We start from the raw sequence: 57,671 nt of genomic DNA on the forward strand, positions 1-57,671 counted from the left end.
ATCTCCAGATAGTTACTATTTAAAACAAAAGCATGTTATATAAAATTGAACCGCCGTATACCGAACGGTACGTACGGTGGTGTGAGAGGACGGTAAATAAATTAATTATTTACCTCCTACTCGATTTTACGCGAAAATTGGCGGTCTCAATTTGCTGCAGCCGTAAGAACGCAGTGATGTACGGATGTAGTATAAGGCGAATGGAAAGAGCGTTGCTCAAAATGTTAATATATCTTTATATATCAACATTTCAAGGCGCTTTCCAATTTTTGGAGAGTGTCTTTTTTTAGTGCGCCCGGCATGGGTGATAAATTAGCAACTGCTTTTTTTAAAACAAAATATAACTGTAATGATTGAAAATGAAAGAATCAACTCTCAGTATTAATACTGAGAGCTGATTCTTTTTTTAGACTAGAGAAATTTTTTGTTTGCTAATCATTAAAGCATTTTTTCTTTATTGAATATATAAGAAGCCAACAAATCGTATATATCACAATACCAATGATAATTTTCACAAAATTGTTATCAGTTGAAAAGGCATGACTGCTGAAAAATATTGAGACTAAAATAATAAATTTCAGTAAGCTCTCTTCCCAGGAAGTCTTTAAGTATTTTTTATTATTCATCAGTTTATCCCACACATATCAAAGTTTTATAATCTATATTGTATCTCTGCACTATATTTTTTTAATTAGAACAAATATTTATCATTAATTAGGACTATAATAAACTGTTTTTTGACCTAAAAGTTTTGTTCTGCTGCTATTTGAAAATTGTTTTATAATGACTCTTTCACCCTTTATAGTTGGAACAGGAGTAGAGTAGTCAAAAATTCTATACACCTCTTCAGAATTATAAACATATGTAAGGGTCATAGAATAAGCTAATGCTGCAACATCGATTAAATAAGCTGATATCTTAGCATATACGTTAGGAATATAGTCAATGACGCGCGAAATTGCTAATGCGATTGCACCAATAGATAATCCTTTGACGTAAGTACTTGTTTTAAAGGTTTTTAAGTATTCCCAGTTACTATTCATAAAAGGAGTAATATGATTATCGATTGATAATTCTTCGGTATTTTGTACAACTTCTTCCAATTCAATATTCTGAGTAAATTCTTCCCCATAAAAAGATCCTTCTTAGTAAAGAGAACACCACTTTACAAAAAAATTAGTCACTAGGTTTCTGTCTAACCCACCGGTTAAAAGCAGCTAAAAGTGGGAATGAATTTATCCTATCTTCGAGCGGAAGGACGAAGTTGTAGAAAAATAGTTCCTTAAGCTATGGATTGTGAATCCCTTTTGGTATAATGGGTTCATAACAAACAACTCCCTTTTTTGTTGGTTTTTTTGTCAAATCAATCATACAAAAAAGTCAGGGTTGTTTGTATTTTTATGTCCTCCATTACTTAAAAAGTTGTAAAGTGGTGTAATTAGCTACTTAAACGATAAAAATATGTTATAGGTTAAGAAAAAAGCTATTTATAACTTTCAACACACTATTTTATATAAAATCATGTATTGAGAATTTTATTAGTTTAAGGTTCTTTTTTTGTTTCAAAAGGGGAAACCCTAATAGAATCAGGAATACTCTCGTACATTACCCTACTCATATGATAGGATTCCAAATAAGTAATAATGAGAAGAACATACACCAGTATCAGATAGGTATGTTCTTCTCATAGTGAGACCATGCTGTCCATATTGTCACAGTCTTTTCCTTCTTATCAATTGTAAACACAACTCTATGCTGTCCATTGATTCTCATTGAATGGATTTTCTTGTGTTTTGGCTGAAGAACTTCATTTCTCCTGACCTGCTCAAAAGGATTCTTTCTTAGTATTTCAACTATTTCATCATAGTCACCTTTTAGACCAGCTTTTTCTAATAATGGAATGTGCTTCTTTTTGACTTCTTTATATTGTCTTATTTTCCAATCTGTCATTAAATTTCCTCGAAATCGTCTTCAGTTGAATTTTCCATTGCATCTAACACATAACTCAATGTGCCAGTTCTTTCCAAGTACAATTCTTCTTGCATTTTATCATATTCTCTTTTAGAGAGTAAGACTACACCATCATTTGAACCATTCTTCGCATTTAAAGTGATTTCTAAAGTTGCGTTTTCAGTTGATATCTTGTTTAAAGTGTTGAACATGTCTTTTCTGAAGTTTGTTGGTGTGATTATATCCATCTTTTCTCAACTCCTTTTTCTCTATATGTACATTATAGTGTACATATAGAGAAACATCAACTAATACTCTTAAATAAGTATCGACTTTGATACTATTAGTATAGTCGGTTAATAGGTATCAAATAGTGTTCTAATACTTACTCTCCCAATGGTTGCAGCTACTTTATAGAGTGAGAAATGAATACTTATTATTACTCTTGTTAGATACTTGGGGTAAGACTCGGTGCACTGTATGCTTTCTAGAGAGTATCATCAATCAGCCGCTGCTTTTTTTGAAATATTGTATTCTAAACTAGAACAGCCAAAAAATCAAACTAATTGCTAGAATAACTTGGAAGCAGCCAATCAGTAAGCCGTATAACATGGTACGAGGCCCTTCTTTCAAGATATCAGAGAACTTGACCTGAAGACCAATTGCAGCTAAAGCGGTAATCTCAAATTGATTACTGATGACTTCGGAACTATGGATCATAAAGGAAGGTAAGGGTAGAAAACTTCTAAGCAAGAACAAAATGAAAAATCCTGCAATAAACCAGGGAATAGTCATTAGGCTTGCATTTTTTTCCAAATCAGCAGATATTGGATCAACTGCTGATTTAGAAAATAGCGGTTCTTCCTCTTTAGTGTTTAATTTACTGAAAGATAAGGCTACTCCGATGATAAGGAGGACTCTCATAAGTTTGAATACTATAGACAGATTAGTAACGTCCATACTTACCAATTTAGCTGAAGCAACGACTTGCCCTATGGATTGGACCGTTCCTCCAATCAAGGCTGATGTTTGAACGACTTCGTTGTGGTACAGAACAGAAGCGAGAATAGGCAGTAAGACCATCAATATGGTTCCTGTTACATTAACTATAGTGATGGACATGGCTTTATCTTTCTTGTCGGCATCAATCACCGGAGAGACAGTCCCAACAGCAGAAGAACCGCAGACTGCATTGCCGGCACCCATCAGTAAAGACATTTTTTTATTGAACTTCATAGTTCGACCGACCCAATAAGCGAATAAAATCGTCAAAACCATTTGAAAAATAACAAAAATAAATCCAGTAAAACCAACTTGCTTGATGATTTGAAAATCTAAAATCATTCCATTTAACACGATCGACCATTCTAAGAGAGATTTTTCAGAAAACTTAGTTCCTCTTTTAAAATAAGGCTTGTTTAAAAAAGTATTTCCTAACAAAATTCCTAAAAAAATTGCGATCAGTGCTGCTCCTAGATTTGGCAGAAGGGCAGATAAATACTGGCTGATTAATGATATCAAAACACTGATTAGTAGCCCGGGCAAGATAGGATAGCTTTTTTTGAATTTTGCGAGCATGTTAAACCTCCTCCAAATATTTATGGTATTATGATATACCGAAGATTGTATAAAACAAAATAATCATTTATTATATAATTATAAGAAATTGTTATTGAGGAGTGGCATTAGATGTTAGATTACCGGTACCAAACGTTCCTTACTTTAACAGAAGAAATGAATTACACGACCACAGCCAAAAGATTGCACATTACCCAGCCGGCTGTCACCCAGCATATTCAGTCTTTGCAACAGGAGTTAGGGGTTGAACTGATTCATTATGAAAAGAGAAAATTATCGTTAACCGCTAAAGGAAAACAGCTGCAAAAGGATCTTTATTTGCTCCAAAGAGAGATCGCTAAGGTCCAAGAACAATTAACTTCTACTGTAGAGCACAATACCCTTGTATTTGGAGCCTCCTTGACGATTGGGGAATACATGATGCCTGGACTCATTGAGTCGTATTTGAACCAGTATCCAGCGCATGATATCTCGATGGTAACAGATAATACCCAACATTTGATCGAATTGATGGAACATGGAAAAATTGATTTTGCGTTCGTAGAAGGAGAATTCAATCAGTCTGTATTTGAATTCCAGAAAATCGTTGAAGAACCGTTTATCGCTGTCTGTTCAGAAAAAAGTTCTTTATGGAAACAAGAACAAAGCATTAACGACTTATTTTCTACACCTCTTCTAGTCCGTGAAGAAGGATCAGGATCACGGCTGATTTTCGAAACAGCGATAAAAAGTAAGGGGATCCACTTAGACAGCTTTTCGAAAGTTATGATGATCGGGAGCATTGGCGCAACTAAAAAATTAGTCGAAAAAAATTTAGGGATCAGTTTTATTTATCAGAGGGCTGTTGAAGAGGAACTCAACAAAGGAATATTGAAAAAGATACCTTTAAGTGATTTTAATGTAATTCATCCGTTTTATTTGATTTATCTAAAAAGAATCCAAGTGAGAGGGATGGAGACGATGAAGAACTTTTTAAAAGTCGCGGAATCAAACTAGACAGGCCTAATGTACAAGGCATGTTAAGTTTAACCGCTTTTTTGATTCTAAGCAGCAGAGTTGAAAAAATTCAGGTCTCAACAACTCTATGATCAAAGAGCATGAAATTAATCCAATAGGAATTGGGAGTGATGTAGATGTCAAAGGCTATATACATTATTCCTTTAATTCTGATTTAGGAAGCAAACACTTGTGAAAGAACTAGATTTGTATAAAAATGGCTTTCCAGAATCGCGGTAATTAAATTAATTGCTATAATTAAGCTTAGATATCTAAAGAATCCACCGTTTTTCTTCATTTCTTTGGTATAATGATTAAGATGATTTTTTATGAGAAGAGTAAGGTAAATAGAGTCAACTCGTAAAAGAAAAAGTATGCCGAAAAGAATACATAGGCTTACAGCAGAAAAGCCTGTGTATTTCTTTTTGTGTATTGCAGTAAATAGTTACACGGGGTGGTTTGTTGTAAGAGAGTAAGGAAAAGTATTTGTTATTAAGAAAATTATTTAGTTAAAAAAAGAAAAGAGGACATAGAATTGAACGAAAAAATATACGATAAGAACAGCATCAAAAAAATCAAAGGGTTAATGATTGGTCTTTTAGTCATTATCTTATTGGTAGGTGGATTTTTAGTGTTTTTTGAAAAAATCGAAAATGGTTATGTAGGGGTTCGTTATTCAATGAACGGCGGAGTGAGAGATCAAACGCTAAGCCAAGGGGTTAAATTTGTCGGATTGGATAAAGTAACTCAGTATCCTATTCGCTTACAGACGGTTAAAGCAGAGAAGTTGAATTTGGCTACGGAAGATGGAAAAGCTACCCATGTATCGATTACATATGCTTATAAAGTAGATTCAAAAAAAGTTTCTGATGTGTTTAAAGAATTTGGGAGCATCAGCGTAGAAGATATTGAAGCAAACTGGTTGAAGGCACAATTGCTGAAATCATCGCGTAGTGTCGTTGCTAGATATAGCTTGTTGGATGTAACGGGATCAAAATCAACAGAAGTTCAGCAATCGATTTTAGAAGATTTCACTAAAGCAGTTGAACCTAAAGGATTCTTGGTAGAAGACGTTGCTTTTGGAGTTCCAGATGTTGATGCGGAAACGCAAAAATCCATTGATGAGATCATCAAAGCGGGTCAAGAAAAAGAAAAAGCTCTCTTGGAAGCCGATACAGCCAAAACAAAAGCAGACAGTTTAGCTTACCAAAAAGTAAAAGCAGCAGAAGCAGAGGCGGAAGCCAATAAAAAATTATCTGAATCCATTTCTGAAGAATTGATCAAGTTAAAAGAAGTAGAAGCACGTTTAGAACATGGTTGGGTTGAAGTACAAACGGGTCAGGCAATTGTTGATACTAACGAGTAGGTGATAAAAATGATTTTCTTCTTAGGTAAACTTATTTTTGCAGCGATAGTGGTCATTTTAATAGGAAACTTATTGTCTTTGCTGTTTAAAAAAGATCCTAAACAGGAAGATGATGATTTGAATTTTTAAGGACTTGTTGCAAAAAGGGAAAAGGGATTCTTGTGGTTCACAACACAAGCTCTCTTTTTTTCCTTTCTTTTTTCTGCCACAGCTTTTATTACTTTATATTTCTTATCTTTATTCATCGTTAGTATTATCCTTTTCATGATTTTATTTTATCATTTTGGGACATTTTATGCTTCGACCTACTTAGGACATTATCACGTTCGAACGATAAATTCTAAAATAATAAAAATGTTTAGCTTGCCATCGATTTTCTTTTCAAGTATACTGAATTAACAAAATTAAATAGTTATTTAATCCGGAGAGCCTTTTAAAGGAGGCTGAGAGTGCTAGAAGCAGATTCGTGAACCTGATCAACTTTATTGTTGCGTAGGAAGATTATAATTTTTACTATACTCTTTTTCTGGATTATTAACTGGAAAAGGAGTTTTTATTTTGTCAAAAAAAGAATATGTCTCATACGGCAGTTGCGCAGTAGGTGTTCCTGGTTCAAAAGAAGGAATTGCCGGAATTAGATTCAACTTAGCCCCGATGTCTGATAACTTTGTCGACATTATCCTCTCTTCACTTGAAAATGTAGACACTTCTATGGTGTGGAGTGAAACTGATCCCACTTCAACGGTTTACCGTGGTAGAGAATCGGCTGTATTTGACGGCGTTCGAGCGGTATTTTCTCAAGCATATCATGATGATGTACATATGAGTCTTCATATGACTATCTCGAAAGGTTGCCCGGGAGATCACGATGCAGACTACACACTTGATTATGATGATAGACGTATCAATGACCGCAACAGCCGCAAAAGATCCTTCCCAGTTGTTGGTAAATTTTCGCTGTATCCAATGGGCACTGATAACTATATGTCACTTATTGAAGAAGTGGTTAACAATGGGATTGACCGAGGTGTTTATGCTGGAAGTGGCCATTACACGACTTACTTAAAAGGTGAAGTACATGATGTCTTTGATTATTTAGAATATGTCGCAGAAAGAACAGGCAAAGATGTTAGCCATTATATTATAGAAGCCTCTTTACTCTGTAACTTACCTGAGGGGGAATCATTATGAATAAAGAGCCATTGAAATTAAGAGACTTTATTTTTATGGGATTAATCTCTGTCGCATTTGGAATTGTTTATTTAATTGCATTGTATTTAGGAGCTGCTCTAACAACTGCTCTCACTCCAGCAGGTATTGGTATTTTAGGATATGAACCTTTTTACGGGATATGGTTTATGGCACCTGTTGTTGCTCTTTACGTTCTTAGACGGCCAAGCGTGGGTATTATTACTGAAATATTTGCTGCTGTTATAGAAGTTGTTTTGGGAAATGTTTTTGGTCCCATTGTTATAGTCAGTGCCTTTATTCAAGGTTTAGGTGTTGAATTGCCTTATATGTTTACGAAATACCGTCGCTATAATATGAGAAATTCAATGGTAGGTGCCGTTTTGGCTACCATTTTCAGTTTTATCTGGACTGCATTCAGAAACGATTATGCTTCACTTGAAATTTCTATCGTTATCGCTATCTTTGTTATTCGTTTAGTAAGTTCACTTATTTTTACTGGGTTTATTGCGCATAAAATTTGTATTGCTTTGGACAATACGGGGCTATTGAAATCTTATGGTGTCAGTCATGAAAAAGGGAAATAATCATGGACTTGTTGTTGAGCAATTAGAATTCAATCTAGAAGATAGCGTACACTTTTTGGATATAAGTTTTTCAATCAATCCTGGAGAAATTGTGCTTCTAGCGGGTGCAAGCGGATCAGGAAAAAGTACACTAGCAGGTGTTCTAACAGGATATTATCCTGAAAGTGGCGGCACATTAAAATCCGGCACAATTTCTGTTTCTGGACAAGACCTATTATCTATGGACAATCAGGAATCTATGAGGTATATATCTGCATCATTTCAGAATGCCCGACTAGCATTTGCTATGGAAAATCTCTATCAAGAATTAATTTTTTGCTTAGAGAACAAAGGTTTTGATCCTTCATTAATGGATGAAATGGTTAAAGAACACGCAAAGAAAACAGGTGTTACCGAATTGCTTGAACGTTCTTTTGATGTCATGTCTGGCGGAGAATTACAGCGAGCAAACTTTTCATGTTTGGAAATCATTGATCCACTCGTCTATATATTAGATGAACCATTTTCTAACTTGGATGATCAAAAAGCAAATGAACTTCAAGAAACAATTTTAGAACTAAAAAAACAAAATAAAATCATTCTAGTCATCGATCACCGTCTTGATAGGTGGAAATTTGTTGACCGAATGATGGTATTAAGTCGAGTGGGGCAACTTCTAGAGACAAACATCTCACTTGATCCACTTTCTACTAACAATCATCTCCTTCTTGAACAAGAAGGGTTATTGTCAGAACTAGAAAAACCTCTGCAACAAGCAGAAGTATCAAATAACTTGGAGCCGATTTTTCAAATCGAAAATATGACGATTGAACTAGGAGAATATAAAACAAAATGGCTGAAAAAAACGTGGCATCCTGACCGTATTTTATTAAAAAACGGCAACATGCACATTTATCCTGGAGAATTGATTGCGTTAGAAGGAAAAAGTGGGTCCGGTAAATCAACTATTTTTCAGACGATTCTGGGGGAATATCCTTTTGACGGGACTATGCATATGAAAGATTTAAAGTTTAATTCTAAGAATAGGAAAGAGTGGCTTTCTCACATTGGACTTGTTTTTCAAGATCCTTCTCTTCAATTTTTAACAACTTCATGTTTTGATGAATTGAATATTGGCGTGCAAGCTGTTTATCCTGAAAAGACTGAAGAAGAAACTAAAAAATTAATCACTAACCTCTTGAAACGCCATAACTTAGAAAATCATGCTTCTACTTCACCATGGCTTTTAAGTCAGGGTCAACAACGCCGATTGGCAGTGCTTTGTATGTTAATTAAAGGGCAGAGACTGCTACTCGTTGATGAACCAACCTATGGTCAAGATAAACAAAATGCACTTGAAATAATGAATAATTTAAATGAACTTAGGCAAGATGGAACGTCCATCATCTTCACCAGTCACGATCATGACTTAGTAAAGCACTATGCTGACCGTGGTTATCTATTAGAAAATCAAGAGTTAATTGAGGTGACCTATGATCGATCGCATTAACCCATTTATAAAACTAGTCACTGTTTTAGTCACCAGTTTACTCTTAATGTTCTCACCAGACTGGCGCCTCAATACGTTTATAAGTGTGATTGTTCTCTTACTTCTATTTACGAGTAAAAGAGTTCAATTAAGACAAGCATTAAAAATCATTCTTCCAGCTCTTTTCTTATCATTTGCTTTCTTCATTACAGGATGGCAGTTTAGTCATACTGGCGGTACTGACATTAGTCTATCCGCGCAGTCAACACGTTTTGTTGTGGAAGATGCTACATTTTTAAATGGGCTACGATTAGGGACACGTATCTTTTCTTTCGCAGTACTTGGTTTATTAACAGCATTGACTATCTATCCAAATGAGTTAATTGCTAGTATGGTTCAGCAAGGAAAGTTATCGAACAGTCTATCTTATGGTGTTTTGGCATCTGTTTATCTAATCCCTTCAATGAGGGAAAATTATTCACAAGCAAAACTAGCTTATCAAGTTAGACAAATTAAATTGAGGAAATTTGATTATAGACCCATGATTGGACTCCTCATTCGGTCTATACGTTGGTCTGATGCATTAGCAATGGCAATGCATGCAAAAGGTTTTTCTGAAGAACGGACCCATTACATTCAAACTAAAGTGAAGTGGTATGATGTTGTTTTTCTCATTACGCTTCCACTCATGACGTTAATCGGGTTGGTATACCTCAGACTCCTATAATTTAATTAAACCTGAATAATTCATAGTTTCTCAAAAATGAGTCAAAAACCTTGTTATAACAGTTTATTTTTTTTGGTTCTATAATAAATACGGTTGATGGATAATTTTTCCACCAACCGTATTTTTTCGTATGTAATGAAAAAAGAACGTATCTCCGATATAATTTAATCGCCAAACCAAATTAAAGGAGATACGTCCATATGCAACAGTTTATCGCAAATACACTGCAATTAAAAGACAAAAATATTTATTTTGATGGAGAAACCGTTGAAGAAAAGATGTATAAAGATCGACGCTCGTTGTTTTATCATGCTCAGTTATCCTATATCCCAGAAAGATATCCTGGATGTGGGACTAAAAACGAGCACTATTCTATTGTAAAAAATGGCACTAGAACATCGCGTCTAACGTTAATGCATGTGTCTGGCCTACCGGCCTACTTAATGTTAAAGAAACAACGTTTCTTCTGTAAAAAATGCCTCTCTGCTTATACTGCTCAAACAGCTATTGTCGATCAAGACTGCTTTGTCTCTACTCGTGTCAAGCAACACATCGCCGATCAAGCAACGAAAATAAAATCTGTGAAAATGATTGCTGAAGAACATTCGGTATCTTGGAATACGGTGCATCGCGTCATCACTCAAACGGCTGAAAAACTAAAAATTCGACCGGTTTCTTCTTTGCCGGATCACCTCAATTTTGATGAATTTAAAAGTGTCAACTCGGTTAAATTTTCGATGAGTTTTATTTATTGTGATGCGCTGACCCATAGGGTTGTAGATGTTGTAGCGAATAGACAAAAAGGTGAGTTATTGCGTTATTTCCAACGGTTCTCATTACCTGTCCGAAAAAAGGTAAAGACGGTAACAATTGATATGTACGAACCTTACATCCAATTAATTCCTGCTCTCTTTCCCAATGCAGCGACTATTTTTGATCGCTTTCTTATCGTTCAGGCTTTAAACAGAAAGCTAAATAAATGCAGAGTAACCCCCATGAATGAATACCGCTATAAAGACGGCCGTCTTTATAATAAATATAAAAGATACTGGAAACTGCCTTTAAAATCTGAAACCCTGTTAACTTCTTCCAAGTATGCTAAGTTTAAACTTTTCGATTACTTAACCAATACGCAATCTATTGTGGATTACTTAATGTCGTTAAATGAAACTTTAAAAGAAACATATACTGTCGTTCAAAATTTGCGTTACGCTTTAACAAATAATCAGAGGGAACTCTTTACATATGTTCTCAACCAAGCAAAAATCAAACCCATTTCAAGAGGATTGCAACGGGTACTCAGAACGTTGAGAAAATACCTCAGACTTGTCCAGAATACGTTTCAATACCCCCATTTAACAAATGGTCCTATTGAAGGAATCAATAATAAAATTAAAGACCTAAAACGAACGGCGTTCGGTTACCGAAATTACACAACTTCCGTAATCGGATTTTATTAATGACGCGCTTATATTTACCGGAGAAAGAAAAACAGACTAAGCAAGTTGCCTAGTCTGTGTAAAATTTTCTCATCAACCCTATTTGACGAAGAACCACTAAAGCAGTTGAGCCTAAAGGATTCTTAGTAGAAGACGTGGTTTTTGGAGTTTCGGATGTTGATGCGGAAATACAAAAATCAATTGATGAGATCATCAAAGCGGGTCAAGAAAAAGAAAAAGCTCTCTTAGAAGCTGATACAGCCAAAACAAAAGCTGCAGAAGCCGAGGCGGAAGCCAATAAAAAATTATCAGAATCCATTTCTGAAGAATTGATCAAATTAAAAGAAGTAGAAGCTCGCTTGGAACATGGCTGGGTTAAAGTACAAACTGGTCAAGCCATTGTAGATACTAACGAGTAGGTGATAACATGGTTTTCTTCTTAGCGAAGTTTATTTTTGCAGCGATAGTGGTCCTTTTGATAGGCAGTTTAGTATCGTTGCTGTTTAAAAAAGAACCTAAACAGGAAGATGATGATTTAGATTTCTAACGGGACTGGTTATCAAATAATTTCATTAACTTAAGAAACCAGCACCCATGCGTCTGATTAATCGCATGGGCGCTGGTTTAACGTTATTTAATTTTAGACTTAAGGATAAGAAAATGAAGGACGACTCCGATATTAGCAGACAAATAAATCATCTGATCGCTAAAAGAGATGTCGCTGAAGAAAAAGAAAAGCAGCACCGCTACAATGTACAACAGTTGGCTGGCAAACACTTTAGATCGAGCGACACGATTCCCTTTATCATCTTCACTTTTGATGCGGGATAAAAACCAAAATGGAATCAAAGACAAACAAGGCACTACTATCATGAGCAAGTTAAAAAGGTTAGAGTAGTCTATTTGATTTAGAGATAAAGCGTCCATCAAAGTACTTTGGATGGTAAACAATATGAGAGCAAGGAAACCAGCTATCGCTGGCATTTTCGTTTTTGCTCTCGTTTGTCGGATAAAAATCATAGCTAAAACAAAGAGAAGTAAATAGATACTGTTCTCATCATTTAAAGAGAGAAAAACAGTGAGACCCAATAAGGCGAGAACATCAAAAAGTGTCAGACTTTTGCCTGTGATGCCATTTACTGCTCTCATGTGAAGCACCAGCCACAAGGCATTAAGGAAGCCGATGCTTTCAAAATCAACTAGCATCGAAAGAGACAAAACAGCCGCTAAGTAGGCGGAATAGTCATGTGCCGGATCCAATTCTCTAGAGAATACCCAGGTCAAAAAGAATCCTCCGCCTAGTGAGATTCCTAAGGAGAACTCCCCAAACATTAGCCACCCTGCCGCAACTACTACCAATGCAGCGAGTACGATTATGAGATTAGGTTTATAACGCAAATCGATTTTTCTGCCTAATGTAAACATAACAACACTCCGTATAGTGAGAAAATGTACCAAACCAACAGTTAGTAAACAATAAAAAACTAGTGGCTCTTTTCCTTACTATAACAGAATGTACTCCCAATATCCTTAATGGCAGTTACAGGGATTACATTTGAAATATAAAAAGTGTATGCTGTTTTTGAGCGACATTACTGACATTTCTTAGACAATTTATCTGTTCTGTAAATGAAAATATGTTGTCACATCGCGGTTTATCCTGTATGATTTAGGGAAGAATGTAAACCGGATATTGTGAAGTTGGGCAAAGGATATGGGAAATCATGTTGAATGTAGAATAGTACAATTTTTAGAATGAGTTAGTCATTTTCAAAAATCTCCATTCATGTAGTTGCCGCTCCTCTTATCTCACTGAGAGTATTTAGTGTTACACCAATGAGGTGGTGGGAAAATGAATTCAAAAGAAAAAATGTTAGAGTTGATCAAAAAGAAACAAGCAGGCGGCGGGAAATCTAAACAAACGACCGATCCAAAAAACGATATGAAAAACATGCGTAAAGGTCCGAAGATCTTTAACAAATAATTTAGGCAAAAAAAGAACAGCTACTGGCTATTCTTTTTTTTGCAGAGAATTAGTTTTCTAAAATCTCGTCTAGATCTCCTTCTTCTGAATACATTGCATACTTGCTTGGTAAGGACTCCATCGATAAAGGTCCCGTCAGCAGTGAAGCCTGTATCATCGGCATATTTGATGTGGTTGTTAGTGACCACATACTTGTCTTAGTAAGCAATTCCTTGGTTTCCTCGTATACTTCATCAGATTTCTCTTTTAGAGGCAACTGGTGGTGGACAATAGCCGTCTGTGTGCATTTCTGTAAAAAAGGTTTGCTTGAATCGTGAAGCAAACTCAAGAATAGTATCCAGCTGACTTTTTTGCTTTAATGATAAATATGATAAGTTTCAATAGAGGTCATAGGAGGGAACAAGATGATGGATGTTGTAGTGATTGGTGGCGGTCCAGCAGGTATGAGCGCTGCTTTAGTGGTAGGAAGAGGCAATAAGCAAGTCCTGCTAATTGATGAAGAAAAGCCAAGGAATGCTGTAACGAATGCTTCTCATGCATTCTTGACACAAGATGGCATCAAACCTGAAGATTTCAGAGATAAAGGCAGAAAAGATTTGCTCAAATACCCTACCATTTCTATTAAGACAGATAAAGTCTTATCAATTGAAAAAGCAGAGGAAGGTTCTTTTGAAATAACTGTCGAGTCAGGCGAAAACATCACTACTAAAAATGTCGTCTTAGCTGCAGGATTGAAAGAAAAGGTTCCAGATGTTCAAGGGATTGAAGACTATTATGGAACAAGCATTTTTTCTTGCCCTTTTTGTGATGGTTGGGAAATGAAGGATAAACCATTGATATTAATCACAGAATTGAGTGTAGGGTTGCACTCTGCCAAGTTATTGAAAAATTGGACGGATGACTTGATTATAGCCACTAACGGAAATGAAATATTTGACGCTGATCAGAAAAAACTGCTAGAAAAAAATCAGATTCGCTTGATAGAAGAACGAATTGTTGAACTAGAGGGCACAGATGGAGAGCTTCAAGGAATTGTTTTCGAAAGCGGAGAAAAAATTGAAAGATCCGGTGGTTTCTGTACGACACTATTAGATAAACACTTTTCATTTATTGACTCATTAGATATTGAACTAGGTGAAGCAGGATTCGTTATTACAGATTCTTTGGGTCGAACGAATGTAAAAGGCGTTTACGCTGCAGGAGAAATAACTGGTCCTTCTCAACTGATCGCTTCTGCCAGTCAAGGACACATGGCAGGTATAGGCATTATCAACGAATCTAGTGAAGCAGCATTTTACGGGATGTAGAAATGCCTGCAAGATATAGCTAGCGTAAAAAGAGAACAGTTTTAGTCTGTTTTTTTTGTTAGATAATTCGGGTTAATGACTAATCTTATTTATAAAGTGAACGCCATATTATTGCTAGGTATTAATCGTAAATTTTATGTTACTTTACAAACGTTTTTGTTAGGATCACAAAAAAATTTTTTACTAAAACTTCTTTATCGGTTTTTTAGATATAAGATATAGTTTTCTAAACATCAGGATTGTTGAAAAAAGTTCAAAGTTATCCACTGTTATTAAGAGTTCTACTCCCAGATGTTGTTTAATTATGATAATGCTAGTAAAATTGATATTAATAAATGAAAAGGCTATTTTCTCAAAAAAATATGTGCATAATACTCCTAATAAAGATAAACAGTGGTATTACAGTCATTATCTCTGCCATTATCATATCTAAAAAATCAGTTTATTTGGGGGAGAAAGATATGGAATCCAAAGAGTATAGATCAAAAATGATGTCGAAGATAAAATCAACTGGCGGTAAAGCTGAAGAACTCCTTGCAAAAAGGTTATGGCACGAAGGTATACGTTATTATAAAAATTATAAAAAATTACCAGGGAAACCAGATATTGCAATCACAAAGTACAAAATTGCGGTCTTTGTTGATGGAGAGTTTTGGCATGGATATGATTGGGAAAATCAAAAAAGAACAAGAATTAAAACTAATAGAGAATATTGGATACCAAAAATTGAAAAAAACATAGAGAGAGATAATATTGTAAATCAAAAATTGTTAGAGCAAGGATGGACTGTGATCAGATTATGGGAAAAGCATGAAGTCTTTAAAGATGTCGATCAATGCGTAGAAAAAATTAAAGATGCTGTTAAATTAAAAACTGATATATAAACTCTATATTGTTTTTTTTTTGAAGTATAAACCAATTTATGAGGAGATCAAATATGACTGAAAATTTAGTAACTATATTGCCAAATGCTGCTAGTTTAATTGAAAGCATGCGCTCAATAGGATACTCATTTGAAACAGCTATTGCTGATATTATTGACAATTCAATAAGTGCTGGCGCAAAAAGCATTAACATTTATCAAAGAGAGCAATCCGGAGAGCCTTACCTCCAAGTTATTGATGACGGCAGAGGGATGGATGACTACGAACTAATTGAAGCAATGCGGTTAGGGAGTAAAAATCCGATAAATAAGCGAAAAAGCAATGATTTAGGCCGTTTTGGCTTAGGATTAAAATCAGCAAGCTTTTCTCAATGTAAAGTATTAACGGTTATTTCAAAGAAAAATGAAAAAATTATCGGGTATAGATGGGATCTTGATTTAGTTCATCAAACAGATAAGTTCAACGTGATAAAATTATCAACTGGTACATTAGAAAATATTCCTAATTTAGCAGAATTAAAAAGTAAAGAATCTGGAACTATTATTCAATGGGAAATCTTTGATCGAATTGCGAATTCAACATCTAATTTAACATCTGAACTGATTGATTTAATGAATATAGCTGTAGAACATATTGCTTTGATTTTTCATCGTTTTATTGCTAGTGGTCTAAATATAACTGTAAATTTTGAACCTGTAGTAGCAAAAGATCCATATTTAGTTGATCATAATGGGACACAAGAATTAAAAAATAAGAAAGTTGTAATTGATGATGAAATAATCTTTGTGCAGCCCTACGTTTTGCCGCACTATTCAAATTTATCTGCAAATGATAAAAGAAAAGCAGGGAAGTCTGATGAACAATATAATGGGCAGGGATTTTATCTATATAGAAATAAAAGGTTGATAGTTTGGGGAGATTATCTAGGTTTGACAAGAAAAACAGAACTTGGTAAAAATCTTCGAATCAGAGTAGATATTCCTAATAGTCTCGACTATTTATGGGAAATAGATGTGAAAAAAAGTCGGGCTAAAGTTCCAAGTATAATTAAGAAGAATCTATTTTCTGCTATTAATGATGGGGAAATTGTTTCAAAAAATGTTAATACATATCGAGGCAAAAAAGAATTGAAAAAGGATAAACCTATTTGGGACTTATATACTGATAGAGACCAAAAATTCCATCTGGAAATAAATCCAGAAAATAAATTGTATCAACATTTCCTGTCGCTTTTGGATGAAGAGCAGAAAAATGTATTTTTCACTTTTGAAAAGGCAATGGCAGTTAATGTTCCATTTCAAGCTATATACTCTCAAATTAGTGAGGGAAATGAAAGTTATAACGATAATAGTCAACAAATTATTGAACAACTACAGGAGACTATAAAAATATTGCAGACTTCACAAGTTTTTGACATTAATTCTTGGTTAAAGTCTATTTTGTCTGAAGAACCATATAGTTCAAGTCAAGCAGCAATAGAATTTATAAATAAAGAAATGGGTGGAAATAATGTTTGATTTTAAAGCAGCGTTGATGAGTCAAGTAAATAATGGTGCAACTGAACCAGATATAAGGGAACAGGCCGAGACGTTGAGAGGTACACCGTTGCTTGATCATATAGGTGAGCAAGAATTTCAATATACCGTAGAATCTGCAATACAATCTATCAGAGTATCCTATCAAAAAAGTTATGTTGTAGAAAGTGATGAAAAACACACTCCTTGGTTTCAACAATATTATAAAGATTTAGGAGTTACGCGTTGGGATAGATATATTGATTATCTGCAAAACCAGAAGCATTTTGAACCTAAGGTTGTTGCAGGAATGCAAGAAAGTTTGTTCAAAATTACAGATTTATTAGGAGATCCTAATGGACATAATTTTATACGAAAAGGCTTGGTTGTTGGCGACGTCCAATCTGGTAAAACGGCAAATTATGTAGGTTTGATGAATTTAGCAGCAGATACTAAATATAAATTGATTATTGTTTTAACTGGTACTACTAATACATTAAGAGAACAGACACAAATCCGTATTGAAGAGGGCTTGGGAATAGCAAATCTAGATAAAGGTGTAGGTATAATAAATAATGTGGATTATAATACATTTGCAAATAAACACCCAGTTTATCTAACAACACGGCAAAATGACTTTAGAAAAATAATCGGAGAAAATGTTCAACAATCTATTGAGAGTACAAACGTACCCATTATTATTGTAACAAAGAAAAATGCAACTTCACTTAAAAATATATATAGTTGGCTTGATGGTAACAGCCGCATACAAAATCATGATCACATTGATTCCTCCTTATTGCTGATTGATGATGAAGCGGATTTTGCATCAGTAGATGTTAGTAAAGAAGATGCAGAACAGCCGACTGCAATTAATTCTAAAATTCGACAAATCTTAAAGTTATTTACAAAAAGCAGCTATATTGGATTTACAGCTACACCATATGCAAATATATTTATAAATCCTGAAAATGATATTGAAATGTATGGGCAAGATTTATTTCCTCGCGATTATATTTACGTACTTGGTGAGTCTGATGAATACATCGGAGTCCAGAGTGTTTTTAATGAAGAAGCTGAGCATAAGAAAATGCTTATTGAGATACAATCAGATGAAGTTGAAACTTACTTGCCATTGAAGCATAAAAGCAACCATAATTTTTCTACATTAGCACCAAGTATGATAGATGCTATCAATCTTTTCTTCTTGGCAAATACTATAAGAGATGATCGAGGAGACACAAACGCACATAGATCAATGTTAATGAATATTAGTCGTTTAAAAGATATACATGTAAAGGTTAAAGATGTAGTTCTTGATTACATTACAAGAGTTAAAAAAGATATTCGAATATATAGTAAATTACCATTAGAAGAGGCATTAGAAGTTCCAACGATCGACAGTATAAGAAAAACATTTGATATACACTATACTGATTTGGCAGAAAATTATCAATTTGATGATTTATTAAAAAAAATGAATGACTCGATTTATCGTATAGAAGTTAAAATTGTGAATAGCGAAAATAAAGAATTGGATTACTTGTTGAATGAAAAAGAAGGTGAACGCGTGATTGTTATTGGCGGCTTCTCATTGTCTCGCGGACTAACTCTAGAAGGTTTAATGATAAGTTATTATTACAGGAACTCAGTAATGTATGATTCTTTGTTGCAAATGGGAAGATGGTTTGGTTATAGACCAAATTATTCAGACTTATGTCGGATTTATATGACTAAAAATGTAATTAGTGATTTCCAATTTATTGCTATGGCTACAAAAGAGTTGAAAGAGGATTTAGAAATAAATTCAAAAAGAGGTTTAACACCAAGGGAGTTTGGGATAAGAGTTAGAAGCGGACAGACCGGTTTAATAATTACGGCTAGAAATAAAATGCAATATGGGGAAAAATTAACAGCTCGAGTGAATTTTAGTAAAGATATTATCGAAACTACAGCAATCAATGTTGATGATAGAGTCGTTAATAAAAAAAATACTGACATAATAAAAAATCTCATTGATAAACATGAGAAGAAAGTTGCAAACTCTTTTGATCCTAATGGACGTAACCAAATATATGGGTTACGTGATGTCGACAAAGCTCACATTATACAGTTTTTAAAAGACTATGCTCCTGCTCCAGGGTCTAAATTTGATAGTGATCTAATAATTAAATGGTTAAATGAGAATAATGCTGAAAGTCTTAATCAATGGGACGTTATCTTTCCAACAGGATCAGGAGAAGATGGTGACTTTGATTATGGTCATGGGGTACGTGGCAAAGTATCGTTAAGAACTGTATTAGAATTTAAAAAACAAAAAGGAGTTTACAAGAATTCAAATTCTCGATTAGGTTCTCCAACAGATGGTCGTTATGGTTTAAGTAAAGAGAAGTGGAAGAAAATAAAAGATAAATACAATGAAGGGACTATTTCTCAAAAGAAATACCTTGAAGCTGAATTTTGCCATAAACCAACAATTCTTGTGTATTCTGTTACTCCTAGAAATGAAAAAGGGGAGAAGTTAAGTGAGAACTATATTCCCATGATTTCTGTTGAAATTCCAGAATTAGATCGTAAAAAAAGCAGCTATGTTAGGTATGTTGTTAATACTGTATATAAGGATCTAGAGGATGTGGAGGTTTCTGAAAGATGATAAACGAGAAAAGATTTGGAGAATATTCTAATACTTTTTCTATACTAATGGAAACAGCTAATGACACGAGTAATAATTTTATTCCTCAAAAAAGAGGTGATAATATTTCTATTGCGGCAGGTGTAGATCGCGGAAGCTATGCAATTTCTATTGAATCAAAAGAGATAGATATAGAAATTAAAAGTACTGAGTTGATTCAGGTAAGCAAATATAAAATACCCGATAATAAAATGGCTGTGTTGTTTTCTTTAAGTGATGATAGTCTTTTATCAATTTTTATTTCGTTCGCAATAGATTTAGAAAGTGTAATTGAAAAAAATCCCAGTATCACGATTAATGAAATTTATAACCGTTACGTTTACTGGCAAAGAATGTTTAAAGTCGAAGCTAACAAAATATCAGAAATGTTAGTTAAAGGACTAGTAGGAGAATTAAATATTTTAGATCAATTCATGATCCCTAAATATGGTGTTCAAGAAGCTATTCGAGGATGGGTAGGCACTGAAAAAAACCATAAAGATTTTTCTTATAGTGATGGGATGTGGTACGAAGCAAAAACTATTAATATCGGGAAGTTATCTGTAAAAATATCTTCCATAGAACAACTTCAAGCAGATACTGAAGGAGTACTATTGATTACGGAAATAGAAAAAGCAGGAATTGGAAATCCAAATGGTGTAAGGCTTTTTGATCTTTTAAATAAAATAAAAAATATAATAGATTCTGAAGATACTGTATTAAGTTTTTTTAATAAAATTAATGACTTAGGCATAAGTTTAGATGTTTTTTCTGATCCAAATCATGAAGGTAATCTGCATCGTTATCTAATACATAAAGTCAGCAATTACCTTGTAAATACTGACTTTCCAAAGCTAAATAGAGAAGAGCTCCCTGTTTCTGTGGGAGCGGTAAACTATGAGCTGATTTTAACAGAGATTCAAGATTATCTTGTTGATTTTAATTAATAAGGAGGTGATGAAATTTCTATGGAACTAACAGAATATATTGAATCTTTTACAAATGATGTACAGGTTGATGCTGATACTTTGCATATAAGTATTGAGGAATCATTTTTGACTAATGTAGCGGATAAGCTGATTGAAAATGAAACAATAACGGATTATAAAGCGGCATACTTTACAAAGACCGGTCGAAAAAATCGTAAAATTGAGATTAATGGTTGGAGTTACGAAGATGCCGATGGAACGTACAACGTATTTGTAGTAGATGATTTGGATGAATTCCAATCCAATCTAACAAATACATTACTTGACAACTTAATTAAGAAGGCAGAAGAACTAGTTTATTGTGCGATCGAAAACAAGTTTTTAGAGTGGGAAGAAAGCAGTTTTGGTTACGAAGCTGCGAGTCAGATTTATCAGCTTTATAATAATCGTACTAATCCGCAACATGACTATGATTTAAAGCGGATACGTATATTTATACTTACTAATAAAATGTTGAGCAAGCGATTTAAAAATGAAAAAAGAAATGAAATTTATGAAATACCTGTTGAATTTTCAGTCTACGACGCAAGTAAACTATATGATATGGCAAAAGCAGGGTTTGAAAAAGAGCCAGTAAATATTAATCTGGAAGATTTCGGCTACAAAGGTATAAACGCTATCAAATGTACTGCAAAAGAAGGAGAATTTGAAAGTTACTTAGCCTCGATTCCAGGAAATCTTTTAGCTGATATTTATTTAAAATATGGTACTCAAGTTTTAGAAGGAAATGTCCGTGCTTTTTTAAGTATCCGAGGAAAAGTTAATAAAGCTATAAGAAAAACTATTTTAGGCGAACCTGAAAAATTCTTCGTGTTAAATAATGGGATAACGGTTACGAGCAGTGATATAAAAGTTGAACTTGCTGAAGAAGGTTTATTCATAACAGGAATAAATGATTTGCAGATTGTAAATGGAGGACAAACGACGGCATCTTTAGCAAATGCAATTACAAAAGATAAAGCAGATTTATCAAAAGTCCAAGTAATGATGAAACTTTCTGTACTGGCTAATCATGATCTCTCACTCACTTTAGTTCCTGAAATTTCGCGAGCTTCGAATTCTCAAAATAAAGTAGACGAGGCTGATTTCTTTTCAAATCATCCTTTCCATATAAAAATTGAAGATTTATCTAAAAAAATATTAGCTCCTGCAGTTGATGGCAAACAGTATCAAACAGCTTGGTTCTATGAACGAGCGCGCGGTCAGTATACGGTTGCCCAAATGAAAATGACAAGAACCCAATCAGTTGCATTTCAAGAAAAAAATCCAAAAAATCAAGTTGTTAAAAAAACTGATTTAGCAACTTACATAATGACTTATGCTGGATTTCCCCATGAAGCTAGTAAAGGTGCTCAAGCGGTAATGAAGAAGTTTTCTTCGATAGTTCAGGGTAACGACGGAGAAAGTGGGTTTTGGGCAGAAAACTCTTCGTTGGTCAATGAAAAGTATTTTAAAGAGTTGGTCGCTAAAGCTATAATATTTAAAGAAACAGAGAAGTTAATTTCTGGTTTAGATTGGTATAAAGAGATTAAATCTTATCGACGCAATATTGTTGCGTATAGTATAGCAATACTTTCACAGTATGCAAGTAAAAATAAAATGGACATTGACATGAATAAGATTTGGAATACTCAGCACATGTATGTTCAACTTAGCAAACAAATTGCTGTTACTGCTAAAGAAGTATATGATTTTTTGACAGGCCCTCGTGAAACGCTTAATGTTACTGAATGGGCAAAAAAAGAAAAGTGTTGGCAGAATGCCCAAAAAAGAGAATGGACTATTATCCCGGAATTTCAAGATACATTGGTCCCTATAATAAAAGAAAAGAAGTCGGCTTCTTCAGCTATTAATGAAGCAACTGTGGATTCTATGAAATTTGTTACAGATAAAGAAGCAGAGTTTTGGATAAGCTTAAAAAATTGGGGCAAAAAATATTTGTATATTACTCCTAAAGAAGAAGATCTTTTAAATAGCGCTTATAAAATTCACACTCAAGGTAAAATTCCAAGCGAACGTCAATTTGCTTCTATAGTAAAAGTTTACAATTCATTAATATCAAAAGGATACAAAGATTGAAAGGTTTATCTTTTTGATGTTAGATAGACTAGTAGTAGTATGTGATAATGCATAAGATGATACTTTGAATAAAAATAATTTTTAGATTTTTTATATTTCAAATCAAAAACCGCAATTAGTAATCCTAATTGCGGTTTTTGATTTGAAATATTTATCCAATATGAGATTCAAGAAGATTAACTTTAGGACTAGTATTAATTATTTTATTGTTTATATCCAGCAATTCAAAAAATATTTCTTCTAAAATATCGACAACGATACTGTTACCGGACAATTTAAGCAATTTTGCTGAACTAAGAAACTTTCTTGACTTGGATGCATCAATATTATTATCAATTAAGTTTTGAAAATCTGATTCATCAAAACCCATTAATAGAAACGTTTCTCTAGGGGTTAAGTTACGGTAAGTCGCTTTTTTTTCGCCAAAATCATGGCGTTTATGAATAATTATTCCAGCATTTGGGAACCGATCTTGTTTAGTTGTTATTGTACGAGCTATATTTCCTAATGTACTTTTTCCTTTAGCCAATTTGACAGATCCAAGTTCAATTCTATCTCTAGATGGTGTTTTGTTAGGAGTACTCTCAATAGCTTCTTGACGGTATTGTTCTATTGAATAATCTAAGCGTAGGTATTCATCAATACTGCGAGTTCTGTTGACTTTATTTAAAGAAGAGTTGTTTAAGTAATGAGATATAGATTCTTGTTTTTGCTGACTTAAGTCAGCAGCAAAAACACTTATCATAAATGTTCTTAGTCTAGTCTGAGGAATACCAAAATTAGAAGCATTTAAGTCAAAATATTTATTTATATAACCCAATCTTTCCAATTCAGCTTGCCACAACTCAAAGTTTTTTTCATGCATAGGTCCATGTATTGCAGTTACATTTTCCATTAGCAAGAAACGAGGCATTTTTTTTCCAATGGATTCGTATTCATTCAAGATACGCTCTATCTCCCATAATAAACCAGAACGATTCTGAACATCCTTAGAAATACCGCTAAAGTTTTTATGCCAGTAACTAGATATACTTAAGTCTTGACAAGGAAAAGAGTAAGTCAACAAATCAATATCATTTGGAAGGTCCTCCGCAGTGACTGAAGAAATATCTACTAAATTGTTATTACGGTCAATACTGTGACATATAGCTTTCAATTGTTCTAATGGCATATACTTCAGGGCGCTTGGCTTCAATGCTTGCTTCCCGTCGGAGCTTAAATTATATCTAGATAAGCGTCCTATTAATTCTTGTTTTGTAAAGTGATTATAAGCTTCTAAGTTTTGTTTGCCATTATGAATGATGTCGTATGCAAATATTGCCCCGATTTCCCATTCTACAGTTGCTTCAATGCTGTATTTAAAATTTGGATTCTGTTTTGCTATGTTGCTTAACGCTTTAGCTTGAGCACCAATACCGCTAAATGTTTCTACTACTTTAAAAGTCATAAGGGGTTCCCTCCATTAAATTTATAATACCAGGTTTCAAAATTAAACGCAAGCTCCCAACGAACTAACGTTCTTTTTTTTATTTATTAGATTACTTTTTTTAAGAAAAAATTAGCACGTAAATTTAATTAACGAGCCTAACCAGAATAGACGATTTCCACCACTTCAGGTTACAAATCGTCTGTTTTTTAATTAATATTTTTTGAAATAAAAATTCAGAAATTTGTAACGATATGTTAAGCTCATTCTTCTACTCGTTGATTGAACGTTCTTTAGGTAACTTGATGAGAACGGTTGTTCCAACATTTAGTTCAGATTTGTATGAAATGGCATTATTAATATCATAAAACAATGAAATCCTTTGCTGAACGTTTTGAATTCCATAATGCTTACTATGGTGTTTTAATATATTACTTACTTGATCAGAAGTCATGCCTGCTCCATTATCCGTTATTTCAAACTGAATAAAATCATCGACGAGACTTCCACGAATAGTCAATATTCCTCTACGATTTTCTTCTATATGATCAATACCGTGAAAAATAGCATTTTCTACAAAAGGTTGAATTAAGAGCGTAATAATTTCATATTCTTTAATATCATGATGCACATCGGTTATTAAATCAAAAGAATTATTATGCATCTTTAATTGAATTTTTGCATAAGTAATGGTTAAGTCTAATTCTTTTTCTATAGACAAAGTATTTTTACCATTATTCAAACTAAGACGATAGAACCGAGAAAGAAGCTGCGTCATTTCGCTAATTTCTTCGTTTCCAATCATGATAGCTTTATTACTGATCAATGAAAGAGAATTATAAAAGAAATGAGGATTAATCTGTGCCTGCAGAGCGCGTAATTCATGCTTTTTCTGATTAATTTCTGATTTGTAAACTTGGTCAATCAGATTTTGGATTTGTTGAATCATTTGATAAAAACTACGGTATAAATAGCCGATTTCATCATCTAGCTGGTATGTGGGTTTTAGTTTTAAAGTGTTTTCTGGTGAACCCTTCATAGTTTCTGTAAGTTGTTGGATAGGTAATACGACTGTTTTGGATAACCCCCAAATGGATAAAGTTAACATTAATAAAACAAAAACAAAAATTAGAAATGCAACGAAAATCAGTATAAGAACCCCTGTATAGATAGAATAGAAAGGTCTGGAAAAAGTTAAACTCCATGAGTTTGCAAAAGTTTTTGTACCCTCTGAGCTGGATTGAGCAAAAGGTTGCAGTAGACGATGAATAAAACTTAACTGACTTTGTTTAGGTTGATTAGAAAAGTGGAACAGTGTTTCTTCTTTATCGGTTTGTATAGTTAAGGCATAAGGATCATTAGAAATGGTATCTAAATTTTGAAATATCACTTCAGGTGCTATTTCAAAAACTACAATATTAATATCTTCTCTAATATTAGAAAAAATTTGACTGTATAAAAATATTTTTTTACTTTTTGTATCAAAAAAATAAGAAACTTTTGTTGTATTGTTTAGTTTGAAATTAGTTGTAATGTCATCAGTAGCAATTTTTTTAACATAGTTTCCATGATCAAATAAATCAATAGTTGTGTATAAAGTAATATTAGATAGCATGTCTTGTTGTGAATGGATACTACTAAATAAAGGAACTAGTGTGTTCATATACAAATCATATTGTTCAAAGTTACTAGGTGATTCGATAGAGAGTCCATCAATCAAAAATCTTGAACTCGATAAAAATGAAAGTGCGTCTTCATAAGTTTTTAAACGTAGGTCAATTTGCTGGTAGACAGAGGTCAAATTATCTTCATTATTTGATTTTTCTTGAGATAATATAAAATGTTGTATAATAGCGATACTAAAAATTGTTAAAATAACTATAGGAAAAATGCCTGATATAAAGGAGATAGCAACAATTTTTTTTTGGAAAGAAAATCGCTGAAAAATTAATTTGATTTTATTCAAACTCATCAAGGCCCCCCTTTGTTTTACGGAAACGATCGGGAGTCATTCCAGTATATTTCTGAAAACTTTTTATAAAATAAGACTGACTATTGAAACCTATTAACCGGCCTATGTCACTCACTCTATAGTTGAAAGAAAGTAATAATTCTTTGGCTTTTTCTATACGAATTTCGTTAAGGAATTGATTAATACCAACGTTCTCTTCGCTTTTAAATAGTTTACTTAAATATTTTGGAGCAAGATGAACGTTCTTTGCTAGAGTATCTAGACTTAATTCTTCTTGATAGTGGTTCATCATATAATTTTTGGTTTCTCTAATATAATAGTTGGTTGTGTCATTCAAGTTAATAAAGCGTAGATTAATTTGAGATAATAGATGCTCAAAAGAAATAGGAATTTGTTTGAATTCTTGTGATTCTAAAATAACTTTAATATCACTTCTAAGTTCTGCTGGATTTATTTCAGAAACTTCTACTAAAATGCGGTAAAGGTTTCCAAAGAAAAAACGAACTATACTTGGAGATTCAATTGAAGCGCTATCAAATTGATTAAATAGAGAATAAAGAATATGTTTTAATCGTTTCAGGTCTTGATGGTAAATGGTTTCTTTCAATTGATTAATTAATTGTTGTTCAGTTTCTCTATTATGAGTAGGAAGCTCTAAAAGCAACAGAGGATTTGCCTCTTTCTGATAAAATTTTTGATTTAGCTTTTCAATCAGCTGTTGATAAGCAGTATAGATATTCTCTTGATTTTCAATTTGTTCAGAAAGTTCAATTGTTACCTCAGATTGAATTTCAGATTGGATTTGATTATAAATCAATTCTTTTTTTTCTAATGCTGACTTACGATCTTTTACTTGTAAGAAACAAACTACTTGCGAGAGACTTGTTCTTACAAAAGTAATTGAATTGTTTGTATGAAGTCTTAGAAAGTGTTCTAATCTTTCAGTTTTGGGCTCATTAAAATCAATAACTAATAAATACGTTATCTTAGTTAGAAGGGGTAAAGTCAGTTTTTGCTGTATTTCTGATAATTTATTCATGGGGGTTCCCTTAAGTATTTTAATCAAAACGTCTTGTTTTTCCATGTATAAATGAGTTTTTTCTATAAATTTATTTTTTATAATAAGTTGTTCCAACTTATCAAGTTGGTCATGAAATTCTTTGGGATTAATAGGTTTTAACAAATAATTTACGGCTTGTAAATCTATAGCTTTTTTTGCATAGCTAAAATCTTCGTATCCACTAATAAAAAGAGTGGGGATAGAGAGATCATTTTTTCGAATTTGCTCAACAAGTTCTATTCCTGAAACAAATGGCATCTGAATATCAGTAATAAGTAGATCAAATTTATGTTCAGAAAAAACTGCTAAAGCTTCTTTTCCATTTGATGCTTCATGAACTTGCCATGAAATTCTATGCTTTTCCATCAAATAATTAATAAGTTCCCGCTGATCAAGATGATCATCAACGATTAAAACCTTGAACATAATAAACCCTCCTAAAATAATAACGTTGAACAACCAAAGTATAATCTAAATACATTTATTTACCAATAACATATTTTTGAAAACGGTTTATAAAGTGGAAATTTTACCTTAATAGTGGAAATTGTTTCATATATTTTTTGAAAGCGATTTCGTATACTGTGTATATCAAGTATTGGAGGGGAAAAAATGAAAAAAATAAAAAACAAAGTATTGCTTTCTCTTTTGGCTGTAACACCATTCGTACTGGCTGCGTGTGGAGGAGATCAAACTGAAGAAGCAGCAACAAATGCTGATGGGGATATCATTATGACTGTTGGACAGCAGACTGCGCCCAACTCTAAACTGCCAGAAGGTGATTCATTCAGTGATAATGCGTATCGAAGACTATTGAAAGAAAAACTAGGCATTGAATTAGAAAGTGCGTTTGAAGCTAACGGTGAAGATTACGATCGACAAGTATCATTGGCAATTGCTTCAGGAGATATTCCAGACATGATGGTAGTGTCTAGAGATGATTTGCAAGAATTGGTGGATAACGATTTAGTGGCAGATTTAACTGAGGTCTATGAAGAATATGCCAGCGACCAAATCAAAGAAATTTATGGTTCTTATGATGGAACTACGCTAGATGCGGCAACCATTGATGATCAATTAATGGCCATACCTGGAACAACAAATGATTTTGGTCCTAACATGGTTTGGATTCGACAAGATTGGGTAGAACAATTAGACATCAAATTGGATGAAGACGGAAATCATGCAATCACTTTAGATGAATTAGAATCAACAGCGAAAGCCTTTCAAGAAGGAGATCCGGAAGGAAATGGAAGAACACAGGGATTAGCAATTGCTAACTGGTTAACGTCAGGAGACCATGGTGGTTCTGGATATACTGCAACAGCCATCACGAATGCATTTGGAGCCTATCCGAAAGTGTATTTGCAAGATGATAATAATGATGTTTATTATGGATCAAATACAGAAGAAATGAAAGAATCTTTAGCGTATATGAATGAATTATTTGAAGAGGGTATTTTAGATCCGCAATTTGGAACAAGAACGTATGATGATATAAATGCAATGATGATCAATGGTGAGCTGGGGATTGTGCCTGGACCTTGGCATATTTCAGACTGGGGATTGGTACAAGCTAAAACTGCTAATCCAGATGCAGAATTCATCCCATATGCTATTGAAAATGAAAATGGCGATGGCAACGTAAATGCCGTCAATAAATCTGCAACAGGTGGATTTGTGGTTATAAGAAAGGGTTTTGAAAAACCAGAAGCATTGATTGAAATGCTGAATGTCGTTTTTGATGATGTAGCCAACTCTAAAGACATGGAAAATGAATATCCGGAATTATATGAATACGCTCAGTTAGCTGTAGATGGATCCGTAAAACCATTTAATATTGAGTTATTCCCTAATGAAAGTGAAATTATCGATGCAAAAGAAGCCACTCAAGCAGCGAAAGGAGAAATCAGTATCGAGGAAATTTCTAAATTTGTGATTCAAAACAATGCACGCAAAATTAAAGCGTACTTAGATAATCCAAGTGATTCTGATCCAAGTGATTGGGCGGTACATGCGTCTAGAACATTAGCCGTCAATGATGTAATGGGCAGTACTCGTGAAGCAAATATCTTAAATGAGATTAAACCAATTGTTATCTTTCAAACACTAGACTCTCAACAACGTAGTGGTGCACAAGTAGGGAAACTTGAAGAAGAAATGTTTATCAAATTTGTTACAGGAGAAGAATCGTTAGATAATTTTGACAATTATGTATCAGATTGGAATAGCCAAGGTGGGACAGTTATCTTGGATGAAATGCAAGAGGTTGTAGACGAAAGAGAGTAATTAATGGAGTGATAGGTCATTTGTATTGCGAACAGATGACCTATTTTCTAGATAGGAGTAAATGAAAGATGGAACAGATAAAAAAAACTAAAAAGAAGTCAATGTTTAAGAAAGATCAACATTTCTATTTAGCAATGATGCTTCCTGGAATAATTTTTTTATTGATTTTTGCATATGGGCCTATGTTTGGGCTGTTTATGGCATTTCAAGACTTTGTTCCTGCTAGAGGAGTTTTTGGATCTGAATTTGTAGGTCTAGACAACTTTAAATACTTATTTACTTTACCGGATATTTGGCGTGTTACTTACAACACCATTTTTATTGCTGTAGGAAAAATTGTATTAAACACCATTATTCCAATTATCTTTGCTATTTTATTAAATGAAATTCGCGTCAAGTGGATGAAGAAATATATGCAAACGATTGTTTATCTTCCGCATTTTCTTTCGTGGGTAATTTTAGGGTCAGTCGTTGTGAATCTATTTAATTTAGATGGAACAGTGAATCAACTTCTTGAAGCAATTGGTTTAGATGCCATTAATTTTTTAGGAAGCAATAAAGTATTCCCGCATTTACTCATTTGGACTGATGTTTGGAAAGGGTTTGGATACAATTCCATTATCTTTTTAGCAGCCATTACTTCTATTGATCCAGGAACTTATGAAGCAGCTACGATGGATGGAGCGAGCTGGTGGCAGAAAGTACGACATGTTACTTTACCAGGAATGATGCCGTTTATCATTTTAATGACCATACTAGCTCTGCCAGGTATTCTAAGCGCTGGTTTTGACCAAGTATACAACTTGTATTCACCACCGGTCTATGCCAGCGGAGATGTTTTAGATACTTATATTTATCGTATCGGTTTAATAGGACGTGACTACAGTTTAGGTACTGCGGTTGGATTAATTCGTTCAATTGTTGGATTAATTTTGATTTATGTATCAAACAAAATAGCTGAAAAATCGACAAATCGTGTGATGTTCTAAAAAAGGGGCAAACAAAAAATGAAAGAAAAATTTGGCATTCGTCAGTTTATTATTTATACAATCGTCATCTTACTAACTTTATCTTGTTTGATTCCAATGTTGAATGTCGTTTCATTGTCATTGAGCAGTTCAGCAGCGGTAGCAGGAAATAAAGTAGGATTATGGCCAGTAGAGTTAACTACGGCAGCTTACGAACGCATTGTTAGTGACACACAATTTTGGCGTTCGTTCGGTATCTCGGTCTTTCGAGTATTTGCTTCACTAATTATTAATTTGTTCATGATTGTTACGTTGGCTTATCCATTATCAAAATCAAAAAGATTCTTTCGTGCCAGAGGTTTTTTTATGAGCCTCATTCTCTTTGCCATGCTATTTAATGGAGGAATGATTCCAACGTATTTAATCATAAAAAACTTAGGTATGATCAACAGTATATGGTCATTGATTTTACCTGGAGCTGTTCCAATAGGCAGTGTTATTTTGGTAATGAACTTTTTCCGCGGCGTTCCCAAATCATTGGAGGAATCTGCGTGGTTAGATGGTGCCAATCCGTGGCATATTTTGACTAAAATCTATATTCCTATCTCATTGCCATCTTTAGCTACAGTTTCACTATTCAGTATTGTCGGAAGTTGGAATGATTTTATGAGTGGTTTGATCTATATGACTAAGATTGAAAACTATCCATTAATGACTTACATTCAATCGCTATCAGTAAACATTGCTGAAACACTGCAAAACTCAGCTGGAATGAGCTCGGAACAACTACAGAGTTTATTAGCTGTGTCTGACCGGAATTTGAATGCTGCAAAAATCGTTGTGGCGATTATCCCTTTATTAGTGATTTATCCATTTTTACAAAAGTATTTCGTGCACGGCATTGTTGTCGGCGCAGTAAAGGAGTAAAAAAGTATGCAAGATTTCTTTCGTGTAGAAGGTCCGTTTTATCGAATCATGCTGAAAATATGGGGACTATTTGTTTTAAATCTTTTAATGCTGATTACTAGTTTACCAATTCTAACTATAGGCGCTGCTCAGACTGCTGGCTTTACAGTAACTATACGGATGATTTCTTTTGATGAAACGAGAATTATATCTACTTATGTTCAATCTTTTAAAGAAAATTTAAAACAAAGTACAATCGTTTGGTCGGGAATTTCAGTTTTGTCAGGAATATTGGTCATTAATTGGAACTATTTGAGTTCATTCAATCAATTAAACAGTTGGGTAACGATAGGAGTGGCAATTGTTACCTTGATAGTAGTTCATTTTTTTCAAGTTGTATTTTTTTATATTTCTCGCTTTGAAGATTCGACTAAACAAGCTGTCATAAATATCATAAAGCTGCCGTTTTATTATCCTGTTAGGACGTTATTGTTATTACTGATCTCAATACTACCTATTGTAATAACTTTATTGTCACCGTACTTAGTAGTCTTTGGACTGTATATTAGTATTTTTATAGGAATCAGCTTTATTCATTTTTTGAGAACCTATTTGCTGCTCGATCTGTTTAAAAAAGTATAGAGAAAGAAAAGAATTTTGTGTGAGCTAATGGAACGTCTCAGTGTAATAGAAAAACAAATGAAGAGATAGAGAGGAAGTAATAAATATGATTAGTATTGGGATAATAGGTTGTGGGGGAATTGCAAACGGAAAACATCTTCCTTCGCTAGCAACAGTAGAGAATGCAGAGATTGTAGCTTTTTGTGACATTATTGAAGAACGAGCGAGTAAAGCGCGTGAAGATTATGGTTCGGATGCAGCAAATGTCTATACCGACTATAGAGAATTATTAAAGGATGAAAGTATTGACGTTGTTCATGTATGTACACCAAATATATCTCACGCAGAAATCTCCATTGCCGCAATGGAAGCAGGAAAGCACGTAATGTGTGAGAAACCAATGGCTAAAACGTCTATTGAAGCAAAATCAATGATTGAAACGATGAAGAAGACTGGTAAAAAATTAACGATTGGTTACCAAAATCGTTTTAGAAAAGATTCCCAACATTTACATATGCTATGTCAAGAAGGAGAGCTAGGGGAAATATATAATGCGAAGGCACATGCCATTCGTAGAAGAGCAGTTCCAACTTGGGGAGTATTTTTAGATGAAGAGGCACAAGGCGGAGGACCATTGATTGATATAGGAACTCATGCTTTAGATTTAACTCTATGGATGATGGATAATTATAAACCCAAATATGTGGTAGGGAGCGCTTATCATAAATTATCACAAACCAAAAATGCTGCAAATGCATGGGGATCTTGGAATCCTGATGAGTTTAACGTAGAAGATTCAGCTTTTGGTTTTGTCACGATGGAAAATGGAGCTACGATTTATTTGGAAGCGAGTTGGGCTTTAAATTCCTTAGAAATAAGAGAAGCTAAAACCACCTTGCACGGAACAAAGGGCGGAGCAGATATGAAAGATGGATTATGCATCAATGGAGAAGAGCATGGTTTACTTTTCAGTAAAAATGTTGAACTGGAAACAGGCGGTGTTGATTTCTATGATGGGGCAGGTGTTAATCCGGCTGACATAGAAGCGAAACAATGGATTGATTGTATTATAAACGATACAGAACCTGTTGTGAAACCGGAAGAAGCTTTAGTAGTCACACAAATACTAGAAGCTATTTATAAATCCTCCCAAACGGGCGCGCCAGTTTATTTGAATAAAGTAGAAGAAGCTGAGACTGTTTTACAAACTATTTAAAAAGAGGGATAGAAAATGAAGGTAACCATTTGGAATGAATTTCGGCATGAAAAGACAAGTGAAAAAGTAAAGGAAATATATCCTGAAGGCATTCACAAACAACTGGAAGTTGTGCTCAAATCTGCTGGGTTCGATACAAAAACAGCAGTATTAGATCAACCTGAACACGGTTTAACTGAAGAAGTATTAAACGAGACAGATGTATTAGTGTGGTGGGGACATATGGCTCATGACGAAGTTGCAGATGAAATTGTGAGTCGTGTCCATAAGCGAGTTCTAAACGGAATGGGGCTAGTTGTGCTACACTCTGCGCACATGTCTAAAATTTTCATGAAATTAATGGGCACAAGTTGTGATTTGAAATGGCGAGAAGCAGAAGAAAAAGAGCGGTTGTGGGTTATTGATCCAAGCCATCCTATTGCTGAAGGAATTGGGGAATTCATTGAATTAGAGAAGGAAGAAATGTACGGCGAACATTTTGATGTGCCGACGCCTGATGAACTGATTTTTGTTGGATGGTACGAAGGAGGAAATGTTTTCCGCAGCGGGATGACTTACAAAAGAGGAAATGGAAAAATATTCTATTTCCAACCGGGTCATGAATCGTATCCTACCTATTACAATAAGGAGATTCAGCAAGTGATCATAAATGGAGTAAATTGGTGTAAATCAACAGAACGTATGTATCCAGTTTACGGAAACAGCGCATCTTTAGAAGAAATAAAAAATAACTAGCAGAAAAGATGCAACAGATTATTTTTGAAAATAATAGAATGAGGAGTGGAAGTCAGTATGAAATTAGGTGTATTCACGCCATTATTTGCAAATTTAAGTTTTGAAGAAATGTTGGATAAAGTTCAAAGTGCGGGATTGGATGCCGTCGAAATTGGAACAGGTGGAAATCCAGGTAATCATCACTGTCCTACTGATGAATTGTTAGAAAGCGAAGAAAAAAGAGAAGCTTATTTAGCAGAGTTAGAAAAACGGAATTTAACCATTAGTGCATTTAGTTGCCATAATAACCCCATTTCTCCTGATGCTTCTGAAGCCAAAGCTGCAGATGAAACATTAAGAAAAACGATCCAATTAGCTTCTTTAATGGGGGTTCCAGTGGTAAATACTTTTTCTGGGGTTGCAGGCGACAGTGATGACGCTAAAACACCAAACTGGCCTGTTAGTCCTTGGCCTGAAGTTTATAGTGATATTTATAACTGGCAATGGGAAAATAAATTAATTCCTTATTGGAAAGAAATTGGCGAAATGGCTACTGAATACGGAGTTAAAATCGGTATTGAACTGCATGGGGGATTTTTATGCCATACTCCATATACCATTTTGAAACTGAGAGAACAGACATCTGATTCAATTGGCGCGAATCTTGATCCCAGTCACTTATGGTGGCAAGGTATTGATCCGGTTGGAGCTATAAAAATACTAGGTGAAGCAGGAGCAATCCATCATTTCCACGCCAAAGACACCTACCTTGATCAAGACAACATCAATATGTATGGTTTAACAGATATGCAACCATATGGTGACGTAAAATCCAGAGCATGGACTTTCCGATCTGTTGGATGTGGACATGACATACAAGTATGGTCAGATATGATGAGTGCTTTGAGACTGTATGATTATGACTATGTAGTCAGTATTGAACACGAAGATCCATTAATGTCGATTAATGAAGGATTTAGCAGAGCTGTAACGAATTTACAATCTATTTTAATTAAAGAAACACCGCAATCTATGTGGTGGGCGTAAGAAAGGTTGAGTAATTTGGAGAAATTAAAAGTTATTATTGTTGGCTATGGAGGAATGGGAAGTTTTCATGCTCAACTAATTAGAGACAATGAAGAAGTAGAACTGCACGGTATATTCGACACATCGGAAACGCGTCAGCAGAATGCCGTCGAGAATGGTTTAACAGTTTATGGCAGTCTAGAACAAGTATTAGCCGATGAAGTTGTTGATGTGGTATTAATCTCAACACCAAACGATATCCATAAACCAATTGCAATTCAAGCCTTGCAAGCTGGGAAGCATGTTATTTGCGAAAAACCAGTTACACTTAATAGTATTGATTTCGCGGAAATAATGGAAATTGCAAAACAAGAAAACCGAGTTTTTATGGTGCATCAAAATCGTCGTTGGGACAGCGATTTTCAAATGATTAAAGATTTATATGAGACTCGTAAGCTGGGAGATGTTTTCCAAATAGAGTCCCGAGTTCAAGGAGCCAATGGAATACCGGGTGATTGGCGCCATTTAAAAGAACAAGGTGGAGGAATGTTGCTAGATTGGGGTGTACATTTGTTAGATCAATTGTTGGATCTAGTTGATAGCCCTTTAGTTAAAATAGCAGCTGATCTAAGCTATGTCTTAGGCGATGAAGTAGATGATGGATTTATCAGCTATCTCACTTTTGAAAATGGCGTTAAAGCTATTGTAGAGGTTGGGACAACCAACTACGTGAAACTTCCTCGCTGGTATGTAAAAGGCACTACTGGAACTGCTGTTATTCACGATTGGGATCTTAAAGGTGAAATTGTAAAGCAAAGTAATGTGGAATTTGTAGTTGCACCAAAACCGATAAAAGCAGGACAAGGATTAACGAAAACAATGGCTCCACCTTCAGAGGAATCCGTAATTAGGGAAACATTTGAAGAAGTTCAAGTAACTGCGGATTCTTTCTATACGAATTTTGCTAAAGTCGTTGTTGGGGAAGCTGAACCTATTGTTAAAAATGAAGAAGTGTATCGTGTAATGAAAGTGATTGAAGCTATTTTTAAAGCGGCGGAAAATGGAAATAGCATTGACTTAATGGAGTTACAACTGCATTAAAAAATGAATTAAGCATAAAATATAAAAAAAGCATTACAACAAGCACAAAGGTTACTCCCTTTCAATATAGTAAGGGATGACTTTTGTGCTTGAATCATTTTGATTGTTGGACGAAATTTTTTTGTCTTTTATCTGTTTAATTGAGTTGTATCGTGTTATAACGAGTAGGTTAATGTAACTACGGATGTCACGAAAAGACTCTTTTATCAATATAGTATGGAAGTGGTAGAGAAAAGACGATAGATTATTGATGAAATAAAAAATTTGTTGAGAATAATTCTGAAAATAAATTGCTAACGGCAGAATATCGCACTTCTTTCGGCAGATTTCTTGCTAAAAAGTGTCTTTTTCATTACCCTAAGCTTATAGACTCGTGAACTGAAAGGAAGTTTTTCTATGAAACTTGCGGAAGCATTACTCTTGAGGCGGGATCTTGAAGCAAAGTTAACTTCGCTGAAACAGGAGATTTTAGCGAACGCCTTGATTCAAGAAGGAGACTCATTGGATATAAGTATGGACGAATTGATCCAGGATTATCAAAAAACGAATGAGGAATTCTCTCAGTTAGTCGTAAAAATCAATCAGCGGAATTCCTCGGCTAATCTGTATGATACTGATAAATTGATTGTCGAAGCGTTGGAAGAAAGAGAATCATTAAGAAGGCAGCACGGACTGCTTAATAATACTATCGAAACAGCCAATGATATCAGACGATTTGGACGAAATGAAATCCGAATGGTACGAACCGTTGATACGAAGGAATTAACTAAAAAAATGAATGTAGTTTCTAAAAAATTACGAGAACTAGACGGACAGATTCAACAAACAAATTGGCTGGTGGATTTATAAGCTAAGCTGTTGGGTGGGAAATCAAAGGCGAGCACACAGCCCGTACAGGCTCAAATGTACACCCTATGAGGTTTGGCAGGATCCTTTAATCATCAATGACTGCTCAACAATGACATCAGAAATAATAACAAATGAATAATTAATGACCATGTGCTGATTTGATTATGGTAGGGAAACACCCCTTGATCTAAGATCAAGGGGTGTTTAAGTTGAACAGGATTTCCAAAAAAATGCGAAAAGGTCCGAAGTTTTTAATAAGATACTTCGTCAAATTAATGTAGTCAATTTTAAGACAACAAAGGGAGGAGACGGTTAATTCTCTGTTGCCATTTTTTCCAACCCTAATTTAATCAATCCATTTAAATAGTTCTGTGAAAAATCCTGTGAAAGAGTTATGTTCGGGAAAACATTGTAAGGAAATAATTCAGCTAGGTTTTTGATGATCAAATCTATTTTGATGTGATCCAGCCAATTATCGGGTACATATAGGATGATTTCATGCGGATCATACATAGCTATTATAGATTGAAGTGTTTCTGACAATATGGAATTTAATTCTGATTTTTTCAACGGAAAGTGTCTGTGTTTTAGATTTGGCAAATGCTTAATTTCACCACTTAAATTATTGTAACCTCTAAAAATGTGCTGATTAATAATTAGTGAAGCACCTGGAGGAAAACTTTCCGGAAAATAAACTCCAGCAGTAATGTGGTTATTTTCTGTGGAATACCCAAAAGTTGCTGCATTAACGTCGTTTTCGATAAATGAATCGACAGCGATTTTTTTTGTTATTTCATCATTGAGATTCAAATGTCTAAAAGGTTTAAAATCCATGATTTTTAAGTTGTTGTCTACTTCTACTCCTGGTATTCCAGAAAGTGCAATGGATATTTCCGGAAACTTTGACTTCATATTTGAAATAGTTTCAAGAAACGTGGTTAACTTTATTGACGATAAGTACTCTCGCTCGATAATATTGCCTAATAAATCAACAACGTAAAAATTAACAACCATTTTTTTTTCTTGCTCAAGGAATTGATGAATTAAAAATAATTTACGACGTTCATTAAATTTATAAGCAATGGCACGACGCCCACCAGTTTCAAAAGGAGTGTCCAGCTCGACGAAGGTGTTGCTTTGGACAAGATCTGGAATGAGCTTATTGATTGTAACAACGCTTAAATGAGATTGTTCTGACAATTGTCTTTTAGTCATTGGAGCAGCGTTTTGTTTAAGCAGCTCTATTAATAAATCTTGATTATGTTTTTTAATGTTTTTTTGGTTGTATGCTTTCATTTGTGAGCCCTCCTTTGAACTTAATAATAGCAGAAAAAAATAAAGAAGACATCTTTATTAATTATGTTAATAAAGGTATAATGCGTATAGATAATTAACTTTGTTAATAAAAGGAGAACGAAATAAATGACAAAAGACTTTGATTACCAACAAATGTTAGCAGGAGAATTATATTTTGCATCAGATATATATCCAGAGAATAGCTCGTTAGAAGGCAAAAAACTAGCACAAAAAATTAATAGCCTGCCGATAGAAAATAAGGAAGAAATTGTAGCGTTAGAGAAAAAATTGTTTGGTAAGACAGGAAATTCTGTATATGTTAATCCACCATTATATGTCGACTATGGCCGACACGTAGAGATAGGCAATAATTTTTATGCAAATATGGATTGTATTTTTTTAGATGTGAATAAGATTATCATCGGAGACAACGTAATGGTTGGCCCTCGGGTAAGTTTCTACACAGCCGGTCACCCAACTGATGCGGAAATTAGAATAAAGGATCTTGAATTTGGTCTGCCTATTGTAATTGAAGATAACGTTTGGATAGGAGGAAGTGCTTCGATTCTTCCTGGAGTGACAGTTGGAAAAAATTCAATTGTAGCCGCAGGAGTAGTGGTAACCAAAGATGTTCCCCATGATACGATTGTAGGAGGAAATCCAGCTAGAGTGATCAGAAACATAGGGGAAAAGGATAAGGAAAAATGGGGAAAAGCGATGCGAGAGTATCATGCAGCAAAGAATGGTCAATAAATTTTTGATAATTTAAAGGAGGTTTTTAAATGGTTTATGCGGATTATCATGTCCATAGTGATTACAGTGACGATTCCTGGTATTTAATGGAAGATGTCGTAAAAGATGCTATTCAGATGGGTTTAAAGGGAATTTGTTTTACCGATCATGTAGACTACGGGGTTAAACCAGATTGGAAACCAGATGAAGAATTCCAGGCAGGCAAGAATACAGAAGTTAAAAATGTTCACTACGAATTTTATTTTTCAGAGCTGGATAAACTTTCTAGAAAATACGCAAACAAAATAACCATAAAAAAAGGGTTAGAGTTTGGAATGCAAACTCATACGATTCCTCAATTTGAAAAACTTTATCGGACTCATGACTTTGACTTTATTTTGTTATCGGTGCACCAGATTGGAAATAAAGAGTTTTGGACGGGAGAGTTTCAAAAGGGGCACACACATCAGGAAAGCTATGATAAATACTATGATGAGATGTATCAGTTAGTCACTTCTTATAAAGATTATAGCGTTTTGGCGCATATGGATTTGGTACGGCGGTATCTAGATAAAGAAGTTGATATGTTTGAATATAGTAAAGATAAAGTTGAACAAATCCTAAGAATGGTTATTGAGGATAATAAAGGAATCGAAATAAATACTTCTTCTTTTCGATACGGAATAAATGGACTGACACCTTCGATTGAAATTTTAAAGTTGTATCATGATCTTGGAGGAACCATTATTACAATAGGAAGTGACAGCCACAAACCTGAGCATTTAGGCTTTCATATTAACGAGTCAAAGAAACTATTGAAAGACATAGGTTTTAAACACTTCTGTACGTTTGACAAAATGAATCCAATTTTTCATGAGTTATAATTGATGAGAAAGCTTTATGAATTGTATGGATATAGATTTCTCAATGCTGCCTTAAGAAATTTCTAGAAGTTTACTGTTACAATAAAGAGCTTAAGATTATGATAACTACTGCTCAGAACGGATGCCAAAAAAGTCTCCAAATATGTATCAATAAAATATGGTGGTGTGTCAACTACCAAAAGCGTCACGCTAAACAGATAACGAATAAATGAAATGCTGATTTCTCGTGAAGAGGAGTTAGCATTGTTTTTTTTTGATATCAATATTGCTGTGCAGGATAAAAATTAGGATACAATTTAACTTTTTGGTAAATTGTAATCAAACTAAACTATTAGCAAAGAAAGTTTAGTTGTTCGTGAAAAGGAGTGAACACAAATGAGTCTAAATTATCAAGATATTGAACAGGCTGTAAATGCAGAAGAAAACGCTGGCGGCTTCGCTCAGTTAATGTCTGAAATAAAAAAATTAGGTGTGAAGCGTTATGATTACTTAGTTGCTGAAGGGGTGTATCGTTATTATGATGAAAAAAGCTTTGTTGAGTTAAAAATGAACGGAGTCCCAAAAGTAGTGGCTGATCGAAGCGATATTGCAGCCCTCAAGTCGGCTGTGAAAACCGCACAATCAGGAGCAATTGATTTTGAACGGTTTTGTGAGCTAGCTGGAAAAGCGGGGGTTCCATTTTGGACGAGCAATTTAGTAACGAAACAAGTAACGTATTTCGACAACCAACATCATGTACTACATCTAGAACCAATCCCAGGAGTGTAAGATAAAAGGAATAAGTTTTATTAATTTGTGAACTGAATAAAAATAGTTAAATATTATTTCGAATTCGATATATTCGGTGTTGACTTACTTCTTTTTATTTGTTAAACTTACAATTAATAAGTGTTAAAAAGCAAATAAACCTTAAAAGGAGATTTACACATGACACAATTTACAAACTTAATCAAAGAACGCCGTACAGCTTACGCTATCGGAACGAACACTGAGTTATCAAACAAAGAGATCGCTGACCGCATTCGCGAGGTAGCTCAACAAATCCCAACGGCTTTCAACAGCCAAACAACTCGTTTAGTAGTTGTATTTGGAGAAGACAACGTTAAATTATGGGACCACATCTTAGACGTCCAAAAAGACGTTATGCAAGGCGACATGTGGGAAATGATGTCAGGCGTAATGCAAGGCGCTAAAGCTGGCGTTGGTACTGTATTATTCTTCGAAGACCGCGATGCTGTTAAAGGTGCATTAGGCGAAAACGAACGTGCAACAGTATACAAACAACACCACAGTGCAAATGCACAATACGGTATCTGGTTGGCATTGACTGACTTAGGTTTAGGCGGAAGCTTACAACATATGAACATTGGCTTTGAACAAGGCTTTGACAAATCAGTAAAAGACATGTTCAACTTACCAGCATCATACGAAATGATTGCTCAAATGCCATTCGGTTCAATCGAAGCAGAACCAAATCCAAAAGAATTCATCGACAGCAGCGAACAAGTTCGCGTAGTTGGAGAGTAATCAAACGATTCGCTCTTTGATACTGAAAGCATCTGGCTCCTTTAAAAAGGAGTTCAGGTGCTTTTTTTCGTAGTGCATTTAGGCAAATCAATCAGAGTTATCCGTTGACAGCGGATAAGAACAGCGCCTACAATCCGTGTAAGAGTTGCTTACATACTAAGTATTCATCTGATTCATTGAGGAGGAAAAATGATGGGCTTCGATGATATAAAAGGTGTGGTCAAACAAAGCGAGCTGCCGATTGAAAGTATTGAAAATCCTTATGGCGATTACTATATTGTGAAAATTAGAAATGATGTCGGTTTGACTTGGGTCCCAGGCGAACATGGCATCTACACATTGCCGCACAAATCGATCGAAGGCAGAAAGTACCGCTTGTTTTCAGTGGCTTCGATACCAGAAGAAGGATTCTTGTTGATCGGGACACGAATGGGAAAAGAAACCAGTAGTTTTAAACAGACGTTAGTGAATATGCAGCCGGGTGAAAAAATCACGTTACGAGGTCCATTTGGCTGGATGAAAGTGAAAGACGAAACTTCTCCCATCGTCATGTTCGCAAGCGGGGTAGGGATAACGCCATTTCGTGCATTGTTGAAGCAGTTGGAATTCGATACTCGTCGTCCGATTGAAGTCGTCTACACATCTTCGAGATACTACCTCTTTGACGAGGAGATCAAAAGCATCGCGCAGAACAATCCGATGATTCATTTGCACAAAATGACTTCACGAGAAGAAACGACTGCGAAATTGGATGAACTCGCTTTAAAATACGGGGATACCGCCTATTATTTCAATTCAGGATCACCTGCTGTATTGAAGTTCGTCAAAAAACGCTATCGAGAAAAAGGAATCTCTAAAAAGCGTATTGTTTCGGATACATTTTTTGGAGCGAAGTAACGAAACTTTCACTAGTTCTTTCTCTAAAAAAGATTATAATAACAGAGTAAGTACCGAAAGCAAATCAGCGATCAAGGAGATGGATTTCAGGATGGGACTAGAAGACAAAGACTTTATTTTGCGCCAAGTGCAAGAGTTAGCAGAAGGGATCGGCAAATTTCTTGGAAAAGAGTCGATCAAGGAACTGATCAATTACGATCAGTCACAAGAAGGCGCCTTGTCAGATGAGGATATCGAAGCGATTTTACTGATTACGACTATTAGGGATATCCAAGAGAGTGAAGGGCTGTCGGACGAAGACCTGTCAAATGAATTAGGTATGCCGGAAAACGGCTTAGAGAAGTTGTACAATAATGAGCGGTCCGTCACACCAGATGAACTTAACGCATTGCGAGATTTTGTGGAAGAGAAGGAAAGCTGATAGTAAGAAGACGCAGACGCAAGAGTAAAAGCACCATTCTATTGTGGTGCTTTTGATGATCCCGCTGGTAAAGTAAAACTAATACAAAGAAATGAAAGCGGTATCTTGTCCGAGGGCGCAACAAATGTTTCAAAAAGAATAGAGCACCCGACAATTTTTGAGCAAGTATTGTCGGGAGAAAAAGTTCTGTATCCTATAGTATGTATACGAGAGGAGAAGAAAATGGACTGGCTGGAGAGAATAAATAGAGCAATGGACTATATAGAGCAGAATTTATCCGATGAAATTGATGGGAGAGAGGCAGCCCGACAAGCCTGTTGCCCTGAATATCATTTTCCCAGGATGTTTTCTGCTCTGACCGGAATATCACTGTCAGAATACATTAGAAGGAGGCGATTGTCACAAGCCGCATTTGAGTTGCAAAATGTTCCTGATGTTCGGATCATTGATCTTGCTCTCAAGTACGGGTACGACTCCCCAGATTCTTTTACTCGAGCTTTTAAAAGCCTTCATGGAGTTACTCCAACGACAGCCCGCAGCAAAGGGGTCGAATTAAAAGCTTTTCCAAGACTTTTCTTTCAAATGACGATCAAGGGAGAGAGTGAAATGGATTATAGGATAGAAGTGCTAGATGCTGATATTGAGATTGTCGGGGTCAAGCAAGAAGTCGTTACACAAGAGGCTTTTCATACTATTCCTAAATTATGGGAAGAAGCGACTGCTAGTGGATTGGTACCGCGTATCATTGAGATGTCTTGGGAAAATCCGCAATGCAAAATGGAAGGAATCTTAGGAGTATGCGGAAAACAAGCCGCAATAACAGACGAAAAATTTGATTATCTTATAGGGTGCCGCTATACTGCTGAATACCCTGGTGACATGGAAAAAACAGTAATCCCTAAAAGTACTTGGGTTGTCTTTCCTAATATCACTGAAGCTTGGAAACGCCTATATACGGAATGGATGCCGACTTCCGGTTACGAATTAGCAGATTTGCCGTGTATTGAGAATTACTTGGCTCCTGACAGAGTTCCAAATAATGAGCTTTGGGTCCCTGTAATAGCAAAGTGATCCATGATTTCAAAAACTATGTTCACAAAGTTGCGAACAACTTTTCCATCATCTGTTTAAATCCATCAAAACATGCTATAATGAGTAGCTTAAGATCACTACGATAGTAATAAAGAACGGATGCCGAAAAGCCTCCGCTAGTGATATATATGGAGGTGTAAGAGAATGCAAAAACGATGGACGATCGGTGAAATCAAAAAGTTTGTTGAAACCAATTCAGACAGCAAACTATTGACGACAGAATACCAAGGTTTTTCTCAAAAGTTGGAATTTGAATGTGCATGCGGCAATACATTTGAAAAAACATTCAAGAAATTTAAAACCAATCATCAACGCAAATGTGATGTTTGCCAACCGCCAAAAACTTCACGCTAAATCATAAACAAAAAGCCGATTTCTCATAATGAGCAATCGGCTTTTTTAGCATCATTAACTAGTCCTGAATAATTCATACTTTTTATAAACTACCAAATTTTATAATTATCTGTTTAGTTTTATGCTCAATGGCTCTTTTTCTCAAAAATATTTTTCTAAAGGGTTTAATTTATTTTTGCTAACTGATTAAGTTCAAGAAAGACCTCATTTTGGGCGCACTCATCCTATCGGATGGTTAACGAATTTTTTTGAATGGCGCAATAAACGCAACTAACACTGCAGTACCTGAATGTTTTGTAGAATCCGATAAAATAGCTTTTGGTAAACATGGTAACTACTTAATTTCAAGTATTGTCTTCTTCCGGAATGAACTATCTTTCCAGCAATTTTAAAGAGAAATAAGCGAATAGTAGAAACCTGATACCCTTTCGTTTCATTGGTAAAACACAATGTTCGCATGAAGTTCACGATATTGTAAGCCAATAGGCTTACGATCATACGAGCATGATTTTCTATAAAACGTGGGCTATCTGTTTTATCCAAGTAAAAGCCGTTTTTTGCTTCCTTAATGTAATTTTCCATCGTTCCTCTTTTTGAATACGTTTGGAAAACCATTTCTGGAGAGACGTCTTTTGAAAAATTAGTAATGATGAATTCATGTCTAAAAAGCAATTCACTAGCTTCTCTGGTTGATTTTATGCAGATCCTTCTGGATTTTCCCCACGACTTTGCTTGATAAGTGGCGTTATAGTAATGAACTTCTTTCTTACTCCAATCGTGATGATCCTTAATGGTAACGAATTGCTCAGCGATTCTGTACAGATTACGATTGGATTTCAAACGGATAGTATACAAACTATCGTACTCTTCACAAAGTTCATACAAATCAGGCATTGCGAATCCACTATCTGCACGTACCATAATAGTGCTTACTGGTGTCACAGAGTGATAATGCTCAAATAATGGACGAGTAAATGCTGCGACGCCTTTTGAGGTGTAGTCATTTCCAGAACGAAGTTCTGCTTTAAGAACGTCTCCGGTAAGACCATCAAAGGCAACGAGTGGATGATAACCGGTTGTCTGGTAATGCGCATTATAATCGGTCATTTCTTGGTTTCCAAAGGTATCACTGTGAGTAGAATCTAAATCGAAAATCATTTCGTTCGTATTTCGAATCGTACGTGCTTTATCAATCAAAATCTGGTTAACCTTTTGTAGCTGGACGATATTTTCTGTTGACATCCGATCCCAAAAGCGAGAAATGGATGACTGTGAAGCCAACCGCTTTTTGCTTAAAACAGCTTGAAAGATAGGATCCGTTGCTAATATATTGGCTGAAGAATCTGTAGGATAGCCTGCAATCAACTGCAAGATGATTTGTTCCAGAATAGATTCATTTTCATGAACATGATACAGTCGGTCATCTTGAATCTGGATGTTTTTACATAAGATTTGGCTAAACTCAAATTTGTTCATGAATTCTTTTGCTAATATTAAGCCGGAATCTGAGGACAAATTTCCACCAGAGTGAGATACTGTAACATTTGAATTGAAAAGTAGACGATTTTCGTGTAAAGTTGCCATTGAGAGAACCCCTTTCTTTGGTTAGGCTTAGTCACTTTAACCATAGCAGATTGGGGTTCTTTTTGTACACCCAAAGGGTGCGAATAAACGAAACAAAATAGACTGTTATAACAAGGTTTTTGAAGCGTTTTTGAAAAACTATGAATTATTCAGGAGCTATATGCTGAAAAAATTATATTGATTTTCTAGTTTTTTGTGAGTGAAGTAGTAAACAAGACTATTCTAAAAAATTGGGTGTCACACATTATCGTATTGCTAAACGATGTATTTATGCAAACGCGAGTTCGTTATTTCTTTACATATCGAACACACGTTCGTATAATAGGGTTAAAAGAGAACAAGAAGGTGTTTAAATTGGAGAATAAATCGAAAGAGAAAAATAGACTAATCAATCCAAATACCACTGGTTATAGAGATAGGAAAATGGCTAAGTGGCAAGGTTTGATACTGTCGGAGCATAATGAATTCGTAAAAGAAGAAAAACGTAAGCATGGAAAAGAAATTATAAAAAAAGAGAAACAGCCTGTAGAAGTTATCTATCCCTTAATTGACTATTCTTATAGTCAAAAGGTAACGGTAGCCATTCAATTAGATTGCTTATTTAATGGTAGATATGAAGATGATCTAGTAGGCGTCGTTGCTGGTTATTATGAGAATTACGTTTATATTCAAACGATGGAATCAGGAATAGTAGTGTGTGAGTTAGATTTGATACGCAATGTGGAAGAATATGATTGGACTAAATGGTTTAGAGTATAAAATGAGGACTGAAATGAGGTGTATGAATCATGATCAAGATGGACTATACCTATCAACCAAGGCGCGATATTCTGTGCATTGACGTTAAGTCTTTTTTTGCTTCAGTGGAATCAGTTAAGCGGAAAATACATCCTTTAGACTCCTATATAGTCGTCATGAGCAATCCCGATTTAGAAGGAGGGCTAGTTTTAGCTGCTTCACCACGAGTAAAAAAAGAATATGGCATTCGGACCGGTTCAAGACGTTTTGAAATACCAAAAAACTCAAAAATCCAAATTGTTGAGCCTCGTATGGCTTTATATATAAAAGTTAATCGGATGATTAACCAGATCTTTCAAGAGTTTGTAGCTGAAGAAGACATACATATTTATAGTATTGACGAAAGTTTTTTAGACGTGACCAAATCACACGCACTTTACGGATCAACAAAAGAAATAGCGCGAAAAATACAATTCACTATTTTTCAGCGGTTAAAACTAGTGACGGCGATTGGAATTGGTGATAATCCCTTACTAGCCAAGTTAGCGTTAGATAATGAAGCGAAAAAAAATAAGTCGCAAATAGCGGTTTGGCATTATGAAGATGTTTCAGAAAAGGTTTGGAACATTCACCCAATAACAGAAATGTGGGGAATTGGAAAAAATACAGCAAGTAATCTTTATCAATTAGGGATAGATTCTGTTTATAGACTCTCTCAGTATGATGCGAAAGCTTTGAAACGAATTCATGGTGTTATTGGAGAGCAGCTCTTTTATCACGCTCATGGGATAGATCATAGTATTATTTCTGAAAAATATATTCCAAAGGCTAAAGGATTTGGTAAAAGCCAAATCTTAAAAAGAGATTATATAAATCAATATGAAATTGAAGTAGTTATCAGAGAAATGGCTGATGAAGTTGCAGCACGGTTAAGAAAACATCATGCTGAGACAGGAGTGGTTCACCTATCTATAGGCTATTCTAGAGAGATACTAGATAAAGGATTTAGTCACCAAATGAAAATTTATCCCACCTCGTCAAATACTAAAATTATAGAATCCTGTTTGCAGATATTCAGAACCTATTATAAAAAACAACCAGTACGTCAAATAGGAATACGATGTGGGAAAATTGATTATAAAAAAGAATTGCAGTTGAATCTGTTTGAAGATGCTGAAAAAACGATTCTTGCAGAAGATTTAGAGTTAGTTGTAGATAGAATTAGAGAAAAATACGGTTTTAGTTCATTAGTCCATGCAAGTAGCCTAACTAAGGGAGGGACAGCTATCCAGCGAAGTGGACTTGTTGGTGGTCATAAAGGATAGCAAAAGACATGGAAAAATTACACGAAGTGATACAAAATTATGAAGAAAACAGGATATCTTTAGAGGAATTACAAGAATTTATATGGGGTCTATCGGAGAGTAAATTAGAAACTATACCTGAAGATAAATTAATCGATTATTTATCTTTGGGTTATAAAAGAGTTGTACATGAATAATAAGCTAACCACGAAATTTAATAGGAAATCTGTAACTACGTGTTTAGCGATCATAGTATTGACATTTTAAAGAATTTTTGTTATTTTATATTGACAATAGAATAGCAAAACTTATTAAGAGAAAGTGGAGGGAATTGGCCCGATGATGCTTCAGCAACCAACCTTAAAGGAACGGTGCTAAATCCAACAAGTGTAAACTTGAAAAATAAGTAAAACATTCAGGCGAACACTTCTTAATTACTAAGTGGCGCTTTTTTTATTGCAAAATAATAAAAGGAGATGTTGTTGTAATGGAAGTAAGTGCAGCTGAAGCGAAAGATTATTTTGACAATCTAAAAAAAGTCATATTGGATCGACAATCCTATTGGGAGGAAGTTGATCCAAGGCCACATGCTGTAGGTGTTTTAATGCGTAGAAAAAGATTGTCTTGGTACGAAGAAATTCTTCCTAAAATTGAAGAAACTATTGAAATGTTAGAAGATATTAAGGATAAAAGAAATTATATTGAATAAAACCGAAGAGAAACTAGTGTACTTGTTTACAACAGTTTCTCTTTTTTATTTGTCTAGCTTAATTTGACAAATCAAATTTTTAATTAATTATTTGTACCCACTTGGAATATTTGTCTTTCGTCTCTTGAGGCACTTTACTATCTGTAATTAAATAATCGATATCTCTTAAGTCGTAAAATTGATAAAAATCCATTTTGTCGAATTTTTCAAAGTCTGCAATGACATATTTTTTACGAGAGTTCTTTAAAATGGAACGCTGGATAACACCCTCATCTTCATTTGCATTGTATAGAGAATACTCATTTAAAGCATTAACCCCTATAAATGATTTTTCTACATTAATAGTAGAAATAAAATCATTTGCTATTGTGCCGGTGAATGAGCCTGTTTTAGAGCGATAGGTTCCACCCGTTAATATCAATTCGTATCTTTCATCGTATTTGAACTTGTCAAAGACGTATATTGAATTTGTAATAATTTTCGCATGATTTAAATCCAGATAATCATAAACCAATTCAATTGTAGAACCCGATCCTAGAAATACTGTTTCGTTATCATGGATATTTGAGGCGATCAATTGAGCGATTTCATTCTTTTCATCCGGATTAATTTCTCTTTTTGTTTGATGACTCAACTCTAGAAATGGTAAAGTTTGATTTTCAGTTTTACGAGCCCCTCCGTGTGTCCTTATAAGAAGGTTCTCGTCCTCTAGTTCTTGTAAATCTCTTCGAATAGTCATATCTGTTACGTTGAGTGTTTCGACTAAATCGGAAACTTTCACGGCATTTTTTTCATCTAATAGTTGCAAAATCATTCTGTGACGACGCTCTTTAATCATTCCTGTACCTCCAATCGACTTTACAGTGATAAACAAACAATTAAATGTTTGAATCGAGCATAAGCTGTTTGAGGTTATAATACAAATATGAGGCAAGGATGTCAACTGTTTAAAGTAATTATGTTAAATAGATGTTTAGCCTTGACAAACATATGAAAACGGTTTATATTGTTTGTAACGAACATTAAACAAACAAAACGAATAGATGTGGGGAGATGTATATAATGGACAAAGAACAAGTAGCAAGGATTGGTTTTGAAATTGTCGCGTATTCAGGAGAAGCAAGATCAAATTTCATAGAAGCAATTCAAAAAGTTAAAAATGGAGAAAGTAAAGAAGAAGTCAAACAATTAATTGAAGAAGGAAATGCTAGTCTAAACTTAGCCCATAATAGCCAAACTCAATTGTTAGCAAAAGAAGCAGGCGGAGAAGAAGTTGAATTGGGATTCATCTTTGTACACGGTCAAGATCATTTAATGACGACAATTTTGTTAAAAGATATCTTAGAGTTTTTAATGGATATCTATAAACCTTAAATAATCCATAGTTTTTCTAATAACATTTTAAAATAAAGGAGAATGTAAAATGGTTGAACGGAATAATTTTCCGGATGGTTTTCTTTTTGGAAGTGCGGCAGCAGCATATCATTTTGAAGGAGCATGGGATAGAGATGGTAAAGGACCGGCAGTTGCTGATGTAGTGCCTAATGGTACAAGACAAGGGCGTACAAAGCATCCGGAACCAGGAAATTTGAAGCATCGAGCAATAGAGTTTTATGACAGATATAAAGAAGATGTTGCTCTTTTTGCAGAGTTAGGATTGAAGGCATTTCGTACATCGATTGCATGGACTAGAATCTATCCAAATGGAATTGAAGAAGAGCCGAACGAAGCAGGTTTGCAATTTTATGATGATTTATTCGATGAATTATTATCTTACGGAATTGAGCCAATCGTAACAATTACTCATTCTGGAGAAATACCTCTCTATTTAGCGGATCATTACAATGGCTTTGCGAATAAAAAGGTCATTGAATACTACAAAAAATATGTTCGTACGATTATTGAGAGGTATCACCATAAAGTTAAATATTGGTTGACCTTTAATGAGGTGAATATATCTGATGAGATGCCTCTTTTCTCAGCAGGAGTAACTCAAGATCCGAGTACAATGGATGAATCGCTTCATTTCCAGGTATTTCATAATAGATTTGTAGCGAATTCAGAAGCAATTAAGATTGCTAAAGAAATTAATCCTGAATTGCAGTTAGGTTGTACGACAACGATTGGACCGATTTATCCATTAACGCCTAAACCTGAAGATGCTCTACAAGCCTTTTTCGAGACGCGTGAGATGTTATTCTTTACGGATGTTCATGCTTTTGGAGAATATCCTGACTATAAAATTAAAGAAGTAAAAGAAAAGAATTTACAATTAGATATTACAAAAGAAGAGCTACAACTCATTAAAGATCACACAGTAGACTTTGTAGCTTATAGCTATTACAACAGTGGAGTAGCTAGACACGATTATGAAGATATTTCAGATAAAGACGTTAATGTTATCAGTGGTTTACGAAATCCAGAACTTGAAGAAAACGAATGGGGATGGAAAATTGATCCGATTGGATTAAGACATATTCTAAATATCGTTCACGATCGTTATCACTTACCACAAATGATTGTTGAAAATGGTTTTTCTAAGATTGAGGAACCAGAAGAAGATGAAAATGGAGAGTTAACGGTTATTGACGATTATAGAATCGACAGTTTACGTGACTATCTATTAGAGCTAAACAAAGCAATCGGTGATGGTGTAGAAGTTATTGCGTATACAAATTGGGCTGTAATGGATTTTGTTAGCGGTTCAACAGGTAAAATGGAAAAACGTTGGGGCTTTATCTTTGTTGATTATTATGATGATATGACAGGAACGATGAAAAGATATAAAAAGAAGAGTTTTGACTGGTACCATAAAGTGATTGAATCGAATGGAGATTATCTATTTAATAAAGAAGTCATTCATAGCGAGGATGAGTAATTATGAATAATTTAATAGCACAAATAGAAAAGGCGCAACCTTTTTTTGAAAAGTTATCTAGAAACAAATATTTAAGAGCTATTAAAGATGGTTTTACTGCAGCGATGCCTGTTATCTTATTTTCTAGTTTGTTTATGTTAGTGGCGAATCTCCCAGAAGTTTTTGGATATCATTGGAGTGAAGCGACTAAACTGTGGATAATGAAGCCATATAGGTACACAATGGGAATTGTTGGTTTGCTTGTTGCGAGTAATACGTCAAAAGCTTTAACCGACTCTTTCAATAGAGACTTACCGAATAAACATAAATTAAATAGTAACTCCATTTCAATGGGAGCTATTTCAGGTTTCTTAATCTTATCGGTAGACCAAATAGAAAATGGCTTTGCAACTGCATTTATGGGGACGTCTGGGTTGATAACTGCTTTCGTAGCAGCTATCTTAACGGTACACGTTTATAAATTCTTTGTAACAAGAGAAATTATTATAAAGATGCCAGAAGAGGTTCCACCCAATATATCCCAAGCTTTTGCGGATATTGCTCCTTTTGCCGCTACAATTTCCATCACATTATTAGTGGATTTTATAGTCAGATCAACTTTTAGTACAAGTTTTGCAGAATGGCTCATTGGCATTTTTCAGCCATTATTTACTGCTTCAGACGGTTACTTTGGTTTAGCTCTTATAGCAGGAGCCATGTCTTTCTTCTGGTTTATTGGGATTCATGGTCCATCTATCGTTCGACCAGCAACTTCTGCTGTTGAATATTTAAATATAGATATCAATATTCAAACCCACTTAGCAGGGGGAAGAGCTACAAAGTTATTAACGGACCCGGCGAGAGCGTTTGTTATGACATTTGGAGGAACAGGAGCGACATTAGTAGTTCCATATTTATTTATGTTCTTCTCTAAATCAAAAAGAAACAAAGCTGTAGGAAAGGCAACTTTTATTCCAAGTACATTTGCTGTGAATGAGCCAATCTTATTTGGAGCGCCTATAGTACTTAATCCTGTGTTTTTCATTCCATTTATTTTAGCACCTATCGTAAATATTTGGATCTTTAAAATGTTTGTTGAAGTCCTTGGGATGACTGCCTTTATATTCGTCTTACCATGGACCATACCAGGACCAATTGGCATTCCTATTGCAGCTGGTTTCCACCCACTTTCATTTGTATTAGCTATTGTGTTACTTATAGTGGATGCGTTAATTTATTTCCCATTCTTTAAAGTATATGATAATCAAGTATACGAAAATGAATTAGCTGCGGAAGCAAATAGTGATGAAATAGAAACAATAGATGTACAAGAGGATACGAAGGAAATAAGTTTTCCAGAGGTCCCAGAGGAAGCAATACCTACATCGAATACTGTTCTAGATGAAAGAAAACACGTACTCGTCCTTTGCGCAGGTGGAGGAACCAGTGGGTTGTTGAGTAATGCTTTAAATAAAGCTTCAGAGAAATATAACACGGATGTAGAAGCCACTGCTGGTAGTTATGGGTCCCATAATGATATTTTAAGTGACTATGATTTAGTTATTTTAGCCCCTCAAGTAGCATCTAATTATGAAGTAATAAAGAAAGATACAGATAAACTGGGGATTAAATTAATAAAAACGAAAGGTACAGAATATATATCATTAACAAATGATCCCGAAAAAGCCATGGACTTTGTAATGACCCAATTCTAAAATGGTCAAATAGCCATTAAATGTAAACTAAATATTTTTATTTGTTACCCAAGAAGACAGACATTTTTTTCTTGGGTATCTTTTTACAAAAATCAGTGAACAATATAGGAGTTTTAAAATGATTTTAACCGTGACGATGAATCCATCCATTGATGTTACCTATCCATTGGAACAATTACACATAAATACCGTTAATCGAATTGCCCAGGTTTCAAAAACAGCGGGAGGAAAAGGATTAAATGTTGCCAGAGTATTGACCCAATTAGGCGCACCTGTTAAAGCTACGGGTGTTGTTGGGGGTCATTTTGGAGATTACTTAACCGATCAATTAGATAAAGATGGGATTCACCACGCCTTCTCAAAAATAGCAGGTGAAACGAGAAGTTGTATCGCTGTTTTACATGAAGGTCAACAAACTGAAATTTTAGAATCAGGCCCCCAAGTATCAAAAGAAGAACAAGCTAACTATATAGCAAACTTCGAAAAAATATTATCAGATGCGAACTATGTGACCATTTCAGGCAGCTTGCCTAAAGGTATTCATCACGATTTTTATTCAGTATTAACTGAAAAAGCAACTCTGGCTAATGCAAGAGTTTTGTTAGATACTTCAGGTGCCACTTTGAAAAGGAGTATCGAAAGTGACTACAAACCCTTTCTAATCAAACCAAACGAAACTGAGATCGCGGACTTAATTGGAAAAGAAATTAAGTCAGAACCAACACTGGTTGAAGCTTTAGAAGATGAAAAATTCGATGGCATTGAATGGATTGTTGTAACTTTAGGAGCAGATGGTGCTTTAGTTAAGAATAAAAATAATTACTACCGTGTCGAGATTCCAACAATTGATGTAAAAAACCCAGTTGGTTCTGGAGATTCAACGATCGCTGGTTTGGCATACGCTTTATATAAAAATGAAACCCCTGAAGTTGTTATAAAAACTGGGATGGTTACTGGTATGCTTAACACACAAGAAGAAAAAACGGGATATATTAATGTAGATAATTTCGAAGCATTATTCGAACAAGTGAAAATTATAAAAATTAAATAATTCTATTTAGTACCCAAGAGGAAGATAAATCTTTTTCTTGGTTTTTTTCTATCAATCAATTTAAAATTCTTGATGGAAACATTTTATAATGCAATTGAAGATGAAGAAGGGATAGGAATTACGGTATTTTTTATATAGGCTTAAATAAGTCTATAAGATGATATGAAATTATGTTTCTGACGAGCTTTTACAGACGATTTCAACTTGTTTTATAGGGAACTATGCATAAGAATTGTTCTAAACGTTATTGGTATGATTTTTAATGACAAACTAAAAATACAATACTATAATGGAATTATAGTGTAATGTTTAAATAAAATTAATTTAGTATTTTATATCTTTTTCCTTGCAATAAGATGTATAAATCGTTATACTGATTTTAATCAAATAAAGAGCAGTTGGAAAAAAGCGCAAAAAAAAGCGCTAGCTTCCGAAATTATCGCAAAATAATTTCAGAAGAATTTCGATTGATAACGCCCTATCAATGAAATCTGTCTAACGCCCACTTGTTTATCAAGTTTATAAGTACATTTTACCATAATTTCTGGTATTGTCAATTTTGTACATTTATATAAACGTTTACATCAAGGGGTACTGGATAGATTCTAGCAAAATACATAGATAGAAAAAGGGCATCAGTCGAATAACTGATGCCCTTTTTTTGATGTTAAAATTGAATATTATAAAGAAATTGAATGTGGTGTCACGAGCCGTAGTTAAAAGGAATTGGTGGGGCGTTAGATAGCATATCCCTTATGTTTAATGTCCTAATTGAGTAAAGATTTGTCAATGCTCAAGTAAAAGCCTAAAAGTAGTTTGTGCTACTCATGGTAAAACGCAAAAAATTATGTTGTGGGTTAAAGCACCCTGTACTGTACGAATAAGCATGATTAACTTGTAAAACAAGCGCTGATGATACTTATGGACTTTGTAGATACTTTGCGATCAAAAGCAAATATTTTCTAGTAAGCGGTGGGACAGGCTCTGTATAACTGGTAAGGAAGAACGCATATAAGAAGCGAAAGCAGTTGTCGAAAGACAGTCAAACAGTCGACAAGGAGTAAGTATTAAAGCGTTCGTATTAACGCCCCAGAGAGCGTTAAATACAGTCTAAAGGGAACTTTCTCAGATCCATGCCGTCAGCTGGACCTAGTTTTGAAAGATAATGCAGACTTTTTCCATTTGATACAAGGGATAAGTCTGCCCATAACTCGAAACCAAAGCCTATCGCTACCCTAGTTTTTGTAAAGATTAAAGTCAAGAGATTAAATGAACAAAAATAAAATAAATTCGATATATATATAATTAGGTCATTAGAGTACACCTTAAACACCTAAAAAATGAAAAGTAATATTAGATATAAATAAATGTTGTTACAGGTGCATTTTTAGGATGTTTTATTTATAATATATATGTTAGGACATTTAAATAGGTCATATACGAAAAGGTGGTTTTATTGAATAAGGAAAAACATAGAATAGGCTATGCAAGAGTTAGTAGCAAAGATCAGAATCTTAATAGACAATTAAAAAGATTAAGTGAAGCAGGGTGTTATAAATTATATACAGAAAAAATAAGTGGTAAAGATACAAATAGACCTGCTTTGAAAGAAATGCTTAATTTTATTAGAGAAGGAGATATAACGATACGTTCAAACAACAGCACCCAAATTTTGACGAATTAGTGAAACTCTATGAAAAAGACGTAGTAAAACATGCAACATCCTATTCTAATCAGCTGGTAAAGCTTAATTAGGTTATATAAGCTTGAAAATAAAGGGTTTGTCCAATATGGACAAGCCTTTTTCTTATGTTTTACCACAGATTTGCCACACTTATTGTGTAAGAGTATCAAGGATAGGTATAATTTGATCCTTTGTTTTTTTAGTGATGTGCAAATAAATTTCTGTTACACGACTACCTCTAGAATGCCCTACACGGTCTTGAATTGCTTCTAGGGGTATTCCTTGCTATGCTAAGAAACTAATATGCGTATGACGGAATATATGGGTCGTAATATGTTTATTAAAACTAAGTTTATTATCAATATCAATTCCTGCTCGTTTTGGATTACCTTTTCGATTTAATTTTCCATTTTCAGGTGAGTTGAGGAAATTGTTAAGGACACTATAATGAAGAGGTGTTCCATTATAGTCGGGTTTATGACGACTTTTGGAAGTAAAAATCCATCCATTATCTTTATAATCAGGATTGAATCTTATATGTTGGTGATTTAACTCAATTTCCTCTTTAAGAATTTCTATAGCCCTTTTAGATAATTGGACATTTCGGTAACTTTGTAAGATTTTTACATTACCTTCATAGCTATTTTCTGCAGCTCCTCCGTGAGTGGACTGACTAATGATGATATTTTGCTTTTCAAAATATTGATAGGCACCAATATTTTGAAGTTTTCGACTCTGTAAGTCAACAGGGCCATTAGTTAGAATACCTATTGGGATGTGGTTTTTATGTAGAGCCAGCAGTAGTTGATGTATCTCAGGAATCATCGTAATCTGATCGAGTTCATATTTATAGTCAGCTTGGAAGTCTAGAGCTTCTGTCCTAGAAATACTATCGATGCCAAATTCTTCCATAGTCTTCTGACAGCGAAAAATTCTAAGCTGCTCAATACTGATGAGTTTTTTCGTGTATTTAGGAAAAGCAACATCAGACCAATATCTGAAACGTTTGTAAATGTTATCTATTTGTTGGATATCAATCGTTGGAAAACATTTCTCAACGCTACGTTTAAAGGGGAGTTGATGGTCATAAAGAGTGTCATCAAGGTCAAAAACAATATTTTTATAAGTCATAATTCTAGTCCGCTTTTAAAATAGTAGTGTACTGGCTAAATTCCTCTAAGTGTTGAGGGCTAATCTGGTTATCTGTAATGATGGTATCGAGTTGATCTAGATTATAGAAGTTAAAGAAATCGTATCGATCGAATTTAGTACTGTCTACTAATAAGAATTTTTCTACAGCATTGTTTAGGGCAAGTTGTTGAATCACACCTTCCTTGTCACTATATGTAGCAATAGAATTATGGGTAACAGCATTTGCACTAACAAAAGCTTTGGCAAATCTCATTGCTTTTAAATTTGTCGAAGCCATTGAACCTACAAAAGCTCCAGTTATTTCTCTATATTCACCGCCAAGAAGCAATAAATCAATGGTTTCGCTACCATTTAGAATCAAGAACACAGGGAGACTATTTGTAATGACACGAAATTTATAACCTTTACGACCTTTCAATTCTAATGCCAGTTGTTCAAGTGTAGTTCCGGGTCCAATAAAAATAGTATCGCCATCTTTGATTAAAGAGCAGGCTTTTTTAGCAATGTCAATTTTTTCTTTTGTATTTAGACTTTTCTTCTCGATATGTGTCTTTTCAAGTGGCTTTTTAGAGGAAAGCAATTGTGCACCACCATGAGTACGTGTTAAAAGTCCATCAGCTTCTAGAGCATCAAGGTCTCTACGGGCTGTCATATCGGAAATATCTAGTTCATCTATTATTTCTTTTATGGTTATGGTCCCATCAATCTTTAACATATCTAAAATTTTTTCTAATCGTCGTTTTTTGTTCATATGAAGACTCTTCTTTCATAAAGTAATTTTTTTCCAAAGATAATTCTC

At 34.5% G+C, this 57,671-nt stretch carries 54 protein-coding genes, 3 pseudogenes and 2 riboswitches; of the genes and pseudogenes, 42 read left to right on the forward strand and 15 right to left on the reverse strand.

From position 1 onward, the window contains the following. Positions 1 to 710: 710 nt before the first annotated feature. From ACEN4I_RS06640 to ACEN4I_RS06655, 4 genes are all read right to left on the reverse strand, one after another. The gene (locus ACEN4I_RS06640) at positions 711 to 1,103 is read right to left on the reverse strand and encodes a hypothetical protein (protein WP_207558087.1); all 393 of its coding nucleotides are present in this window, start codon (positions 1,101 to 1,103) and stop codon (positions 711 to 713) included. A 562-nt stretch (positions 1,104 to 1,665) separates the two neighbouring features. After that, positions 1,666 to 1,950, reverse strand: coding sequence for a type II toxin-antitoxin system YoeB family toxin (locus tag ACEN4I_RS06645; RefSeq protein ID WP_188205484.1), 285 nt, complete (start codon positions 1,948 to 1,950; stop codon positions 1,666 to 1,668). After that, positions 1,950 to 2,198 (reverse strand): type II toxin-antitoxin system Phd/YefM family antitoxin, encoded by a 249-nt coding sequence (locus ACEN4I_RS06650; protein ID WP_188205485.1) that lies wholly within the window; start codon positions 2,196 to 2,198, stop codon positions 1,950 to 1,952. Before ACEN4I_RS06650 ends, ACEN4I_RS06645 begins: the two co-directional genes overlap by 1 nt. Positions 2,199 to 2,490: 292 nt before the next feature. Beyond that, positions 2,491 to 3,528 (reverse strand): YeiH family protein, encoded by a 1,038-nt coding sequence (locus ACEN4I_RS06655; protein ID WP_407102636.1) that lies wholly within the window; start codon positions 3,526 to 3,528, stop codon positions 2,491 to 2,493. A 111-nt stretch (positions 3,529 to 3,639) separates the two neighbouring features. On the opposite strand from ACEN4I_RS06655, the gene ACEN4I_RS06660 reads away from it, so the two are divergent. Both ACEN4I_RS06660 and ACEN4I_RS06665 read left to right on the forward strand, forming a co-directional pair. Continuing rightward, positions 3,640 to 4,524: a LysR substrate-binding domain-containing protein gene (locus ACEN4I_RS06660; protein ID WP_407102637.1), complete on the forward strand. Its 885-nt coding sequence runs from the start codon at positions 3,640 to 3,642 to the stop codon at positions 4,522 to 4,524. Between the two features lie 586 nt (positions 4,525 to 5,110). After that, positions 5,111 to 5,890, forward strand: coding sequence for an SPFH domain-containing protein (locus ACEN4I_RS06665; RefSeq protein ID WP_407096087.1), 780 nt, complete (start codon positions 5,111 to 5,113; stop codon positions 5,888 to 5,890). Between the two features lie 412 nt (positions 5,891 to 6,302). Then, positions 6,303 to 6,406: riboswitch (TPP riboswitch) on the forward strand. Here ACEN4I_RS06665 and ACEN4I_RS06670 read toward each other — a convergent pair. Then, positions 6,373 to 6,567: a hypothetical protein gene (locus tag ACEN4I_RS06670; RefSeq protein ID WP_407126572.1), complete on the reverse strand. Its 195-nt coding sequence runs from the start codon at positions 6,565 to 6,567 to the stop codon at positions 6,373 to 6,375. Its footprint overlaps the riboswitch before it by 34 nt. Between ACEN4I_RS06670 and ACEN4I_RS06675 the strand changes: the two genes are divergently transcribed. From ACEN4I_RS06675 to ACEN4I_RS06700, 6 genes and pseudogenes are all read left to right on the forward strand, one after another. Next, a complete protein-coding gene (locus ACEN4I_RS06675; protein WP_407126571.1) occupies positions 6,545 to 7,081 on the forward strand; it encodes a YkoF family thiamine/hydroxymethylpyrimidine-binding protein in 537 nt (178 codons plus the stop codon). The genes ACEN4I_RS06670 and ACEN4I_RS06675 overlap by 23 nt on opposite strands. Further along, entirely contained in the window at positions 7,078 to 7,665 is a 588-nt protein-coding gene (locus ACEN4I_RS06680) for an ECF transporter S component (RefSeq protein ID WP_188205490.1), read from the forward strand. The genes ACEN4I_RS06675 and ACEN4I_RS06680 overlap by 4 nt, the downstream gene beginning before the upstream one ends. Then, positions 7,649 to 9,154 (forward strand): ABC transporter ATP-binding protein, encoded by a 1,506-nt coding sequence (locus tag ACEN4I_RS06685; protein ID WP_407102639.1) that lies wholly within the window; start codon positions 7,649 to 7,651, stop codon positions 9,152 to 9,154. The genes ACEN4I_RS06680 and ACEN4I_RS06685 overlap by 17 nt, the downstream gene beginning before the upstream one ends. After that, complete coding sequence (locus ACEN4I_RS06690; protein ID WP_407102641.1) at positions 9,138 to 9,860, forward strand: energy-coupling factor transporter transmembrane component T family protein; 723 nt, start codon at positions 9,138 to 9,140, stop codon at positions 9,858 to 9,860. The genes ACEN4I_RS06685 and ACEN4I_RS06690 overlap by 17 nt, the downstream gene beginning before the upstream one ends. Positions 9,861 to 10,060: 200 nt before the next feature. Beyond that, positions 10,061 to 11,373 (forward strand): annotated as a pseudogene (locus ACEN4I_RS06695) (ISL3 family transposase). A gap of 81 nt (positions 11,374 to 11,454) precedes the next feature. Continuing rightward, on the forward strand, positions 11,455 to 11,718 hold the full coding sequence (locus ACEN4I_RS06700) for a hypothetical protein (RefSeq protein WP_407102642.1): 264 nt from the start codon (positions 11,455 to 11,457) through the stop codon (positions 11,716 to 11,718). A 211-nt stretch (positions 11,719 to 11,929) separates the two neighbouring features. On the opposite strand, the gene ACEN4I_RS06705 is transcribed toward ACEN4I_RS06700, so the two are convergent. Next, on the reverse strand, positions 11,930 to 12,724 hold the full coding sequence (locus ACEN4I_RS06705) for a hypothetical protein (protein WP_407095951.1): 795 nt from the start codon (positions 12,722 to 12,724) through the stop codon (positions 11,930 to 11,932). 427 nt (positions 12,725 to 13,151) lie between these two features. On the opposite strand from ACEN4I_RS06705, the gene ACEN4I_RS06710 reads away from it, so the two are divergent. After that, positions 13,152 to 13,283 carry a hypothetical protein gene (locus ACEN4I_RS06710; RefSeq protein WP_262926741.1) on the forward strand — a complete coding sequence of 44 codons (132 nt, stop codon included), beginning with the start codon at positions 13,152 to 13,154 and terminating at the stop codon, positions 13,281 to 13,283. A 20-nt stretch (positions 13,284 to 13,303) separates the two neighbouring features. Here the strand turns inward: ACEN4I_RS06710 and ACEN4I_RS06715 are convergent, their stop codons facing one another. Further along, complete coding sequence (locus ACEN4I_RS06715; RefSeq protein WP_407102643.1) at positions 13,304 to 13,471, reverse strand: Atu4866 domain-containing protein; 168 nt, start codon at positions 13,469 to 13,471, stop codon at positions 13,304 to 13,306. A 216-nt stretch (positions 13,472 to 13,687) separates the two neighbouring features. Here ACEN4I_RS06715 and ACEN4I_RS06720 point away from each other — a divergent pair, with 216 nt between their 5' ends. The 6 genes from ACEN4I_RS06720 to ACEN4I_RS06745 all read left to right on the forward strand — a co-directional run bounded on the left by ACEN4I_RS06720 (position 13,688) and on the right by ACEN4I_RS06745 (position 22,727). Continuing rightward, on the forward strand, positions 13,688 to 14,590 hold the full coding sequence (locus ACEN4I_RS06720; RefSeq protein ID WP_407102644.1) for an NAD(P)/FAD-dependent oxidoreductase: 903 nt from the start codon (positions 13,688 to 13,690) through the stop codon (positions 14,588 to 14,590). Positions 14,591 to 15,051: 461 nt separating this feature from the next. Further along, positions 15,052 to 15,474: a very short patch repair endonuclease gene (locus tag ACEN4I_RS06725; RefSeq protein WP_407102645.1), complete on the forward strand. Its 423-nt coding sequence runs from the start codon at positions 15,052 to 15,054 to the stop codon at positions 15,472 to 15,474. Positions 15,475 to 15,527: 53 nt separating this feature from the next. Continuing rightward, a complete protein-coding gene (locus ACEN4I_RS06730) occupies positions 15,528 to 16,991 on the forward strand; it encodes an ATP-binding protein (protein ID WP_407102646.1) in 1,464 nt (487 codons plus the stop codon). Next, complete coding sequence (locus tag ACEN4I_RS06735) at positions 16,984 to 19,641, forward strand: Z1 domain-containing protein (protein WP_407102647.1); 2,658 nt, start codon at positions 16,984 to 16,986, stop codon at positions 19,639 to 19,641. Before ACEN4I_RS06730 ends, ACEN4I_RS06735 begins: the two co-directional genes overlap by 8 nt. After that, positions 19,638 to 20,606, forward strand: coding sequence for a PD-(D/E)XK motif protein (locus tag ACEN4I_RS06740; RefSeq protein WP_407102649.1), 969 nt, complete (start codon positions 19,638 to 19,640; stop codon positions 20,604 to 20,606). Before ACEN4I_RS06735 ends, ACEN4I_RS06740 begins: the two co-directional genes overlap by 4 nt. A gap of 21 nt (positions 20,607 to 20,627) precedes the next feature. Beyond that, positions 20,628 to 22,727, forward strand: a complete 2,100-nt coding sequence (locus ACEN4I_RS06745; RefSeq protein ID WP_407102650.1) for an AIPR family protein — start codon at positions 20,628 to 20,630, stop codon at positions 22,725 to 22,727. A gap of 151 nt (positions 22,728 to 22,878) precedes the next feature. Here ACEN4I_RS06745 and dcm read toward each other — a convergent pair whose 3' ends face one another. The 3 genes from dcm to ACEN4I_RS06760 form a co-directional block, all read right to left on the reverse strand. Beyond that, entirely contained in the window at positions 22,879 to 24,174 is a 1,296-nt protein-coding gene (gene dcm, locus ACEN4I_RS06750; RefSeq protein WP_407102651.1) for a DNA (cytosine-5-)-methyltransferase, read from the reverse strand. Positions 24,175 to 24,424: 250 nt separating this feature from the next. Continuing rightward, complete coding sequence (locus ACEN4I_RS06755; protein WP_407102653.1) at positions 24,425 to 26,125, reverse strand: sensor histidine kinase; 1,701 nt, start codon at positions 26,123 to 26,125, stop codon at positions 24,425 to 24,427. Beyond that, entirely contained in the window at positions 26,112 to 27,611 is a 1,500-nt protein-coding gene (locus tag ACEN4I_RS06760; RefSeq protein ID WP_407102654.1) for a response regulator, read from the reverse strand. Before ACEN4I_RS06760 ends, ACEN4I_RS06755 begins: the two co-directional genes overlap by 14 nt. Before the next feature lie 186 nt (positions 27,612 to 27,797). On the opposite strand from ACEN4I_RS06760, the gene ACEN4I_RS06765 reads away from it, so the two are divergent. The 9 genes from ACEN4I_RS06765 (at position 27,798) to ACEN4I_RS06805 (ending at position 36,875) form a co-directional block, all read left to right on the forward strand. Continuing rightward, positions 27,798 to 29,474 (forward strand): extracellular solute-binding protein, encoded by a 1,677-nt coding sequence (locus ACEN4I_RS06765; RefSeq protein WP_407102655.1) that lies wholly within the window; start codon positions 27,798 to 27,800, stop codon positions 29,472 to 29,474. A gap of 68 nt (positions 29,475 to 29,542) precedes the next feature. Further along, positions 29,543 to 30,463 (forward strand): ABC transporter permease, encoded by a 921-nt coding sequence (locus ACEN4I_RS06770; protein ID WP_407102656.1) that lies wholly within the window; start codon positions 29,543 to 29,545, stop codon positions 30,461 to 30,463. Between the two features lie 18 nt (positions 30,464 to 30,481). Next, a complete protein-coding gene (locus ACEN4I_RS06775; RefSeq protein ID WP_407102657.1) occupies positions 30,482 to 31,369 on the forward strand; it encodes a carbohydrate ABC transporter permease in 888 nt (295 codons plus the stop codon). Between the two features lie 6 nt (positions 31,370 to 31,375). Continuing rightward, positions 31,376 to 31,990, forward strand: coding sequence for a DUF624 domain-containing protein (locus tag ACEN4I_RS06780; RefSeq protein WP_407102658.1), 615 nt, complete (start codon positions 31,376 to 31,378; stop codon positions 31,988 to 31,990). A gap of 85 nt (positions 31,991 to 32,075) precedes the next feature. Further along, complete coding sequence (locus ACEN4I_RS06785; RefSeq protein WP_407102659.1) at positions 32,076 to 33,185, forward strand: Gfo/Idh/MocA family protein; 1,110 nt, start codon at positions 32,076 to 32,078, stop codon at positions 33,183 to 33,185. Between the two features lie 15 nt (positions 33,186 to 33,200). Then, a complete protein-coding gene (locus ACEN4I_RS06790; RefSeq protein ID WP_407102660.1) occupies positions 33,201 to 33,920 on the forward strand; it encodes a ThuA domain-containing protein in 720 nt (239 codons plus the stop codon). A gap of 57 nt (positions 33,921 to 33,977) precedes the next feature. After that, the gene (locus ACEN4I_RS06795; RefSeq protein WP_407097596.1) at positions 33,978 to 34,946 is read left to right on the forward strand and encodes a sugar phosphate isomerase/epimerase family protein; all 969 of its coding nucleotides are present in this window, start codon (positions 33,978 to 33,980) and stop codon (positions 34,944 to 34,946) included. 15 nt (positions 34,947 to 34,961) lie between these two features. Further along, positions 34,962 to 36,026, forward strand: coding sequence for a Gfo/Idh/MocA family protein (locus ACEN4I_RS06800; RefSeq protein WP_407102661.1), 1,065 nt, complete (start codon positions 34,962 to 34,964; stop codon positions 36,024 to 36,026). 396 nt (positions 36,027 to 36,422) lie between these two features. Beyond that, positions 36,423 to 36,875 carry a DIP1984 family protein gene (locus ACEN4I_RS06805; RefSeq protein WP_407097598.1) on the forward strand — a complete coding sequence of 151 codons (453 nt, stop codon included), beginning with the start codon at positions 36,423 to 36,425 and terminating at the stop codon, positions 36,873 to 36,875. A 312-nt stretch (positions 36,876 to 37,187) separates the two neighbouring features. Here the strand turns inward: ACEN4I_RS06805 and ACEN4I_RS06810 are convergent, their stop codons facing one another. Beyond that, on the reverse strand, positions 37,188 to 38,171 hold the full coding sequence (locus ACEN4I_RS06810; protein WP_407097599.1) for an ROK family protein: 984 nt from the start codon (positions 38,169 to 38,171) through the stop codon (positions 37,188 to 37,190). 126 nt (positions 38,172 to 38,297) lie between these two features. Here ACEN4I_RS06810 and ACEN4I_RS06815 point away from each other — a divergent pair, with 126 nt between their 5' ends. The 8 genes from ACEN4I_RS06815 (at position 38,298) to ACEN4I_RS06850 (ending at position 44,078) form a co-directional block, all read left to right on the forward strand. Beyond that, positions 38,298 to 38,924 carry a sugar O-acetyltransferase gene (locus ACEN4I_RS06815; RefSeq protein WP_407102662.1) on the forward strand — a complete coding sequence of 209 codons (627 nt, stop codon included), beginning with the start codon at positions 38,298 to 38,300 and terminating at the stop codon, positions 38,922 to 38,924. 29 nt (positions 38,925 to 38,953) lie between these two features. Further along, on the forward strand, positions 38,954 to 39,787 hold the full coding sequence (locus tag ACEN4I_RS06820; protein ID WP_407102663.1) for a histidinol-phosphatase HisJ family protein: 834 nt from the start codon (positions 38,954 to 38,956) through the stop codon (positions 39,785 to 39,787). Between the two features lie 375 nt (positions 39,788 to 40,162). Next, the gene (locus ACEN4I_RS06825; protein WP_407102664.1) at positions 40,163 to 40,555 is read left to right on the forward strand and encodes a DUF1398 family protein; all 393 of its coding nucleotides are present in this window, start codon (positions 40,163 to 40,165) and stop codon (positions 40,553 to 40,555) included. Positions 40,556 to 40,714: 159 nt separating this feature from the next. Continuing rightward, entirely contained in the window at positions 40,715 to 41,314 is a 600-nt protein-coding gene (locus ACEN4I_RS06830) for a nitroreductase family protein (protein ID WP_407102665.1), read from the forward strand. A gap of 189 nt (positions 41,315 to 41,503) precedes the next feature. Then, positions 41,504 to 42,211 carry an FAD-dependent oxidoreductase gene (locus ACEN4I_RS06835; RefSeq protein WP_407127660.1) on the forward strand — a complete coding sequence of 236 codons (708 nt, stop codon included), beginning with the start codon at positions 41,504 to 41,506 and terminating at the stop codon, positions 42,209 to 42,211. Positions 42,212 to 42,302: 91 nt separating this feature from the next. Next, a complete protein-coding gene (locus ACEN4I_RS06840) occupies positions 42,303 to 42,632 on the forward strand; it encodes a hypothetical protein (RefSeq protein ID WP_092480960.1) in 330 nt (109 codons plus the stop codon). A 222-nt stretch (positions 42,633 to 42,854) separates the two neighbouring features. Next, a complete protein-coding gene (locus tag ACEN4I_RS06845; protein ID WP_407102667.1) occupies positions 42,855 to 43,703 on the forward strand; it encodes a GyrI-like domain-containing protein in 849 nt (282 codons plus the stop codon). Between the two features lie 165 nt (positions 43,704 to 43,868). Beyond that, positions 43,869 to 44,078 (forward strand): hypothetical protein, encoded by a 210-nt coding sequence (locus ACEN4I_RS06850; protein WP_079650692.1) that lies wholly within the window; start codon positions 43,869 to 43,871, stop codon positions 44,076 to 44,078. Between the two features lie 270 nt (positions 44,079 to 44,348). Here ACEN4I_RS06850 and ACEN4I_RS06855 read toward each other — a convergent pair whose 3' ends face one another. After that, positions 44,349 to 45,662, reverse strand: coding sequence for an IS1380 family transposase (locus ACEN4I_RS06855; RefSeq protein WP_407102668.1), 1,314 nt, complete (start codon positions 45,660 to 45,662; stop codon positions 44,349 to 44,351). A 423-nt stretch (positions 45,663 to 46,085) separates the two neighbouring features. Here ACEN4I_RS06855 and ACEN4I_RS06860 point away from each other — a divergent pair, with 423 nt between their 5' ends. The 4 genes from ACEN4I_RS06860 to ACEN4I_RS06875 all read left to right on the forward strand — a co-directional run bounded on the left by ACEN4I_RS06860 (position 46,086) and on the right by ACEN4I_RS06875 (position 48,413). Further along, the gene (locus ACEN4I_RS06860) at positions 46,086 to 46,421 is read left to right on the forward strand and encodes a hypothetical protein (protein ID WP_407097606.1); all 336 of its coding nucleotides are present in this window, start codon (positions 46,086 to 46,088) and stop codon (positions 46,419 to 46,421) included. A 29-nt stretch (positions 46,422 to 46,450) separates the two neighbouring features. Continuing rightward, a complete protein-coding gene (locus ACEN4I_RS06865) occupies positions 46,451 to 47,725 on the forward strand; it encodes a Y-family DNA polymerase (RefSeq protein ID WP_407102669.1) in 1,275 nt (424 codons plus the stop codon). Between the two features lie 8 nt (positions 47,726 to 47,733). Then, positions 47,734 to 47,901, forward strand: coding sequence for a hypothetical protein (locus tag ACEN4I_RS06870; RefSeq protein ID WP_407102671.1), 168 nt, complete (start codon positions 47,734 to 47,736; stop codon positions 47,899 to 47,901). Between the two features lie 108 nt (positions 47,902 to 48,009). After that, positions 48,010 to 48,113, forward strand: a riboswitch (SAM riboswitch). 78 nt (positions 48,114 to 48,191) lie between these two features. After that, positions 48,192 to 48,413, forward strand: coding sequence for a hypothetical protein (locus tag ACEN4I_RS06875; RefSeq protein WP_407102672.1), 222 nt, complete (start codon positions 48,192 to 48,194; stop codon positions 48,411 to 48,413). 79 nt (positions 48,414 to 48,492) lie between these two features. Here the strand turns inward: ACEN4I_RS06875 and ACEN4I_RS06880 are convergent, their stop codons facing one another. Further along, entirely contained in the window at positions 48,493 to 49,251 is a 759-nt protein-coding gene (locus tag ACEN4I_RS06880) for a DeoR/GlpR family DNA-binding transcription regulator (RefSeq protein ID WP_087057216.1), read from the reverse strand. A 224-nt stretch (positions 49,252 to 49,475) separates the two neighbouring features. On the opposite strand from ACEN4I_RS06880, the gene ACEN4I_RS06885 reads away from it, so the two are divergent. From ACEN4I_RS06885 to ACEN4I_RS06910, 6 genes and pseudogenes are all read left to right on the forward strand, one after another. Next, entirely contained in the window at positions 49,476 to 49,787 is a 312-nt protein-coding gene (locus tag ACEN4I_RS06885; protein WP_029451375.1) for a PTS lactose/cellobiose transporter subunit IIA, read from the forward strand. A gap of 49 nt (positions 49,788 to 49,836) precedes the next feature. Then, positions 49,837 to 51,291: a glycoside hydrolase family 1 protein gene (locus ACEN4I_RS06890; protein ID WP_407097563.1), complete on the forward strand. Its 1,455-nt coding sequence runs from the start codon at positions 49,837 to 49,839 to the stop codon at positions 51,289 to 51,291. 2 nt (positions 51,292 to 51,293) lie between these two features. Next, on the forward strand, positions 51,294 to 52,985 hold the full coding sequence (locus ACEN4I_RS06895) for a PTS lactose transporter subunit IIBC (RefSeq protein WP_407102673.1): 1,692 nt from the start codon (positions 51,294 to 51,296) through the stop codon (positions 52,983 to 52,985). A gap of 118 nt (positions 52,986 to 53,103) precedes the next feature. After that, positions 53,104 to 54,036 carry a hexose kinase gene (locus ACEN4I_RS06900; RefSeq protein ID WP_407102675.1) on the forward strand — a complete coding sequence of 311 codons (933 nt, stop codon included), beginning with the start codon at positions 53,104 to 53,106 and terminating at the stop codon, positions 54,034 to 54,036. Positions 54,037 to 55,492: 1,456 nt separating this feature from the next. Next, positions 55,493 to 55,684: pseudogene (locus ACEN4I_RS06905) on the forward strand (recombinase family protein); the annotation flags it as partial. After that, positions 55,678 to 55,782, forward strand: a pseudogene (locus ACEN4I_RS06910) (zeta toxin); the annotation flags it as partial. The pseudogenes ACEN4I_RS06905 and ACEN4I_RS06910, both read left to right, overlap by 7 nt. Before the next feature lie 223 nt (positions 55,783 to 56,005). On the opposite strand, the gene ACEN4I_RS06915 reads toward ACEN4I_RS06910, so the two are convergent. Both ACEN4I_RS06915 and ACEN4I_RS06920 read right to left on the reverse strand, forming a co-directional pair. Beyond that, complete coding sequence (locus ACEN4I_RS06915; RefSeq protein WP_407102676.1) at positions 56,006 to 56,851, reverse strand: HAD family hydrolase; 846 nt, start codon at positions 56,849 to 56,851, stop codon at positions 56,006 to 56,008. A gap of 4 nt (positions 56,852 to 56,855) precedes the next feature. After that, positions 56,856 to 57,623, reverse strand: coding sequence for a DeoR/GlpR family DNA-binding transcription regulator (locus ACEN4I_RS06920; RefSeq protein ID WP_407102677.1), 768 nt, complete (start codon positions 57,621 to 57,623; stop codon positions 56,856 to 56,858). Positions 57,624 to 57,671: the final 48 nt, after the last annotated feature.

It is taken from the genome of Desemzia sp. FAM 23990 (assembly GCF_045528485.1).
In the GTDB taxonomy this organism is placed as follows: Bacteria; Bacillota; Bacilli; order Lactobacillales; family Carnobacteriaceae; genus Desemzia.

Bases quoted from the DNA above. Each gene is read 5' to 3' on its own strand.
- ACEN4I_RS06665 (WP_407096087.1), top strand. From the start codon at position 5,111: ATGATTGGTCTTTTAGTCATTATCTTATTGGTAGGTGGATTTTTAGTG.
- ACEN4I_RS06710 (WP_262926741.1), top strand. From the start codon at position 13,152: ATGAATTCAAAAGAAAAAATGTTAGAGTTGATCAAAAAGAAACAAGCA.
- ACEN4I_RS06875 (WP_407102672.1), top strand. From the start codon at position 48,192: ATGGAAGTAAGTGCAGCTGAAGCGAAAGATTATTTTGACAATCTAAAA.
- ACEN4I_RS06720 (WP_407102644.1), top strand. From the start codon at position 13,688: ATGATGGATGTTGTAGTGATTGGTGGCGGTCCAGCAGGTATGAGCGCT.
- dcm (WP_407102651.1), bottom strand. From the start codon at position 24,174: ATGACTTTTAAAGTAGTAGAAACATTTAGCGGTATTGGTGCTCAAGCT.
- ACEN4I_RS06835 (WP_407127660.1), top strand. From the start codon at position 41,504: ATGATGGGCTTCGATGATATAAAAGGTGTGGTCAAACAAAGCGAGCTG.
- ACEN4I_RS06890 (WP_407097563.1), top strand. From the start codon at position 49,837: ATGGTTGAACGGAATAATTTTCCGGATGGTTTTCTTTTTGGAAGTGCG.
- ACEN4I_RS06805 (WP_407097598.1), top strand. From the start codon at position 36,423: ATGAAACTTGCGGAAGCATTACTCTTGAGGCGGGATCTTGAAGCAAAG.
- ACEN4I_RS06855 (WP_407102668.1), bottom strand. From the start codon at position 45,662: ATGGCAACTTTACACGAAAATCGTCTACTTTTCAATTCAAATGTTACA.
- ACEN4I_RS06740 (WP_407102649.1), top strand. From the start codon at position 19,638: ATGATAAACGAGAAAAGATTTGGAGAATATTCTAATACTTTTTCTATA.
- ACEN4I_RS06770 (WP_407102656.1), top strand. From the start codon at position 29,543: ATGGAACAGATAAAAAAAACTAAAAAGAAGTCAATGTTTAAGAAAGAT.
- ACEN4I_RS06725 (WP_407102645.1), top strand. From the start codon at position 15,052: ATGGAATCCAAAGAGTATAGATCAAAAATGATGTCGAAGATAAAATCA.
- ACEN4I_RS06850 (WP_079650692.1), top strand. From the start codon at position 43,869: ATGCAAAAACGATGGACGATCGGTGAAATCAAAAAGTTTGTTGAAACC.
- ACEN4I_RS06650 (WP_188205485.1), bottom strand. From the start codon at position 2,198: ATGGATATAATCACACCAACAAACTTCAGAAAAGACATGTTCAACACT.
- ACEN4I_RS06730 (WP_407102646.1), top strand. From the start codon at position 15,528: ATGACTGAAAATTTAGTAACTATATTGCCAAATGCTGCTAGTTTAATT.
- ACEN4I_RS06680 (WP_188205490.1), top strand. From the start codon at position 7,078: ATGAATAAAGAGCCATTGAAATTAAGAGACTTTATTTTTATGGGATTA.
- ACEN4I_RS06815 (WP_407102662.1), top strand. From the start codon at position 38,298: ATGACAAAAGACTTTGATTACCAACAAATGTTAGCAGGAGAATTATAT.
- ACEN4I_RS06735 (WP_407102647.1), top strand. From the start codon at position 16,984: ATGTTTGATTTTAAAGCAGCGTTGATGAGTCAAGTAAATAATGGTGCA.
- ACEN4I_RS06920 (WP_407102677.1), bottom strand. From the start codon at position 57,623: ATGAACAAAAAACGACGATTAGAAAAAATTTTAGATATGTTAAAGATT.
- ACEN4I_RS06790 (WP_407102660.1), top strand. From the start codon at position 33,201: ATGAAGGTAACCATTTGGAATGAATTTCGGCATGAAAAGACAAGTGAA.
- ACEN4I_RS06645 (WP_188205484.1), bottom strand. From the start codon at position 1,950: ATGACAGATTGGAAAATAAGACAATATAAAGAAGTCAAAAAGAAGCAC.
- ACEN4I_RS06755 (WP_407102653.1), bottom strand. From the start codon at position 26,125: ATGAGTTTGAATAAAATCAAATTAATTTTTCAGCGATTTTCTTTCCAA.
- ACEN4I_RS06675 (WP_407126571.1), top strand. From the start codon at position 6,545: ATGTCTGATAACTTTGTCGACATTATCCTCTCTTCACTTGAAAATGTA.
- ACEN4I_RS06865 (WP_407102669.1), top strand. From the start codon at position 46,451: ATGATCAAGATGGACTATACCTATCAACCAAGGCGCGATATTCTGTGC.
- ACEN4I_RS06760 (WP_407102654.1), bottom strand. From the start codon at position 27,611: ATGTTCAAGGTTTTAATCGTTGATGATCATCTTGATCAGCGGGAACTT.
- ACEN4I_RS06915 (WP_407102676.1), bottom strand. From the start codon at position 56,851: ATGACTTATAAAAATATTGTTTTTGACCTTGATGACACTCTTTATGAC.
- ACEN4I_RS06885 (WP_029451375.1), top strand. From the start codon at position 49,476: ATGGACAAAGAACAAGTAGCAAGGATTGGTTTTGAAATTGTCGCGTAT.
- ACEN4I_RS06845 (WP_407102667.1), top strand. From the start codon at position 42,855: ATGGACTGGCTGGAGAGAATAAATAGAGCAATGGACTATATAGAGCAG.
- ACEN4I_RS06765 (WP_407102655.1), top strand. From the start codon at position 27,798: ATGAAAAAAATAAAAAACAAAGTATTGCTTTCTCTTTTGGCTGTAACA.
- ACEN4I_RS06670 (WP_407126572.1), bottom strand. From the start codon at position 6,567: ATGTCGACAAAGTTATCAGACATCGGGGCTAAGTTGAATCTAATTCCG.
- ACEN4I_RS06690 (WP_407102641.1), top strand. From the start codon at position 9,138: ATGATCGATCGCATTAACCCATTTATAAAACTAGTCACTGTTTTAGTC.
- ACEN4I_RS06830 (WP_407102665.1), top strand. From the start codon at position 40,715: ATGACACAATTTACAAACTTAATCAAAGAACGCCGTACAGCTTACGCT.
- ACEN4I_RS06775 (WP_407102657.1), top strand. From the start codon at position 30,482: ATGAAAGAAAAATTTGGCATTCGTCAGTTTATTATTTATACAATCGTC.
- ACEN4I_RS06825 (WP_407102664.1), top strand. From the start codon at position 40,163: ATGAGTCTAAATTATCAAGATATTGAACAGGCTGTAAATGCAGAAGAA.
- ACEN4I_RS06745 (WP_407102650.1), top strand. From the start codon at position 20,628: ATGGAACTAACAGAATATATTGAATCTTTTACAAATGATGTACAGGTT.
- ACEN4I_RS06860 (WP_407097606.1), top strand. From the start codon at position 46,086: ATGGCTAAGTGGCAAGGTTTGATACTGTCGGAGCATAATGAATTCGTA.
- ACEN4I_RS06705 (WP_407095951.1), bottom strand. From the start codon at position 12,724: ATGTTTACATTAGGCAGAAAAATCGATTTGCGTTATAAACCTAATCTC.
- ACEN4I_RS06880 (WP_087057216.1), bottom strand. From the start codon at position 49,251: ATGATTAAAGAGCGTCGTCACAGAATGATTTTGCAACTATTAGATGAA.
- ACEN4I_RS06895 (WP_407102673.1), top strand. From the start codon at position 51,294: ATGAATAATTTAATAGCACAAATAGAAAAGGCGCAACCTTTTTTTGAA.
- ACEN4I_RS06785 (WP_407102659.1), top strand. From the start codon at position 32,076: ATGATTAGTATTGGGATAATAGGTTGTGGGGGAATTGCAAACGGAAAA.
- ACEN4I_RS06655 (WP_407102636.1), bottom strand. From the start codon at position 3,528: ATGCTCGCAAAATTCAAAAAAAGCTATCCTATCTTGCCCGGGCTACTA.
- ACEN4I_RS06870 (WP_407102671.1), top strand. From the start codon at position 47,734: ATGGAAAAATTACACGAAGTGATACAAAATTATGAAGAAAACAGGATA.
- ACEN4I_RS06810 (WP_407097599.1), bottom strand. From the start codon at position 38,171: ATGAAAGCATACAACCAAAAAAACATTAAAAAACATAATCAAGATTTA.
- ACEN4I_RS06660 (WP_407102637.1), top strand. From the start codon at position 3,640: ATGTTAGATTACCGGTACCAAACGTTCCTTACTTTAACAGAAGAAATG.
- ACEN4I_RS06900 (WP_407102675.1), top strand. From the start codon at position 53,104: ATGATTTTAACCGTGACGATGAATCCATCCATTGATGTTACCTATCCA.
- ACEN4I_RS06685 (WP_407102639.1), top strand. From the start codon at position 7,649: ATGAAAAAGGGAAATAATCATGGACTTGTTGTTGAGCAATTAGAATTC.
- ACEN4I_RS06820 (WP_407102663.1), top strand. From the start codon at position 38,954: ATGGTTTATGCGGATTATCATGTCCATAGTGATTACAGTGACGATTCC.
- ACEN4I_RS06780 (WP_407102658.1), top strand. From the start codon at position 31,376: ATGCAAGATTTCTTTCGTGTAGAAGGTCCGTTTTATCGAATCATGCTG.
- ACEN4I_RS06795 (WP_407097596.1), top strand. From the start codon at position 33,978: ATGAAATTAGGTGTATTCACGCCATTATTTGCAAATTTAAGTTTTGAA.
- ACEN4I_RS06840 (WP_092480960.1), top strand. From the start codon at position 42,303: ATGGGACTAGAAGACAAAGACTTTATTTTGCGCCAAGTGCAAGAGTTA.